We start from the raw sequence: 57,671 nt of genomic DNA, 5'->3' as shown, positions 1-57,671 counted from the left end.
ATCGCGGCTGGTTGTTCGATAGAGCGGCTCGCGAAAGCTTCCGGCGGCAAGCCGGTGGTTCGCGTGATGCCCAACCTTCCTGCAGCGATCGGCCGGGGGATGAGCGGGATGTGCGCCAGTGACAGCGCCACTGATGGGCAAAAGGCCCACGCATCCGCCATGATGGAACGGACCGGATCGATCATCGAAGTCGCCAACGAAGATATGCTGGACCGGCTGACTGCAGTTGCCGGATCAGGCCCGGGATACGTGTTTGAGATGGCCCGCGCCTATGTCGAGGCAGCAATTGGCCTTGGTTTTGCGGAACACGAGGCACGCCAGCTCGTTCTGGAAACAATGGGCGGAACCATTGCGATGGCAGTGGAAGATGGCGGGCCGCTGGAAGAAATGCGAAATTCGGTGACCAGCAAGAATGGCACCACTCAGGCCGGTCTAGGCGCCTTGAACGGCAGCGAAGACTTCACCCGCCTGATCACCGCCACGCTCGACGCGGCATACCGCCGCGCCGTCGAACTGCGATAATCGCAGCCAGATGACAGCTTTCAATATTTCCCCCATGAGCGGGAAACAGACCAGGGATTACCTATGAACGTGCAGACATTCGACCAGACAGCGACGATTACAGATCTGGGCAAGCGCGCCAAACAGGCAGCGCGCCAGCTGATCGGCGCGACCACCGATGCGAAGAATAGAGCATTGACCGAAGCCGCCAACGCCCTGCGCAAGGCAATGCCGCAATTGCTTGAGGCTAACCGTATGGACGTGGAGGAAGTTCGCGGGAGCAAACCTGATTCCTTCATCGACCGCCTTATGCTGAACGAAGAGCGCATCGAAGGTATTGCCAAGGCGCTGGAAGAGATTGCTGAATTGCCCGATCCGGTCGGCCGCAAGCTCGCCACTTTCGAGCGGCCCAACGGTCTGTCGATCGAACGCGTGGCCGTCCCTATCGGGGTGATCGGCATGATTTACGAATCGCGCCCCAATGTCGGCGCAGATGCCAGCGCGCTATGCCTGAAATCGGGCAACGCCGTGATCCTGCGCGGGGGTTCCGAAAGCCGTCACTCGACCCGCGAAATCGTCGCGTGCATGCAAGCAGGCCTGAAAGCTGCCGGTTTGCCGGAGGATGCGGTCCAGACCGTGCCCACCACCAGCCGGGAAGCGGTCGCCGAACTGCTCGAAGCGGTTGATTACGTCGATCTCGTCATCCCTCGCGGCGGACGTGGATTGGTGGAACTCGTGCGTGACCGCGCCAAGGTCCCGACGCTTTTGCATCTGGACGGAAACTGCCACAGCTATGTCCATGCCAAGGCCGATCAAGACAAGGCTCTGGAGATCATCCGCAATGCGAAGCTTCGCCGCACCGGCGTATGCGGCGCAACTGAAAGCATCGTCGTCGACAGCGCGATTGCAGGTGATTTCCTGCCCAAGCTCGCCGACAAAATGCCTGATTGCGAGCTGCGCGGTGACGAGGCATCGGTTGCAGCCGACAGCCGGATCAAGCCTGCCGATGAAAGCGACTTCGGTACCGAATATCTCGATTCCATCGCATCGGTAAAAATTGTCAGCGGCCTGGAAGAAGCGATCGAATTCGTGTCGGAACATTCGTCCGGCCATACCGATGCCATTCTTACCGAAGACGATGACGCAGCGCGGCAATTCCTGACCGCCGTCGATAGCGCCGTGGTCATGCACAACGCTTCGACGCAGTTCTCTGACGGGGGCGAGTTCGGTATGGGCGCAGAAATCGGTATCGCTACCGGTAAAATGCACGCGCGCGGACCGGTCGGCCTGGAACAGCTGACGAGCTTCAAATACATCGTTCACGGTCAGGGCCAGACCCGCCCGTAACGCAAACCCGTTGTAAGACAGGAGCACACTGCCCTCGCGCTCCGGTGGCCATGAGCCGCCGGGGCTGTTAGGGCGCGCGGCATGCAGACAGGGACTTATATTTCACTCGCCGGCTATTTCATTCTGATGATCGCCATCGGATTGTACGCCTGGCGCAAATCCACTGACGACAGCGAGGGCTATTTGCTGGGCGGGCGCAATTTGCACCCCGCCGTCGCAGCTCTTTCCGCCGGCGCGTCCGATATGTCGGGTTGGCTCCTGCTCGGGCTGCCGGGCGCGCTTTATGCGGCCGGACTTGTCGAGGCATGGATCGGGATCGGTCTGTTTGTCGGCGCATTCTTCAATTGGTGGATCGTGGCCCCGCGCCTGCGAAAGCAGACGGAGGAACTGGGGAACGCGCTGACGATTCCGCAATTCCTGGCCAACCGCTTCCCGGACAAGGCAATCGCACTGCGCGTTACCGCTGCGATCATCATCGTCACCTTCTTCTCTGTCTACACCGCAGCTGGCTTGGTTGGCGGCGGCAAACTGTTTGAAACCAGCTTCGCGAGCCTGTTCGGAGACGTCGGCATCAGCGACTACATGCTCGGCATCTGGCTTACCGCCGGCGTCGTTCTTGCATACACCATGGTCGGCGGCTTTCTGGCCGTCAGCCTGACCGACTTCGTGCAGGGCTGCATTATGGTGGTCGCGCTGGTCCTGATGCCTGCCGTCGTTCTCAGCGGCGGGGTGGACCTGAACGCAGCAGTGCAGGCGACCGGACCGGACTATCTGACTTTGTTCGGCGGGCTGAGCGTGATCGGGTTTCTCAGTGCGGTCACATGGGGCCTGGGCTATTTCGGCCAGCCGCACATTATCGTGCGCTTCATGGCTGTGCGCAGCATCGTTGACGTGCGTGTTGCCCGCAATATCGGCATGAGCTGGATGGGCGTGTCGCTGATCGGCGCGATTGGCGTGGGTATCGCCGGCCGCGCCTATATCGAGGCGAACGGTATGACGGTCGACGATCCGGAAACGATCTTCATCGTCCTCGCCAACCTGCTGTTCCACCCGCTGATCACCGGGTTCCTGCTTGCCGCGCTGCTTGCCGCAATCATGAGCACAATCAGTTCCCAGCTGCTGGTGGCCTCATCATCGCTGACAGAGGATTTCTACCGCCTGTTCCTGCGCAAGAACGCGAGCGAGCGCGAATCCGTGAACATCGGGCGTATATGCGTGCTGCTGGTGGCTCTCGCCGCAATCGTGATTGCTAGCGACCCTGACAGCCAGGTTCTCGGCCTTGTATCCAATGCATGGGCCGGGTTCGGTGCTGCATTCGGGCCGCTGATCATTCTCTCTCTGACATGGAACAGAATGACCGGCTCGGGCGCGCTGGCCGGCCTGATCTCCGGCGCCGCCGTAGTGATCGCATGGATTTCGCTGGGCTGGAATGGTAGCTTCCTTGGCGGCGAAGGCGTCTACGAGATCATCCCGGGGTTCATCGCTGCATGGATTGCGATCGTCGCGGTCAGCGCAGCGACCCGTCCGAAGGAGGGCTAAATGGCAAAAATCACTGGTCTGGGCGGCGTGTTCTACGTCGTGGAAAATCCCGAAGCCACGCGGACATGGTACCGCGAGAAGCTGGGACTGGATGGTGATTACGGGCCTCAGCTCAACTGGTCGGAAGAACCCGGTGACAGGCCCTATTCGCTGATCAGCCATTTCGCAGAGGACAAATATATCAAGCCCGGCAAAGGCGGGTTCATGATCAACTTGCGGGTCGACGATCTGGATGGTTTCACGGCCCTGCTGAAAGAGCGCGGCGTCGAAATACTGGACAGCGCGGATGAAGGTTACGGTAAGTTTGCCTGGATCCTGGACCCTGATGGCATCAAGATTGAGCTGTGGGAGCAAGTCGAAGCGCCCGATTGATCGGCCCAAACGCGCCCGGCTTAGGCTTGTGTTAACCAAGTTTGCGCAAAAATACCCCGCATGTTTCGGGCAGTTTTCTTATTCACCATGGCGGCGCTGGTCAGCGCGTGCAACATGGTGCCCGGGTCCCGCGAGGCTGAGGCGCCGCGCGTTTCAAACACAGGGACATTCGCCGCATCCCCTGCCGCAGGCCAATGTATCGCGCGGCTGAACCGGACCGGTTCGGTGTTCGAGGCTGTGCCTGACAGGTATTACGGTGCCGGATGCTCAACACTGAATGCCGTGAACATGCAGCAGATCGGCGGTGACGATGCGCGTTTCACGCTCACCAACATTGGTGCAGTCACCTGCCCCACCGCCAACAGCTTTGCCGGTTGGGCGCGCTTCGGGGTGGACCGTGCGGCTCGGCAAATTCTCGGTAGCGAGCTTGTCCGGATCGAAACATTGGGCAGTTATGCCTGCCGAAATATTGCCGGATCGAACAAACGGTCGGCCCATTCCAAAGCCGAAGCAATCGACATTGCCGCATTCATACTCGCGGACGGCCGCCGGATAGAAGTGCGCAGCGACTGGGACGGTGGGACGAGCGCAGAACGGAAGTTCCTGCGCACCATTCATGGCAGCGCCTGCAAGCGTTTCGGGACTGTTCTGGGCCCCGAATATAACGCCGCGCACCGCGATCATTTCCATCTGGAGGTCACCGGCGGCAATTTCTGCCGTTGATAATCGGTCAACTGGCGATGCCGGGTGCGATCTCTATCTGCGCCTCCAGTTTCACCCTGACAGCTTCGGCTGCGTGCCGTGCCCCCAGCTTGGTCATCATGTTGGCCCGGTGAATTTCAACCGTACGGGGGCTGATTGCCAGTTCGCGGGCGATCACCTTGTTGCTGCATCCGCGCGCCAGCCAGTCGAGAACCTCCCCTTCCCGTTTTGACAAATTGGAAATGCGGTCGCGTGCCTCGATCATTCGGCGGCGTGACCGGGCATAGGTTTCCGCCTCTCCGCTCAACTTGCCGAGCGTCATATCCAGCCGGGCATGATCAATCGGCATCTGGATATAGTCGAGCGCACCCGCCTTCATCGCGCTGACCACCTCATGCGGGCCTGGATCATCTCCGGTGGCGATGATCGGCAACCAGACACCTTTGTCGGAAAGCTTCTGAACAAGCCCCTCGATCCCGCCGAGTAACGGATCATCGCGCATTATCAAGATACCGCTGCGCGGCGGGCGTTCGGTTACTTCAGCAATATTTGCATAAACTTCGGCATGATAGCCAAGGTCAAATACAACACTGGCAATTTCTGCCCTGACCCGGCTTACCGGGTCGACGATATGGAGTGTGATACGATCTGTCATGGATGCAATCATGCCGAACTAGGCAATTTTGCGCACTCCGTATCAATACCGCATTGGAGTATTATGGTCTGTAAATATTGAACAATTTTCGCGCCACCGGATAATCGGGTTAATCCATATTGGATCAAAGATACGCAAAATAACTAAGTAAACAAACCTGCGTTCATTACTCAGCCGATCTATTCCGATTTAAAACTATAGTCTGGCAGGGAATGGAATGCGGTTCTGAGCGCGTCGCCCCACCTGGACGAAATCGACTGGAAATACTCATCGTCCGCATGGATGCGGCGTTCGTGGATCGGTTCGTAATTGTCACGTTCGACCACCATCAGATCAAGCGGCAGCCCGACCGACAGATTGGCCTTCAGCGTGGAATCGAATGAAACCATCAGCAGCTTCGCAGCATCTTCGAAGCTCATCGTCTTGTCATAACCGCGCAAGATAATCGGGCGGCCATACTTGGTTTCGCCGATCTGGAAGAAAGGGGTGTCGAAGCTCGCCTCGATGAAATTCCCTTCCGGGTAGATCATGAAAAGTCGCGGTTCCATTCCTGCGATCTGGCCTGCCAGAATGATCGAGGCGGTGAAACGGCCCTTGCCCCGTGCGCCGTTCTCATCCTGTGTTTCCTGAATGGTCGCACGCAGCAGCTTGCCGATTTCAGATGCGACCTGAAACATTGTTGGCGCCCTTAGCAGCGAATTTCCGCGGTCTTCCGGTGCCTTGGTGCGTTCTTCCAGCTGGCTTATCACCGATTGGGTCGTCGCCAGATTGCCGGCGGTCATTACCGAGATGATCCGTTCGCCGGGCACGCGCCACGTCGACATCTTGCTGAATACGGAAATGTTGTCGACACCGGAATTCGTGCGCGTGTCGCTCATCAGCACCAGCCCCTGGTCCAGAATCATTCCAACACAGTACGTCATCTATTCAATCCTTCATCTGCTCGCCCTTGTCGCTTTCGCAGCGTTCGGCGGGCATCATTTTGCAGGTCATATATGGCAAACCGCTTAGGCGCGCCGCGGCGCGCGGTCTATTGCTTCGAGCATGGACCCGTCACTGCTGGATGGTTTGCTGCTCAACAGCGACATCGACCGTCAATTCGTCACTCTGCGTGCCAAAACTGATACCGGTGATCGGCGATGCATCGTTGTAATCCCGGCCGGTCGCCACCCGTACATAGCGCGGATCGGGACTGATCCCGTTGGATATGTCGAACCCGACCCATCCCAGACCGTCTATGTGGGCTTCTGCCCAGGCATGCGTAGCTTCCTGATCGATCCGGTCGTTCATCATCAGATATCCGCTGACATACCGTGCAGGGATGTCCATCGCGCGCGCTGCGCCGATAAAGATGTGCGCGTGATCCTGACAGACACCGCGGCCCAGCTTCACTGCGTCTTCTGCAGTGGTGTGAACCCCAGTTTCGCCGGTGCGGTATTCAACATCACTGCGAATATGATCGGACAGGGCATGGAGCGCGTCCAGGCCCGTCTCGCCGGTGCTGCTGACATCGCGGATGAAACGTTTCAGTTCCGGTCCGGGCTTAGTCAGCCGTGTCTGCCCGGTAAAGCTCCACAAGGGTAGGTTGCCCGCATGCTGGCCGATCACCCCGGCATTGTCTTCGGTGTCGACAAGTCCTTCGCATTGCACCACGACGTCCTTGGCACCTTGATTGACCGAAACCAAAGTCACTGTGTTGAAGTGCTGGTCATCATATTCCAGCTCCTTCTGCGCATTTTCATACGACATCTTCCAGTCGATGATTTTCTGGCCCTGTGTCGCCTTGGGCGTGAGGCGCAGACGCTGGAGCGCGTGAACAACCGGCTCCTTGAAGCGGTACTGGGTGGTATGGCGGATCGACAGTCTCATCGGATCACGCCGTAAACCGGTAATCTTCGGCAATAGCAGCCGCGATGGACGAGTTGCGATTGACGAATTCGATCAGGAATTCGTGAAGCCCCTTCTCGAAGATGTCATCGATAGTGGTGTCGGTCATGATCATGTCAGCCTCACGCATCAATTCGTTGCAGGCACCTTGCGCATGATGAAGCTTGGCCAGCGAGGCCAGATCATCGCGCAGCGCCGAGTGGCAGAACGCCAGGCTCCGCGGAAAACGTTCGTCCAGAACCAGAAATTCAACGATACCGCGGGCATCGATTTCACCGGCATTGAGCCAGCGATAGGCCCTGTCGCCTGATACGGACCGCAGCACGTTGTCCCATTGGCTGGTATCCAGGCTGGACCCGACATAGGTCAGCGAAGGCAGCAGCAGATAATACTTGATGTCGAGGATACGCGCGACGCTGTCGGCACGTTCGACGAAAGTCCCGGCGCGCGCGAAATGGAACCCGGAATCGCGCAGCATCGTGCCCGCCATCGCGCCGTGCACGAGCGTGCCCGCGCGCCTGACATCGCCGACAACTTTGCCCAGATTGCCCTGCGCCACAGGACGCTTCAGCTGCGATTCCAGGTTCATCCAGCTTTCGTTGATCGCTTCCCAGACTTCGCTGCTGATCGTATTGCGAACCATCCGCGCGTTTGTGCGGACCTGTTCGAAAGTGCTCAGGATATTGGCGCTGTTTTCCTTGTCGCGAAGAATGAAATTCCACACGTTGGATCCGGTGAAGTCGCCATCATATTTCGCATCGAAGGAAGCCTGCTGGCCCGATGCCCCGATGAGCGAACGCCATTCCTCCCGCGCAGAGGTGTGATCCCGCGTCAACGCCATGCGCAGGCCAGCATCCAGCAAGCGCGCCGTGTTCTCGGCCCGCTCAAGATAACGGAACATCCAGAACAACCCGTTGGCTGTGCGGCCTAGCATGAGCGGCCTCCGATCGGACAGGTCAGCACCATCAGTCTTTCAGCACCCAAGTATCCTTGGTCCCGCCGCCTTGGCTGGAATTGACCACCAGCGAGCCTTCTTTCAACGCAACACGCGTCAGACCGCCTGGGGTGATATCAACACCTTTGGGCGAAACGAGGACATAGGGGCGCAAATCGACATGGCGCGGCACCAACCCTTTTTTCGTGAAGATCGGGGTCGTGGACAGCGCCAGGGTTGGTTGCGCGATGTAATTGTCAGGCGTTGCTTGCAGCTTCTTGCGGAAGGCAGCGATTTCCTTCTTGGATGCGGTCGGGCCGATCAGCATACCGTAACCGCCGGAGCCGTGGACTTCCTTGACAACCAGTTCCTCGAGATTGTCGAGCACATAGCCAAGGCTGTCCTTGTCCGAACATCGCCATGTCTGCACATTGGGTAGCAGCGGCTTCTCACCCGTATAAAATTCGACGATTTCGGGCATGAAACTGTACACGGCCTTGTCGTCGCAGACCCCGGTTCCCGGTGCATTTGCGATTGTTATGCCGCCGGACCGATAGACATCCATGATCCCCGGGACACCAAGCATGCTGTCCTTGTTGAAGGATAGCGGATCGAGGAATTCATCATCAACGCGGCGGTAGATCACATCGACCGGTTCAAAGCCGTGCGTGGTCCGCATCTGCACCCGCCCGTCGATTACGCGCAGATCGCTGCCCTCGACGAGTTCGGCACCCATCTGGTCGGCGAGGAAAGCGTGTTCGAAATAGGCGCTGTTGTAGATACCCGGCGTAAGCACGGCCACGTTGGGCTTGCCATTGCAAGCTGGCGGCGCGCACGCAGCAAGGCTTTTGGCCAGTTGGCGCGGATAGGTCGAGACGGGTTCAACCTGCACCTGCGAGAACAGTTCAGGGAACATCGCCATCATCGTTTCACGGTTTTCGAGCATGTAGCTCACCCCCGACGGGGTTCGGGCGTTATCTTCCAGCACGTACCATTCGTCCGGGCCGGTCCGGACCAGATCGATCCCGACGATGTGGGTGTAGACTTTGCCTGGCGGGGTGAACCCGACCATCTGCTGAAGCCATGCCGCATTGTCGCGGAACAGCCGGGTCGGAATGCGGCCCGCGCGCAGGATTTCCTGCCGGTGATAAAGATCGTAGATAAACGCGTTTAGCGCGCTAACCCGCTGTTCGATCCCGCGGGTGAGACGGCGCCATTCGTTCGCGCTGATGGTGCGCGGCACCATGTCGAACGGAATCAGCCGTTCTTCAGCCTCGTCCTCGCCGTATACGTTGAAGGTGATGCCTGTTTTGCGAAAGCTGCTTTCAGCCTCTCCATGCTTGCGCTTCAACCAGCTTTGATCTTGCTGGTCGAACCATTCGCAATAGCCCGCATATGCCGGACGAACGGATCCGTCGGCATCAAACATCTCGTCAAATTTGGCTTTCGCCTCAGTCATGAACCCCCGATTCAGGCTGGCGTCGCATCTACCCTTATAGAGGTCTGCCAAACAGGCAATGCGCTTACCGTACACCAACCAAAGGTTCAGCGGCCTTCAAGTTCCCGTAAAACCGCGGAAATACATTCCGGGGAGTAGGAAAAGCCCAGATGGTTGCAGCGCAAAGCGACCGCCCGGTCGCGCTCGCCCGGCTTGCCGCACGCACTGCGCGGGCTGATTATTCCGTCGCTCGCGCTCCAGAAAGCAACCGTTTCTACCGGCGGTTTGGCTGCGTTGTCTGTTTCCACCGGCGGATTATCAACCGAATGCCCGGTCAGGAACTGGTAAATGCGCCACGCATTGTTGGCCCGCGGATTACCGCTGAAGGGGGACCCCATGGTCACGACCTTCGCGATCATTTCCGGATGCCGGCGGCCCAATTCCCGGGCGAACAATCCGCCCAGGCTCCACCCGACCAGATAGACTGGCCGGTCGTAGCGGCGGTAAATCTCGTCCAGCCGCTGTTCCAGATATTCGACATTTTCCGGCGTCGGGCCGAAATTGAAGCCCAGGCCCCAGCGTTTCACCTTGTGCCCGGCGCGCTCCAATTGCTGCGCCATGTACCGCATACGAACAGGATGCGTTGCAAATCCGGGCAGCAGCATGACAGTTCGCGGCACCTCGGCCTGAACGATATCGATTTTGCGGAACGGGCGAACCGCCGGTTCAGCCAGAAACCGCAATTCACCTGCAAGATGGCGCAGTTTCGGCCGCTCGGCAGGCTGCGGATTTTCTGCGCTTGCAAGCGCAACCCTGCGAGAAAGCTCTTCCGCAGTCCAAACCCGCGCGTTCGCGGAAGGGGGGGAATTTTGCATTGCCATCGTTTCGTAACATTGTCGCAGAAATGCCTTAATGCAACATGTCCGTAACGATGGCCGCAATCATGTCTTGAAAGGAACCCCGATCAGATCGTCAGGTGCAAGGCCCGATCCGTTCTGATTTCGTCTTCATTTTCATGTTCATCTTGCCCACCGGGCCAGCGTCTACCGCCATGTCCATCATCAGGTCCGAACGGTCCGTTTCTACCAAGCCGGTCAGCGAGATTTCCGCCCCCGCGCCAGCCGGACCATCGCAGGACATTTTTGCGTCCAGGTTCGATCCGCTGGTGTCGAACCGGGTGAAATCGCACGACAGCCCCTCGTCCGGCTTGCTCAATTCGCGGAGCATATCCTTGAAGCCTTTGTTCGCTTCGGCCTCGGTCAGGCACTGCTCCGATACGTTGGAGCCCATCCCCTGCATCTGCTTCATCTGCTCGACCTGCTCTGCAGGCAGTCCGGGAATGCTGAATTCGACCATTTCAGTAGAGGTCCGGTAAAGCCCCGGCTCAGGCTTTGCGAGGTTTTCCATTGCCGCGATCACTTCTTCTTCGGACTTGGGCTGTTCCACTTCGCTGCCGCACGCGGACAGGCCAAGCGCGGCCAGCGGGATATAAAAAGCAATACGCATAATGGGTTCCTTCAGGTTTTTAGCCGGATGACGCGCACGCAAGCTATCAATCATCACCGCCAAAGCCAAGCTTGCTCAAGCCCGCAGCACCCCCCATATGTTCCGCCATGTCAGAATTAGTAATCCGCCGCGGCCTCGAAGAACCCGATACCAGTGGTGACTTTGTCCCGCACAAGCCTGCGCGCCCGGAAAAAAGCATGCCGGGCAAGAGATTCGAGCTGGTTTCCGATTATCAGCCCGCCGGTGACCAGCCGACCGCCATCGCGGAACTGGTCGGCGGGATGACCGATGACGAGAAGACCCAGACGCTGCTCGGCGTTACCGGCTCTGGCAAAACTTTCACCATGGCCAAAGTCATCGAGGAATTGCAGCGCCCCGCGCTGATCCTTGCCCCGAACAAGATTCTGGCGGCGCAGCTATACGGCGAATTCAAAAGCTTCTTCCCCAACAATGCAGTCGAGTATTTCGTCAGCTATTACGACTATTATCAGCCAGAGGCATACGTGCCTCGGTCGGACACCTATATCGAGAAAGAAAGCTCGGTAAACGAAGCGATCGACCGGATGCGCCATTCCGCGACCCGTGCGCTGCTGGAACGCGATGACGTGATCATCGTGGCATCGGTTTCGTGCCTGTACGGTATCGGTTCGGTCGAAACCTATTCGGCGATGATTTTCGATATCAAGAAAGACACCAGCGTCGACCAGCGCGAACTGATCCGCAAGCTGGTGGCGCTGCAATACAAGCGCAACGATGCCGCATTCACCCGCGGCACGTTCCGGGTGCGCGGCGACAATCTCGAAATCTTCCCGAGCCATTATGAAGACATGGCGTGGCGGATCAGCTTTTTCGGCGACGATATCGAGGAAATCAGCGAATTTGACCCGCTGACCGGGACCAAGGGCGCAAGTCTGGACACCATCCGGGTGTATGCAAACTCGCACTATGTAACCCCCGGCCCGACGATGAAGCAGGCATCCGAGGCGATCAAGTTCGAGCTGCAGGAACGGCTGAAGGAACTGAACGAGGAAGGTCTGCTGCTGGAAGCGCAGCGGCTGGAACAACGGACCAATTTCGATCTGGAAATGATCGCCGCCACGGGCAGCTGCGCCGGGATCGAGAATTACTCGCGCTTTCTCACCGGACGCCTGCCAGGCGAGCCGCCGCCAACCCTGTTCGAATATCTGCCCGAAAACGCGCTGCTGTTCGTCGATGAAAGCCACCAGACCGTGCCGCAGATCGGCGCAATGTCCAAAGGCGACCACCGGCGCAAGCTGACGCTGGCCCAATATGGTTTTCGTCTGCCAAGCTGTATCGATAACCGCCCGCTCCGCTTCAACGAATGGGATGCGATGCGACCGCAAACCGTTGCCGTGTCAGCCACCCCCGGCAACTGGGAGATGGAAGAGACAGGCGGTGTCTTTGCAGAACAGATCATCCGCCCGACCGGCCTGATCGATCCGCCAGTGGAAATCCGCCCGGTCGAAGACCAGGTTCAGGACTGCATCGACCAGTGCCGCCAGACCGCCGAGAAAGGCTACCGCACGCTGGTCACGACCTTGACCAAGCGCATGTCCGAAGATCTGACCGAGTTCATGCACGAGGCAGGCCTCAGGGTCCGCTACATGCATTCCGACGTCGAAACTCTGGAAAGGATCGAACTGATCCGGGACCTGCGGCTGGGCGTGTATGACGTGCTGGTGGGGATCAACCTGCTGCGCGAAGGTCTCGACATTCCCGAATGCGGGCTGGTCTGTATTCTGGATGCCGACAAGGAAGGTTTCCTTCGCAGCGAGACCTCTCTCGTCCAGACGATCGGCCGCGCCGCGCGTAACGTGGATGGCAAGGTGATCCTGTATGCGGACAGGATTACGGGCAGCATGGAACGGGCCATGGCCGAAACCGATCGGCGCCGCGAAAAACAGCGCGCCTATAACGAAGAACACGGCATCACCCCGACCACGATCAAGCGCAACATCGCGGATATCGTGGCCGACACAGCCAGCAAGGACCGCGTCACCGTCGATCTGGGCGATGATCAAGTCAACAATCTGGTGGGCCACAATCTGCGCGCCTATATCGAGGATCTTGAGAAACGCATGCGCAACGCCGCAGCGGACCTCGAGTTTGAAGAGGCCGGCCGGCTGCGCGATGAAATCCGCAAGCTCGAGGCGGACGAATTGGGCATCCCCGATGGAGACAAGAAAGCCCCGCTCGTGGGCCGGGCAACAGAGGGCAAGCCGGGCACGCGCAAGACGCGTTACGGCAAAACCCAGAAGAAGTGGGGCAAATGAGACTGATCGCTGCCCTGCCATTGGTTTTGCTGGCCGCCTGCAAGCCTCCAGCGACCGACGACTATGTCGAGCGGGTCGAGATCGGGGCCTCACAGGATATGCCCTCCGCGCCGCTGGAATCCCCCGATACCGAAGGCGCGCTGTGGGCCGATAGCGACAGGCCGCTGCGGCTGGTTTATGGAAAACCCGGCGAAACGCCGCTGCTGGCGCTTGCCTGTGAACGATCAGACAACAGCAGCTCTACGGTTCGACTGACGCGGTTTGCCCCTGCCGATCCGCAAGCGCAGGCCCTCATCGCCCTGATCGGGAACGGGCATATGACCCGTCTGCCGATCGATGCAAAATGGAACGGCCGGTTCTGGCTGTGGGAGATGGAACTGGCGGCAGACGATCCTGCTCTGGAAGTGCTGACCGGCCCCCGCAGGGTAGAACTCACCATTCCCGGAGCGGGCAGTGTCGCACTCAATCCGAGCCAGCGGCCCGGCCAGTTGATCGAGCGGTGCCGGATGCCGGGGCAGGCCCCTCTTCCGCAAGAATGACCAGCGTTTCGGGCGTCAACACCTGCGGCAGGACTGCCGCCTCGCCCCCGGGCCTGTACCAGATATAAAGCGGCACGCCCGCTGCCCCTTGCCGGGTCAGAAACTCGGTTATTTCAGGATCCCGGCGGGTCCAGTCACCGCGCATCGCGATGACATCCGATTTCGCGAAGGCGGCACGGGTTGCCTCGCGTTCGATCGCCACGCTTTCATTGACCTTGCACGTCAGGCACCAGTCTGCGGTAAACCAGATAAACACCGGGCGTCCGCTTGCCCTTGCCTGTACCAGTGCCTTGTCGCTGAAAGGGACCGGATCGAGCAGTGAGGCGGCATCTTGGCCGTCCTGCTCTGCATAACTGGCCGGAAGGGCAAAGGCGGCGAAAATCAGGAATGGCGCGGCGATCAGTCCGAAGGCGGGCCATGCCATTTTCCCGCTCTGCTGCAACCGCCCAACTACGGCCAGTGCCGCGAACACACCGAACAACAGGATCATGGTGACAAGCGCGAACCCTTGCCCGCCAATGCGTGAGACAAGCCAGATCAGCGCAAGCGCGGTAAGCCCCATCGGGATCGCCATCAGCCTGCGAAAACGCTCCATCCACGGACCCGGCGAAGGCAGCAGGCGTCGGATCGAAGGGACAAAGCCGATCAGCAGAAATGGCAGCGCAAGCCCCAGACCCAGCACCGCAAACAGCAACAGCGCCTGCGCCGCCGGCATCAGCAAGGCAGCGCCAATCGCCGCGGCCATAAACGGCCCGGTGCACGGCGTGGCGGCCACCGCCGCCAGCAGGCCGGTGGCAAAGGCGCTGGCCGGTTCCCCGCTACGCGTCAAAGGAATGGAAGGCAGCGAGAAGAACCCGGCAAGGTTCATGGTGATCGCGACCGCAAGGACCAGCAGTGCGACCACAAAGGCGGGTTCCTGCAGCTGGAAAGCCCACCCGACCTGTTCGCCCGCTGCACGCAATGCGAGCATGACCCCGCCAAGCGCGGCGCACGCAAGAATGACCCCTGCGGAATAGGCGACAGCTTCTGTTCGCGCCTGTTTTTCGCTGCCCCCTGCCCGCGCCAGGCTCAGCGCCTTCAAGCTCAATATCGGGAAGACGCATGGCATGATGTTGAGGATCAGACCGCCAGCCAGCGCCGCCAGCAACAGCAGGGCAAAACCGGTGCCGGTGATCGGGGCTGCGCCTACCGGCGAGCCACCCGATGCAACCGCGCCGGGAACGGCCTGAAACCGTACGCCTTCACCGCCGCCAAAGGAAAGGATGCCGGCAATCCTCTCAGGCTTCGCGCCATTGCCTGACAGCGCGATCTCCGCGACCAGAGTATCTCCCGCGCGCCTGAATACCTGCGGCGCCGCATATTTCACCAGATTGATGTCTTCGATAAATATGTGCGGCTCACCAAGCTCCAGCGAGTGCGGGATTGGCACTGCAATGCGAAGTGTTTGCCCGCTTACCTGAAAGGCAGCGTCAGCATCGATCATGGCCGGAATGGCGGCGCGCCACTGCGCGAACCGGCTGTCCTGATTGCCGCCCTGGCCCAGCCCTACCGTCACTTGCAACGCGCCCTGTTCGGGCACGCAAATCTTATCGGTGCAGGCGAGCCACTGCGCCTTTAAGTCGATTGGCACACTGCCGGTTGCCGGGACACCTTCTGGCACCGAAACCGGCACAAGTACGGCATAATCGCCTTCGTAGATGTGGTTCATCAGCCCGCTGATCAGCAACCGTTCCGGCACCGGATATTGCGGCTGCCCCGCTTGCCATCCCGGCGGGAGGTCCCAATACAGTTCCATGCCGTAACCGGCATCGCCCGGATTTTCCCAGTAACCATGCCATTCTTCGCTGTTCGGCCGGAACAGCAGCGCAAGCGTCAGGCTCTCGCCTGGCACTGCCGGACCATCGGCAATCAGCGATGCCTGAATGTTGTTATTTGAGCCCGGAATGCTCTGCGCAAAGGCCGATGAAGGTGCAAACAATGCAGCCAGCAATACCGCGAGCACGGCAAAGCCAGTCGCCAAACGGCGGAAATCGGCCATTCCGGGCATTATCCTTGCTTGCAACACGTTGCGCCATTTAGGAGGGAACTGCTGAACCCGCAATGATGGCCGAGAAAGGCAGAATTTCCCGTTTATGTCGTTGCTCCGAAAGCTCCACACTTTTGCCGCGCTGCCCTTCCGTGAAAAGCTCGCATTTTTCGAAGCTGCCGTGCTTCTCGCCTATGCACGATTGCTGGTGCGCTTCGTGCCGCTGTCCAAGTGGCGCAAGGAAATCGCGGTTTCACGCCGCTCGGGCGATGGCGGTGCCCCGCGGATGGGCGGCCAGAGGCGCGACGATGCAAAACTGGTCCGCCGGACAATCAAGCGAGTCGGGCGCAATGTTCCAGTCGAATTCGTGTGCCTGCCGCAAGCGCTCACAGCGCGCTGGATGCTTTCCCGCCGGAACGTGCCGACCGAATTGCTGCTGGGGACCAGATTTTCAGCCGAGGAAAACCGGGAATTTCACGCTTGGCTGAAGGCGGGCGACTTAATGGTCACCGGCGACTGCGTGGAAAGCGAGTACGCCATTCTGGGTTCGCAAAAACGCGGCTGAGGGCCCCTCCCCCATTTCCAAGCTGTCACTGACGCGAAAACATTCTGGCAAGCGCCCGGCCAATCCCAAGCACAGGCGAAATAATCGGCAACGTCCATAGTGCCTGAGGCGGCAGCGGGAGCACCTCCAGATCGAGCGGACGTGCGATTTCCAGCATCAAAGCCTTGCGCCGGTATCCGCTGCCCTTGTGCAGCAGCAACGAATGGCGAATGCGCGCGGCAAAATGACGCCAGTCGCCAAGCTGGTGCTGACGTGCACGTTCGGGCCCGAATATCATTGGCATTTCCAGCTGGTGCAGCCTCGATACGTCTTGCGTTTCGACGATCTGCTGAAATTCTGGCGGAAGGGGCGTTCCCAGCAATTGCTGGGAGAGACCAAGTGATGCTGCAACTAGGGGTTCGAGATTCTGGTGCCGGGTAATGCGTGCGACCTCGGACGCTTCTTCAGCGCTCAGGCCGCGCACGACCCGGTCGATATCCACCAGCCATTTAAGCCGTGCCCAGCCGCTTTTCGCGCCATGCACCATGATGTAGACAAAATGCGGCGCCGGTTTCAGCATGGGCAGGTCACGTCCCGCGCTACTGTCCCACCGCGTCAGCGAAGGCCATTCGCTTTCCAACCAAGGTAGCAAAGCCGGGTTCTGGACCATGCGCCAGTGCAAGTCGATTTGCAGACCATCATCGCCGCGCGCGAATGAGAACGCGTTGTGGATCGATTTGAAGCTGCGCCGCACACGGTCGGTAATTTCGAAACCGGGATAGAAACGCCGAAATCCGCGGCCCACCACGAGCGCTTCGGCCTCATCGAACCTTTGGCTTTCCACCAGCAGGTCGACATCGATCATTTCCCGCTGCGATGGTTCCGGGTAATATTTCGCCGCTACGCCCAGCCCTTTGAGCAGGACGAAGCCAATGCCAGCATCGCGCAACTTCGCGGCGATTACGCTGGTTTCCGCGACCGCCCGCATATAGACGTGGGCATTGCTTTGGGCCGCCTCTGCCAGCTGCGCCGACAGCCCGTCCGGCATGTCTATCCCGCACACCTTGCATGCACCCGCATGGACCAGCGCTGCGACACGGTGGCGGTACACCAGTTGCTCGAACCGGTGCCAATCGACGCTGGATGTCCCGCCGCGAAATTCATGCGCAAACGGGGACGCTGCCGGATCGAAGGCCAGCAGGAAGAGCAGCAATCTCTGCTCCCTATCAATCACGGTGTCGACTTTTGCCCCCATATCTTCAGACCTGCTTGTTGCCTTTCGGCGCATCTGGCAAGGCTTTGCACCGTATGGGGGAATTTCTGACCTATTTTGCCGATTTGCGGCGCGATGCAGGCAGGCAGTTGCCGTTCGCGGCGCTGCTGGTCGCCTTGGGCGCATTGCTGGAAGGAATCGGCGTGCTGGCCATTCTGCCATTCGCCGCAGTCATCACGGGAACGGCCGACACACAGCTTTCCCGCGATCTGCTGGGATGGATGTCGCAATTCGGGATCGACAGCGAATGGTCGCGGGCGATTGCACTGGTTGGCGCTTTCCTGACGCTTCTTGCGATCCGCGGGGTCGTAATCTGGCAGCGCGATACTCGCCTGCTCAGCCTGGGCCTCGGCTATGTCGACAGGTGGCGCAGCAAATTGTTTCGCGCCATTGGTGCGGCCGATTGGCCAACCGTCAGTGCGCTGCGCCGCACCGATATAGAGCACGCGGTGACCAATGACGTCGCGAGGTTATCCGCCGGGACGGACCAATTGCTGCGTGCCGGCGCTGCCGCAGCGATGGTGCTGGTTCAACTGGGCATTGTCGCATTGCTATCGCCTTTGCTGCTGGTGCTGGTCGGCGTGTTGATGGGCACAGCGCTGCTTTTCACGCTGCCTCTGCTGCGCAAAGCGAACCTGCTTGGTGAACGCATCACCCATTCCGGCCGCCGCATTCACGGCGTGCTCGGCGATTTCATGGCCAGCCAGAAACTCGCCCGGCTCAACAATGCCGAAGGAGATTTCCTGAGCCGTTTCGATAGTGCGGTCAGCGATGTTCGCGGGCACCAACTGGCGTTCCAGAAATCGCAGATAACGGCACGGCTTGTGTTCCAATTCGCCGCAGGCGTAGTCGTGCTGACCGCTTTGCTGGTCGGGTTTTTCGTACTGCAGACGCCCCTGTCGGTGCTGGCCGTGACCATGGTTGTGCTCGCCCGGTTGGTCGGCCCGATCCAGATGATTGCACAGACCGGACAGGCGATTGCCAATGCCCTGCCGGCATATGGCGCCCTGCGCGGATTGTACGCCGACCTTTTGGCAGCAGCCGAATGTCCCACAGCAAGACCAGTTGAGGCCGCGCAGATCGGCGGCCCTGCCCGTCTGTCTCTGACCGACGCCGGTTTCACCTATCAAGGGCAAAGCCGGCCTGTACTGCACTCTGTTTCGCTCAAGATCGAGCCAGGTGAGATAATTGCCCTGAGCGGCAGATCGGGCGCAGGTAAAACCACTTTGCTCGACATTTTGTCGGGCCTGCTTCTGCCAAGCAGCGGTGAACTGGAGATCGACGGGGCTTTGGTGGACAGCGAGGCAGCAATGAGAGGCTGGCGTTCGCAGCTTGCCTATCTCCCGCAGGACCCGTTTCTGTTCGACGCCCCGCTGCGCGAAAATCTGGTGTGGAGCGCGGACAATCCAACTGACGAGCAGGTATGGCACGCACTGGAACTTGCCGGTGCCGCAGAGTTCGTTCGCGCTTCGCGTGGCGGGCTGGAAACGCGCTCAGGCGAACGGGGACAGGCATTTTCCGGGGGTGAGCGGCAAAGGCTCTGCATCGCCCGCGCACTGCTGCGTAACCCGCGCCTGATGATCCTTGACGAAGCGACCAGCGCGCTCGATGCGAGGCTGGAAAACGATATCCTGACCCGGCTGTCCGCAATGAGGGATCGTTTCTCGATCCTGTATGTCACGCACCGCCGTGATGCAATGATCCACGCAGACAGGGTGCTGTCATTGGAAGAAGGGCGAATTGTCTCGCAATGAGTGTCGAACTGATCGAACGACGGCGTGCCGCAATACGAAAGCATGTGTTCCTGCTGTGCCCGAACAACAGCGGTTCGACATTCCTGTCGAAAGCGATCGGGACCTCGCCAGCGGTCTGGAGCTTGGCCAGGGAGGGTCAGCACACCTTTGGGTATGCAGGCCCGTCGACCATAGCTTCACCCTGGCCGCTCATCTGGTACGCTGACGAGGAAAGCACCACGTATTTCCGCAATCACCCGGAATTTGACTGGGAACGGACCAAGCGTGCCTGGTATCTACAAGCAAGCGCTGAAAACGACACTGCCCCCGTGTTTATGACGAAGTCGCCGCCATTCCTGCTGATCGCAGACAAGCTGATGGCGAATTTTGCCAGCACCAGCTTTTTGTTCATGGTGCGCAATCCCTATGCCGCGATGGAGGGGGTATTGCGCCGCCCGCGCCGCACAGGCGATGCCGGTGCCGGCCCCGATTTGCCGCGCATTGCCGCACAGCATTTCGTCAATTGTCTGAGACAGCAGAAGGCCAATATCGCCGCATATGGCGACAATTCGATTGCCTTTACCTACGAAGAGCTATGCGCTTCACCGGAAAAAATTGCCGCGCGAATTGCAGATCTCGTACCTGAGCTTGCAGGCATTGATCTGACGCAGAAACTTTCGGTCAAACAGGCTTACGACGAACCGCTGCGCAACATGAACGAACAACAGATCGGCCGATTGACTGCGGAACAGATCAAGGTGGCCAACGAAATTTTCTGTCCCAATGCGGATATCCTGTCGCATTTCGACTATGACCTGATTGAATAATAGCGTTCTGAGGGCAAAACAGAACCTGTCGCCAGTCCTTGAGAGGGAAATTCGCGTGCCACCCAGAGTGAAGAAACCAGCCAATGTGCGCTGCCTGGCGGCCGTTGATTGCGCGCAGCTTACCCGGCTTGCGCAAAAGGTTTCCCAGCAGACTTGGTCGGCGGAAGATGCGCGCAAGGAAAACGACTTCGACGTGTTCCATCACACACAGCACGTCGTGTTTCGGTTTATCGCCGGCAACCGTGATCCGGAAGATTCCTATGCCAACCCGTCGTGGGATGCTTGGCAGCGCGTGTTGCAACCGGTGATGGATGCAGCGATTGCTCCGTTCGGTTTCACGAAGCCCGTATTCCCCAAGGCCATGCTGGCAAAATTGCTGGCCGGGCACAGGATTGACCCACACCGCGACGGGGCAGGTTCGAATGAACGGGTCCACAAGATTCACGTGCCGCTGGTCACCAACCCGGATGCAACCTTTCACGTGAACGGCGAAGATTTCCATCTGGAGGCCGGGCACGCGTACGAAGTAAACAACATCGTTTCGCACGGCGCCGCCAATGGCGGAAACGAAGACCGCATTCATTTCATTTTCGAGGTTTACGAAGGCGCTTATGCCAGCCTTCAGGCAAAGGACCGTCATGCCGTTCTATAGAGCTTACGGCCTGACTATCAGGTCGGACATCGAATTGCCTGCCCTGCCTCAAGTCGAGGGTGAGGCGTACGATATCGATTTCCGCGCCGGTCCGGTAACTCCCGGCGACGGGGGCGAAACGAAATTCCGCAATTGGGAAGCGTCAGAGGGGCGGTTTCTTGCCCATTTCTATGACGTTTGCCGCGTGCTGGTAACCGGCGGTGACAATGTGGTTTACGACCGGCTACCCGGCAATGATGACAGCCAGATTGTTTCCGTCCTGCTCGGAACCTGTCTTGCCGCCATATTGATGCAGCGGCGGATTTTGCCGATCCATTCATGCTGCGTGCTGACAGATCGCGGCGCGGTGCTGGTCATGGGTCCTTCCGGCGCGGGAAAGTCGACCACGCTTGGCGGTTTGCTGGAACTGGGCCTGCCAATGCTTGCCGATGATGTTACCGGCCTCACGATCGACGCGAATGGCCGGCCCATCGCGGTCCCGGCATTCCCCGCGATCCGGCTGTGGCAGGATTCGCTGGAAAGGCTCGGTCACGTGTCCACCGGACTGCCCCGGGTGCGCAGCGACATGGAAAAATTCTATCTCCCCGCCAGCAGCTTCCATGACCGGCCCGAACCAATCCGCGGGATTGTCCGCCTTGCACCCACCAATGGCGAACAATTGAAGATCGATCCGATTGCCCCTGCCGATCAGGTCGAAACCCTGAGCCGGTTCATTTTCCGCAAGAACTTCATCGATGGAATGAACCTGCGCCGCTTGGCTTTCGGGCACGTCGCAAGCACGGTAAATGCCGTCACGATGCTGAAGGCCGCGCGGCCTGCAACCGGGATCGAACCGCGCGAACTTGCCCGCCGGGTGCTTGCGGCAATGGATGAATTGGAGGCCAGCCGGCACCGGCAGGCGATGTCTCCGGCATGACCAGGGCAGTGTTCGGTGAGGGCCGGACGATCATCTGGCTCGCGTCTTACCTGAAATCGGGCAGCACCTGGCTGCGCAGCCTGCTGACCGCCTATCTGGCCGGTCCCGAAAATTTTGATCTAAATGCGATGGTCGGGGGGCAGGAAGCGTTTCTGCGCGAGGCGCTTGACGATCATGCCGGCATCACGTCGGCAAATTACAGCGCCAACGAACTAATCCCTTATCAGGCTGATTTCTTCCGCTCACTCGCCGCCGAGGCAGCGGCGCCCTGTTTCATCAAGACGCACAGCGCCCATCGAAAATCCGCATCGGGTGTGTCGCTGTTTCCAGCGGAAGCGAGCGCGGGGGTTGTTCACATCGTGCGTGATCCGGTCGACGTTGTCCCATCTTATGCCCATCACGAGGGCCGCGATTTCGACCACATCATTCAGCGAATGGCAGACCCAGACGCGGCGATGGATTTGTGGTCCGGCCGATCGAGTATGATGGTGCCGCAGATCGTATCAAGCTGGTCGGAAAATGTTTCCAGTTGGGTGGAGCAACGCGAAATCCCGCTGATGCTGCTTCGGTACGAAGACCTGCAAGCTGATGCCTGCGCGGCATTTTCAAAAGTGCTGCGATTTTGCGGCATCGAAGTAGACCCGGCGCGCGTTGCCGCCGCGGTGGACCGGTGCCGGTTGGACAGGCTGCAAAAAGATGAGGCTGGAACCGGCTTTACAGAGAAGCCTTCCCCGCTACGCGAATTCTTTCGCAGCGGCCGGGTCGGCGATGGCCAGCGCAAGTTATCCCGCGATCAGATAGCGAAAGTGACGCGCGATCATGCAGCGATGATGAAACAGTTGCATTACGCCGTTGATCTGGAAAAAGAACAACTTCAATAGCAAGCCGGGATGCCGATATGCCGGATCAGGGGGCAAAAACTTTATGACGATTTCTATCGATACACTGGTTGAGAGGAATGAAGATGTGCTGTTCAGCGATGTTGCTGACGGTATGTCGTTGATGGATATCGAAAGCGGAAAATATTTCCATTTCGATGAGACCGGCGCCCGTATCTGGAAGGCGATCGAAGGAAGTGTTGCAGTGAAAGATATCTGCGCCGGCCTGGTGGCAGAGTATGATGTTGATGCCGAAACGTGTTCGAAAGACACGATGGAATTCGTCGGTGAACTGGATGCACTGGGCCTGATCCAGACGAAATCATAGCGCGGCCTTGCTGCAGATAGTCTCGCCTGATTATTGCCGCCAAACGCGCGGGGCCGGTGCGTGACTGCCCGGGCTTTCAGCCTGGCGGAGCTTTGCGGTGGTCCGGCGAACGATCGGCCATACCTGCTTTACTGCGATGCGCGCATCGATGACCGGCAGAAACTGGCCGCATCGCTCGGCCTTCCGGCAGACGCTGCTGCGGCGGATTTCATCCTCGCCGCTTTTGGCAAATGGGGCGCAGACTGCCCGCAGCACCTGATCGGCGATTATGCATTTGTGATCGCCGATGCCGGGACTGGATCATTGTTCTGCGCGCGCGACCACATTGGCGCCCGCCCGTTTTGCTATGCGCTGTCAGGCGGGGTTTTTCATGTCGGCGCAGCACCCGGACCAATCGTGCAGTCGAGCCCGGAGCTTGGAGAAATCGATCCGGAATTTGCGGCCATAAAGATCGCTCGCAAGCAGTATTTCTCGCTGGACCGAACATTTTACAAGCCGATACGCAAGCTGGCCCCGGGCTGCACGCTGACTGTCACCGAAAACGGGGCGGACCTGTGCCGGTATTGGGACCCGGCGGCAGTGACCGGTGAATTCGGCGGATCCGACGAAGAGGCGGTGGCGATTGCTGCCGACCTTTTGAACCAAGCCGCTGCGGACCGCCTGCATGGTTACCGCCAGCCCGCCGTGCATCTTAGCGGGGGCCTCGACTCCTCTGCCGTTGCGGCGCTTGCGGTGAAGCATCAACGCGCCAATGCCGGTCCTGACCCACGCGCCTATGCCTGGTATCAAAACTCCGCAGGCGCCGTTGATGATGAAACGCGCTGGATCGACGCGGCAAGCCGCGCGCTGGCATTGTCCATCAATGCCCCCCGGCAAAGTGTCGCTGGAATTACAGAGCTGCTCCGCGCCGACTGGTGCGACGGTCCGAACGCATCGAACCTGTATCACGAGGATGCCGTCCAGCGCCTCGCCCAGACGCACGGCGTCGATACGATCCTGTCCGGCTGGGGCGGCGATGAAAGCCTGTCTTTCAATGGCCGCGGTTATCAGTCGGAACTGCTTGGAAAAAGGCGCTTTGGCGAACTTGCGCGGATTTCGGGGGGTGTTGGTCCGATCAGCTTGCTACGCGGGATCAAGCGCGCTGCGGGGGAGCGGTCGATCCCGCGAAAGGACAGCGGAAAAAACCGCGTAACCGGGGAAAATTACCTGACAGCCGGCGCTGTGCAGTGCCTGCCGGCCAAACAAAACCAACCGCTTGATTTTACCAATGCCCGATCGGCGATGATTGGCCTGATGGAACTTGGCTCTCTGACAGCTCGGATGGAGGATTGGTCAATTTCTGGGCGGAAGCGCGGGATCGATTACGCTTATCCGCTGCTCGACAGGCGGGTGATGGAATTCGCCTTGTCGCTGCCCGGGCATTTCTTCCTTCGTCCCGGCAGCCGCCGGTGGATCATGCGCCAGGTCCTTGACCCGGATCTGCCCGCCCTCGTCCGTGACAACAACAGCAAGACCGAACTGGCGCGGGTCGAAGCGCTCAAGGAAACTCTTGACGCAGCAATCCGGCATTGCGGCAAGCTATTGGACGAATGCGAGGATTTTTCAGGCAGAGAGGGTTACGTGGATATAGACCGGCTGCGAGAGGACATTCGCAGCCGGCGCGGCGAAACGGGCTACAGTTCAGGCTGGAAAACACGCGCCTTGCAGTTTCTGAAGTTCTGAGATGACCATGGAAAAATCCCGGCCAGCCCTGCCCGCCCACATCTATACCGTCACCTCGCGCGATTACCTGCCGGGGACGCACGTGATGCTGCAATCGTTTCTGGAAACAAATCCGTGGTTCAGCGGCCAGATCAATATCCTGCAGGATGATCTTTCAGACTCGCAGAAGGAGGAATTTTCGGGATTTTTCGAGCAGATTCATTTTCCCGACATCAGCCCGGACCTGTCCGATGCAATCGGCGAATTGGTGGCAGCACAAAATCAACTGGCCGACCGGCGGCGGCGATTTTACTCGCTCGAAGCTTTCTTTACAGACGCGGCGGGGCCAGTTCTTTTCTGTGACAGCGACATGCTGTTCAGGTCCGACATTTCGGCAATGTTCGAAATACCCGGCTCGCTGGTTGCATGCGGCGACAGGGCGCAGATCACGGGAAGCGGACGCGATCCCGTGACGCTGGCAGAAACGGCAGGCAGCACGCCGTTCGCCGGGTTTGCCAGCTTCAACGCCGGTCTGATGGTAATCGGCAAGACGTCGCGATCTGCGGACATCCGGAGCGCGCTGATGGGCGAGCTTGATCCGGAAAACTGGGCGGCGATTGCATCAGACCACACCGATCAGGCGGTGCTCAACCGGGTGCTGGGATCGTCTGTTTCGATTGCCCCGGCGCAGTTCAATTATCTGATCGGCCATGCAGCTGCCTTGAAAGGCGCCGCAGGGGTCAGCGCAAGAGAGGCGAAGGTTCTGCATTTCAACGGTCCGGCCAAACCGTGGGCGTTTGCCGCGCATATGGCCGCCGCCCGGCACAGCGCAGAGTTCGTCTGGGCTGCCGGGCAATGGTTCGATAGCTATCGCCACCACCTGGCCGCGCGTCATCTGAGGTAGCGCCCCCAACGTTACCAGCCGTGCGGAGATGATCCTATCGCCTGCGAACGATCAGTTCGCGGTTGGCTGCAAATGGTCCCGCCAGCTTTGTCTCCGAACCGTCGGCCCAGAGTACTTCGACTTCGGCGACGTCTTTTGCCGCACCCAATCCGAAATGCGCCTGAGGATAGATGCCGGTTGCAAAGCCGCCGCTCTGGCGAATTTCGCGCATCTGCGCGCTGCCATCTTTCATGCGGATCGTAACCTTTGCCCCAACGCCCGCCGTGTTGCCGATGCCATCTTCCAGCCGCACCCACAGCGCCCCGCCTGCCGGCGCGTCATTGCGGTGCACGATCGGCTGGCTCATGACCGAAGACCGGATCACATCCATGTCGCCATCACGGTCGTAATCGATCAGCACGTAAGTTGTGGTCGGCATACCGTCGGCCAGGCCGAAGGCTTCTTCCTGCCTCTCGAAAGTCTTGCCGCCGACATTGCGGTAATACGCATTGGCGACGTTGTTGCGGTGATAGATCATGCCCGACCCGACGAAGATGTCCTGCCACCCGTCCTGATCCAGGTCGACGAAGCGGGAATTCCAGCTCCAGCCCGGACGGTCCACTTGAAGCGCCTCGGCCGTGTCTTCGAAACTGCCGGTGTCGTCACGTTTGAGCAGGACATTGCGGTTCCTGATCCCGCCGACGTAATCCAGCTTTTCCATCTCGCGCGCAGCGTTGGGGAAACGCTCCGTGGCCGCGCGTTCACAGTGCCGCACGAAAATGTCGCCCATTCCCGCCAGCCTGTCGCAATACTGGGTGTCGTAATAATAGCCCGAGCTCTGGATCGCGCTGGTCGCCGCGCACATCGCACGGTAAACCGGGGCCGTGATTTGCGAGCAGCGCGAATAGCGCGAATGGGCCAGATCCATCGCGGCGGCCTGGTCCTTCAATCTCATGAAACAGTCACCAACCGATGCCGAATTCATCGCGCGGTCTTCGCAATAGGCGAGCGAGGGAATATCCTGAATCCGCTTCACCGGCATCGCGATCTGTGCGGTGTAGAATTCCTGCTGAAGATCGTTGTCGATATCGCCCATGTCGAGGCTCATCGTCGTGGTGGTCAGATACGGAACCAGTTTCTCGCTTTTAGTCGCGAGTTCAAACTTGCGGCCGCCACGCCCAAGATAGATCTTGTCTGCAGTGGAGACATCATCGCCGATCACGATATCGAGCATGCCGTCTTCATTCAGGTCGACGACCAGCGAGGCAAGGGATTCGCCCGGAATACCGTCCAGTTCCTGCGCTTCGAATGTTTCGCCGCCCTCGTTCCAGAAAATCCGGTCCTGTGATGCAAGGAGGTATGGATCGGCGTTGTTGCCGACTGTCCCCAGCGTCCAGTTGGCCGCGACGATATCGAGGTCGCCGTCCCCGTCGAGATCGGCGAAGGCAGGTGCGCCCACCATGCCGGCCAGTCCATTGGGCAGCTTCGTGCGGTTTTCATAGCTGAAACTGCCGGAACGGTTCCAGAAGATATTGGTGTCGTGCAGGAAGTTGGAAACGAAAAGGTCCGGCAGGCTGTCACCATTCAGGTCGGACAACACCACCGTGCCGGCAAATTGCTGCGACACCGGCCCCAGATCGAGCGGAACTTCGGAAAATGTCCCGCCGCGATTGGAGAACATCTGCAGTCCGCCGACCGAAGCATTGCGGGCCATGACCAGATCGACCCAGCCATCCTGATCGATATCGCCAGCAGCCATGCCCCAATACATGATGTAAGGTTCGAGCACGTCCATCCCGACCGGTTGCGGTGCCACATCCAGCCCGATTTCAGGGCCCATCAGGCGGCTGAAGCCGGCCTCGGCAGCGCTTCCTGCATTTTCCATTGGTGCGGAAATTGCGGCAGAGACAATGCCCGCGCCGTTATGCGTTACCGGATTGGCTAGCGCGGAGTAGGTGACGGGCAATGCCGCGGGCGTCTGCGCGGCCGCAACCGGCGCCGCCACTGGCCTGTCGAACGCAAAACCTTCGACATAGGCCAGATTCTGCTCGTGCGCCTGTTCGATCACATATTTGTCGACGTAATTGGCGATAACGCCGCACACAACGGCCAGCGCCGCGAGTGATGCCATCATTCCGCTGGCAATCTTCCACGAAACCGCCCTCCCCACGATCATGTAGGAATAGATGCTGAAACAGCCCAATGCGAACAGCAGCGGCATGACATAGCGAACGGGCCAGCCGGCATTGATCAGGATAATCGCTAGGATCACGTCGAATGCGATCGGCACCGGCAATACGATGGCCAAAATGGCAATGCCGCACATCGCCAGCAAGATGCCGATCTCGCTTTTGGGGACAGCCACCACGCGGCGGAAATCATTCCAGTCGAAGAATGTTACCAGGATCGAGCCGAGTACCCCGGCGAGGATCATCATCGGTACCGTCACCGCGATAATGAAGGCGAGATTCCGTCCGAAGGTACGGGCCAGCCAGGCAAATGCCTTGCCCCAGCTGTCCACGTCGGATGCAGGCACCGGCAACGGACGGAGGTCTTCCAACTTGCGGCTCAGCCAGCCGCGGCGGTCATCCAGCTGGTTCTGCGCTTCTTCCAGCGCGCTTTCGCGGTAACCCGATACGCCCAGCACACGGGTCAGCAGCGGCACACCCACCAGAACGAACAGGATCGCGGCACCCAGTTTGATCGCAGCCACGTGCAGCGGCAGCAGGGCAAAGGTCATGCTGACCACGATAACATTAAGCGTCGGCGAGGCGACCAGCGCACTCAGCGTGGTTTCCAGCCGCATTCCCGCGCTGTGGAACCCCCGCGCAATCGGTGCCGCGCAATTGACGCACACGCCCAGCGGTGTTCCGATCGCGGCACCCAATGCAGCATTGGCAAAAGGATTTTCGAACCCGCGGCGTTCAATCAGGCCGAACAGGGTCAGGGCGCAGGCAGCGAACAGCACACCGAAGGTCATCCCCTTCCAGTTTGTGTACATCCAGTTCGACGAATTGACGATGATTTCCCAGACGATCCCGCTATTGGGCGCAAATTCCAGTATCTGGTCGAATGCGATACCGCTCATGTCGGTATTCCCGCCCATGATCGCTTTCTGGTCGAGCGCCGGATAGCGCGACTGGGTCCAGAAATATATCGCAATGGCAGCGGTCAGCAGTGCCGCCAGCACCAGCCTCCGGTCCGAGATCAATTTCTGGATTACCCCCTGTTCAGGCTCGACCTGAAAGGTGTCGGAAAATTCTTTGTTCATGTGCCCCCATCTCACCGTGTTGCAGGTGATGCACCGCAGGTCTACGACCCGAAGCCCGCTATCACAAGGTTGAATCCCTTGCCTCGGCAGGCTGCATCATCCTAGGACGAATCCGACAGTTACGAAGAAAGATATTCGATGAATAACAGGCAGGATCTCCTCATTCTCGGCGGCGGACTGGTGGGGATGACTCTGGCCCTGGCGGCTGCCCGCAAGGGTATTTCAAGCCATGTCGTCGACCGCGCAGACCCCGCAGACCTGACGGCAGAAGGGTTCGATGGCCGCGCGTCAGCGATATCTACCGCCAGCTGGAACCTGTTTACCAATATCGGCCTTGCTCCGCGGCTCGAACCGCATGGGTCGCCGATTGCCTCCATCGCGGTCACCGACCAGATGAAGCCAGGGGAGATCGATTTTACGCCGGAAGACAACGAGGGTACGCTTGGCCGGATGTTCGCGAACCGCGAATTGCGGCTGGCCCTGTTCGAAGCTGCGAGCGAGGAACCGCTGATCAATTGGCATGCGAAAGCCAATGTCGTCAGCCGCCAGCGCGGAGAACACGGCGTATCAGCCATCCTCGAAAGCGGAGAGGAACTGACCGCCAGCCTGATGATTGCAGCGGAAGGCAGGGGGTCACCCACGCGTGACGAGGCAGGCATCACCTTTGCCAAATGGGATTATAGCCACCGCGCAATCATTGCCGGCCTGACGCATGAACGCAGTCACGAACAGGTCGCGTGGGAGATATTTTATCCAGCCGGACCGTTCGCTCTGCTGCCGATGCTGGACCTGCCCGATGGTACCCACCGCAGTGCATTGGTGTGGACGGTGGATGAAAAAGACGCAGCGGGAACGCTGAAACTATCCGACCGTGCATTTCTGGCCGAGGTGGAAAAGCGGATGGGGACCATGTTCGGGGAAATCACATCGGTCGGTCCGCGTTCTTCCTATCCGCTCGGTTTTCACCACACGGCAAAAATCACCGACCAGCGCCTCGCTCTGATTGGCGATGCGGCGCACGGCATCCACCCCATCGCTGGCCAGGGGTTGAACCTTGGCTTGCGCGATGTCGGTGCGCTGGTCGATGTTCTGGCCGACGGGATGCGGATCGGGCTGGATCCGGGCGATGCACAATTGCTGGCACGTTATGAGCGGTGGCGCGGGCTCGACAGCTTCATGGTCGCGCTTGCCACCGATGGACTGACGCGCCTGTTCGGCATTCCGGGAAAAACCGCCTCCGCTGTACGGCGGCTGGGCATGGCGGGGGTTCAGCGCGTGCCGGTGTTGAAAGACTGGTTCATGGACGAGGCGCGCGGCGTGTCAGGTGATCTGCCAGAATTGCTGAAAGCCTGACCGGACCCTCAGTTGCCGGTATCTTCCGCCGGGCTTGGCTGCTCGATCGGCTGCCCCGTGCGATCGCGTAGTCTGCGCGGTTCCAGCACGGCGGAAGTCTCAATCAGGTCGAGCGCTCGCTGCGCGCTGGCGTAACGTTTTGCATCGGCGATCCACGCCTCTGCATTGTCTGCACCGGGCAGGTTCTGCACTTCTTCGATCGCGCGCTCCACCCTTCCGCTTTCCAGAAACAGGCGCGCCCGGTCGAGCCGTCGTTGCGGCTGCGGAGACGGCGTGGTTTCGCGGCGAATTACGAACAAAGAACTGATTTCTCGCTGGAAACGTTCAAAGCTCGGCTCTTCAGTGGCATCGGAGAGCTTCGGACCCAGCCCCTCAAGCCGGGCCAGCAACTGGTCCAGAGTAATTGGATCGCGTGAGGTTTCGATCACCGTGCTCACGGCATTGGGCAGCGCATCGCTGAACCGAAGCCGCAACTGATCGGCCAGATAGCCCAGCTCCGCCCCGCGCTCCAGTGAACGCCGCGTTGCGAACGCGATCAGCAAGCCTTCTGCGCGGGCGGCATTGCCGGCCGCGGCCTGAGACTGAAGATCCAGTCTCGCCAGACGCTGTTCTGCTGCGGCCAGACGCTGTTCAATCCCGCCCTGCTGTTCCTCAACCCGCTCTACAGCCTGCGTTGCCTCCTGCGCTGCAACCATCTGCGTTTCAGTGGGGGTGGGGGTCGGTTCCGCGTCGCTTTCAGGCGCCGATGCGCCGGACGCGATCGCCTGCGGTTCCACTTCCAGCGTATCGCCGTCGAAGCGGGGTGTACCGTCCCAAGTCATGTAGCCTACCAGAAGCGCACCGAGCAGAAACGCGCTTAGCGCGACGCCGATGATCGCGCTCCATGAGCCCTTGGCTGTAGGTTTGGAAAACTGTCGTTCCATCAAATTCCGTTCTGCGACCCTTTACACCGTTTTCCGGTGCTATTTCGCGGATTGTTTACACATCTTTCCGGCCAAGGCCAGCAATGCGCCATCATCCACACTCGGCGATACCGCAACATCGCCCCATCCCTCACCTGCGGCAGCAGCGATACGGGCCCCCATCGCCGCAATTCGGAGCCTGGCCATGTCAGCGCCTACGCGCTTGCATTCGCTGGCAAAATGCGCTGCTGCGACCGCAGAGTGCAGCACTATCACCGCTGGCTGCTTCATCGCGTCCTGCAGCGCGGCAGGCATCGGCAGAGCGACCGATTCATATACCGTTCTTTCCACAATGCGCGCGTGCTGCGGCGGTATAAGGTCGATCCGTTCCCTTGCTGACAGGCGCAGCAACCGGCGCGGCTTGTCATCAAGATCATCAAGCACCGACTGCAAACCGCCCTTGCCTGTCACTTCTACCACAAACCCGGCTTTTCGGGCCAGTTCGGCCGTGACCTGCCCGACCGCAAGCACCGGCAGGTCGAGCAATTGCGCGAGTTGTACGCCGCCATGGCGGATGGCATTCGCGCTGCCGATCAGCAGGCCGTCAAAATCCTGCGCTGAGGGGGCTTCCCATTGAGCCGGACGAACTTCGAACAATGGAAAACCGGCAACCTCGAGGCCAAGCCCCGCGGCGTTTTCAACCGTCTGCGACAGGCCCGGTTCGGGCCGGATCGCGATTATGCGGCATTCCTGCGCCGGCATCAGGACTGACCATTGAAAAGCACGGTGATCGCCGACGCCGCGCGGGACAGCATATCTCGGCCAAGAGTCCTTGCAGCGTCCAGATCATGCGGATCGCATTCGATTTCGCCGTCCACCCGTTCGTTGCCCTCCGCGCTGAACAGCGACGCTTTCATCGTCAGCATGCCTGACTTGATCTCGCTAAGAACCGCAATCGGGCTGTGGCAAGTCCCGCCCAGGGCTTCGAGCAGGGCTCTCTCGGCCATTACCGTATCGCGACTTCCCTGATGGTTGATCGCCGACAGGAGATCGCGCGTTTGGGCGTCATCGGTGTTGCACTCGATCCCGATTGCGCCTTGGGCGGGTGCGGGAAGGAATTCGTCAGCTGGCAGCACCGTGCCGGTACCTGTGCGGCCAAGCCTCTCCAGCCCAGCCGCGGCCAGAAAGGTCGCCTGCGCCTCGCCGGCAGCCAGTTTTGCCAGCCGGGTTGCCACATTGCCGCGGAACGTTACCACTTCGCAGTCGGGCCTGTGGTGCAACAGTTGCGCCGCCCGGCGCGGTGCGCTGGTGCCAACAACGGCTCCGCGCGGGATCGACTGGATCGATGACGCGCCGATCAACACGTCTCGCACATCGGCGCGCGGCAGGATTGCAGCAATCGTCAGCGATTCCGGGCGCAGGGTTTCGACATCTTTCATAGAATGGACGGCAGCGTCGATCCGCCCCTCTGCCAACCAGATATCCAGTTCGCGGGTCCACAGCGCCTTGCCGCCGATATCGGCGAGCGGGCGATCCTGTATCTTGTCTCCGCTGGCCCGAACCTTGACCAGTTCCACGGCATCTTCTGCCCAGCCATGGGCTTCGCACAGGCGGCGGCGGGTTTCTTCCGCCTGGGCCATGGCCAAGGGCGATTGCCTCGTTCCGAGGCGCAGTTTTGTTTCGCTAGACATTCGGACTCTTGCCCTAACCATCTATCTCGTTCAGGGGAAGCGCCATGGGCATCGTTCTCGGCATTGAATCCAGTTGTGACGAGACGGCGGCTGCGCTGGTTACCACCGACCGGCGGATCGTCGCGCAGCGCATCGCCTCGCAGGTGGAAGCGCACGCGCCCTATGGCGGCGTGGTGCCGGAAATCGCCGCCCGCGCCCATGCCGAAAAACTCGCCCCCATGATCGCTGAGGTCATGCAGGAGGCGGGCCTGGAATTGACAGAATTGGACGCGATCGCAGCGACAGCTGGCCCGGGCCTGATTGGCGGAGTGATGGTCGGCCTCGTCAGTGCAAAGGCGCTTGCCATGGCCAGCGATGTTCCGCTGATCGCGATCAACCATCTGGAAGGACACGCGCTTTCCCCACGCCTTGCGGACGAAACACTCGAGTTTTCCTATGCCTTGCTGCTGGTTTCAGGCGGACATTGCCAGATCCTAATGGTGGAAGGAGTCGGCAAATATCGCCGGCTGTCGACCACAATCGATGATGCGCTGGGCGAAGCATTCGACAAGACTGCCAAAATCCTGGGCCTCGGATATCCCGGCGGCCCCGCTGTCGAACAACTGGCAAAATCCGGCGATGCGGACGCTGTCCCGCTACCCCGCCCGCTGGTCGGCAGCGGCGAGCCGCATTTTTCGTTTGCCGGGCTGAAAAGCGCGGTTCTGCGCGCTAAGGAAAGCGGCCTTCATAGAGACGAGGATATTGCTGCGAGCTTTCAGCAGGCTGCGGTTGATTGCTTGCTCGACCGTCTGCGCGTTTCGCTCGACCCGCTAGACCATGTCCCATCATTGGTGGTCGCAGGCGGTGTCGCGGCAAACCAGAAAATCCGATCGGCTCTGGAAGGATTTGCAACAGACCGGTCCATGCGCTTTGTCGCGCCGCCGCTGGCGCTGTGCACTGATAATGCGGCGATGATCGCCTGGGCCGGCGCAGAACGGCTGGCATCGGGCCAGTCCGATCCGCTGGATTTCGCTGCCCGGCCGCGTTGGCCGCTGGACCCGGATGCGGCACCGGTTCGCGGCGCAGGAGCAAAAGCATGAACAAGATCGGCGTATTGGGCGGCGGAGCCTGGGGCACGGCACTGGCCCAGATGCTGGCATCGGATGGCCGCAGCGTGCTGTTATGGGCGCGGGAAACCGAGCTGGTCGAGGAAATCAACGCCAGCCATACAAACAGCCTTTTCCTGCCGTCAGCCCGCTTGGCGCAAACAATCACCGCAACCAGCGAACTGCCGGACCTGTCCGAATGCGAGGCCATTCTGGTGGTCACTCCGGCCCAGCATCTCGGCGCAGTCGTCGGAAATCTGACGAAGGCGCCCCGGGATTTGATCCTGTGCAGCAAGGGTATCGAGGCCAGCAGCGGCCGGTTGATGAATGATGTCGCCAAGGACGCCATGCCGGAAAGCGAGATCGCGATCCTGTCCGGCCCCACCTTCGCGCACGAAGTTGCCAGCGGTTTGCCCACGGCGATTACGCTGGCCTGCAGCGGCGCAGATGAACAGTGGCAGCGGCTCAAGCCGGTGATCGCGCGGCCGCAGTTCCGCCCGTATTATTCAGACGATGTAATCGGCGCAGAGATTGGCGGCGCGGTAAAGAACGTGCTGGCGATTGCCTGCGGCGTTGTCGACGGGCTGGGTCTGGGCCAGAACGCCCGCGCCGCCCTGATCGCGCGCGGATATGCAGAAATGCTGCGGTTCGGGGAAACGCTGGGTGCGCAGCGTGATACGCTGGCGGGCCTGTGCGGACTGGGCGATCTGGTGCTGACCTGTTCCTCCACATCCAGCCGTAACTTCTCGCTCGGCAAGGCGCTGGGCGAAGGGCAATCGGCCGCCGACCTGATGGCTGATCGCAGAACCGTTGCCGAGGGCGCCCACACCGCGCCGGTCCTGCACAGACTTGCGCAGGAACGCGGTATTGCAATGCCGATTGTTCAGGCGGTCAACGCGCTGCTGGACGGCGCGCCAGCCAGCGATGTTGTTGCAAAACTGCTCGCCCGTCCGCTGAAAGCTGAAACCGGACCCGCTGCGTGAGCGACCAGCCAGCGCAGACCAATTCCGCGCCAAATGGCGATACGGATATGCAGGCGCTCGCCAAGGGTGGCCGCACCAACACGTTCGGCTTCGTTCTGCGTCTCGCCGCGCGCATCCCGTTCTTGCTGATCGCAACCCGGCTTTACGGGCCTGAGGCGTTAGGCCGGTTCGCATCCGCATTCGTGCTGATCGAAATACTCGCGCTGATCTGTTCGCTGGGCGAGAAGCGCGGGCTGGCCCAGCGCCTGACCGAAGGCGAAGGGCCCGAAGTAAACCTCGTCTTTGATGGCCTGTTGCTGGCCCTGATCTATGGCGCTGCTGCGGGGTTGTTCCTGTGGGCATTCCCCGCGCCGATGTTCCCCAACGGGATGAGCAGCCCGCTGGACATCTGGCTGGTCCTGACGATCCCGGCTTTTGCGATCACCGAGGTACTGCTGGCCGCGCAGGCATATCGCTATGACATCGCAACAACCGTTCGCGCGCGCGCCGTGGTTGAACCGTGGACGATATCGATCATGGCGGGCGTGTTCTTCTATATCCCCGCGACGCAGGAAGCAGGATTGGCGCTGGCCTATATCGCGTCGATTTTTGCTGCACTGATCACAGCTGCAATACCGTTTTTGCGGACCTACGGCCTGCCCGGCGGCTGGCGACCTCATCCGGTCTATATGGCCAAGATGAGCGCCCGCGCGTTCCCGCTGGTCGGTGCGGATGCGATCGAGCGCGGCACCCGGTTGCTGGATATCTTTATCCTCGGCTTCTTTGCATCGCCGGCGGCGGTCGCGATCTATTACGTAGCGCAGCAGATTGCCACGCTGCCGCAAAAACTGAAACAGAGCTTCGAGCCGATCCTCAGCCCGGTCATCACCAAGAACCTGAAAGAGAAAAATTTCGCCGCCATCGCCTCGCAGGTGCGCCAGGTCGGTTTCTGGATCATCGCGGTCCAGGCCGGTATTGCGTTGATGCTGGGCGTTCCGGGAGAGGCCGTGATGGGCCTTTGGGGGCCGGAGTATGTCGGCGGGACCGGCGCGCTCGCGTTTCTGCTCGCAGCAGAAGTTGCCGCTGCCATGGCGGTCGTTTCGGAAAGCGTCCTTGTCTACATCGCCCGCAAGCGCAATCTGGCGATCTCAGTCGGGATACTGGCGCTCCAGGCCGTGCTGACCGTGGCATTCATCATGCTGGCAACCCGGTTGGATCTTGGCGAACCGTTCAAGGCAGCTGGCGCAGCGATCGCGCTGCTGATCGCCCTCGGCGTGTCGAGCGTGATCAAGGCGCTTCTGCTCAAAAAACTGATCAAGGCACCAGTAAGTAACTGGCGCTGGGCACTGGTTTGGGCCGCTGCACCTGCGGTAGTTGTCGGTTATGCCGCAACCTTCCTGCCTGAATGGGCAGAGCTGCTGATCGGTATTCCCGCAATCGTTGCCACCTATGGCTGGGTGATCTGGCACCGCGGGTTCGGCCCTAACGACCGTGTGCTGTTTCGCAAGAATATCGGCGGCAACTAAACGCAAACGAGAGCGAGCAGAGCACCTCGTCCCTGCTGATCGACGCAGCAAAAAACCCGAACTTCCCCTGTTCAGACGCCATTCACTCCATGAGATAGTATTACATGTTGAGGTTGGGACTGACAGGGAGAAACTGCATGCGTATTGCCGCAAACGCCGCCGCCGCATCGATGTTCGTATTTATCGCGGCCTGCACCGCAGGGCCGGCAAACGAGCAGATGGACAGTAGCGGCACCGCCAGCACCGGCTTGCCCGCTGCTCCTCCCCCACCTCCACCGCCTCCTCCTCCGCCACCTCCCCCGGCGCAAATGGCGAACGCTCCGGTCTCCGTTACCGCAAGCCGGTTTGCGCTTGCCGAGGCAGAGGTGGCCGCACGGTCAAACGTGACCGGTTCCCCCGCCCAACAAAGCCGTACGCTGCGATATGTGCCGCCCGTCATTGTTCCTGCCGATCCGGGCCGTGAACAATATCAGGGTGAAGAAGTTTCGCCGGTCAAAATTGCTGCGAGCGAACCTGTTTCGACGTTTTCGGTAGACGTGGACACTGGCGCTTACGCCAACACACGGCGCTTCCTGACGCAGGGGGCCTTGCCGCCGCGCGATGCCGTGCGGACAGAGGAAATGATCAACTATTTCCGTTATGATTATGACCGCCCGCAGGACCGCACGATCCCGTTCAGTGTCAGCACCGATGTCGCCAGGACGCCGTGGAATCCGGATAGCAGGCTGCTGCGCATCGGCCTGCGCGGATACGACATCGACCGCGCAGAACGCCCTGCAGCAAACCTGGTTTTCCTGATGGACGTATCGGGATCGATGGGCCGCCCGGACAAATTGCCGCTAGTGAAAACCGCACTTGCCGGGCTGGCAAGCGAACTGTCGCCGCAAGACCGGGTGTCTATCGTAGTCTATGCCGGTGCCGCCGGTCTGGTGCTGGAGCCGACAAACGATCCGCGCAAGATCCGGCGCGCGCTGGACCAGTTGCAGGCAGGCGGTTCGACAGCGGGCGGCGCTGGGCTGCAACTCGCCTATCAGATCGCTGAAGACAACCGGATCGAAGGCGGTGTGAACCGGGTAATCCTGGCGACCGACGGCGATTTCAATGTCGGGATCAGCGACCGCAAGCAATTGATCGAACTGATCGAGAAAAAACGCGACAGCGGCATCACCCTGACCACGCTCGGCTTTGGCACCGGCAATTACAATGAAGCGCTGATGGAACAGGTCGCCAATCACGGTAATGGCAATTACGCCTATATCGACAGCGCGCTGGAAGCGAAAAAGGTGCTCGGCGACGAAATGCAGTCGACTCTGTTCACCATCGCCAAGGACGTGAAGATACAGGTGGAGTTCAATCCGGCGGTTGTCAGCCAGTACCGTCTGATCGGATATGAAAACCGTGCCTTGCGCGATGAAGATTTCGACAATGACGCAGTGGATGCCGGAGACATCGGCGCCGGGCATCAGGTGACCGCGCTCTACGAAATCGTCCCCACCGGCACGAAAGGGTGGATCGGCCAGCGCCGCTATGAAGCCGCGATCAGTCCCGAAGCCTCCGCAAAGGCTGATGAAATGGCCTATCTCAAGCTTCGCTACAAATTGCCCGACGGTGACACTTCGCGCCTGATCGACACGATTGTGCCTGCGCAGGCGCTGCGCAGGGCGCAGGCTCCGAAAGGCGATTTTGCCTTTGCGGCCGCTGTTGCCGCCTTCGGCCAGAAACTCCGCGCCGACCCGTTGCTGGGCCGGTACGGGTTCGACGACATCCAGCAGCTTTCAGGCAAACAGGGCGATTTCTGGAGGCAGGAGTTTGCCCGGCTGGCTGATGTCGCCGAAAGCCTGGATACGCAATCCGGCGGCTAGGCACCCCGGCGATGGACCGCGCGGTTGTCATTTGGAATCGCGCGCCCCCTTTTCGTACCGCGCTTGCGTGGCTAAGGGGTGCCCATGCCGTTCAAACCGCAAATCGCTGTAATCGCTGGTGCGCTTGTTACCGCAGCGCTTGCGTTCATCGGCAACGCATCCATGGCGGATGAAATGGCCGCCGACCTGCTGGCAAAGGCAGAGGCGGCAGCCGCAGAAAATGGTGCACCGCAGATCCGCTCGCGCTTTATCCTTTCCAATGGCTGGCCTACGCGCCACCCGGAACTTAGCGGCGGCGAAGGGCTGGACGAAAGCAAACGCGCGGAAGTCGCACTCGCCATCGCAAACATTCCCGGTGTTGGCGGAATCAGATGGGCCGATGGCACTGCCAAGGCTGAAAGCGGCATGATGCCGCTGACCCCGCTGCACTGCCAGGAAGATGTAGAGGCTCTGCTGCGCGCACGCACCATCCGGTTCGAGGAATCTTCCAGTTCGATGGATGCTGCCAGCCGCGAGCTTCTGGATGAAGTCGAAGCCGCCTTGCGGCCCTGCCTCGGCAATATCATCGCAATCACCGGACACACCGACAATTCCGGCCCTGAGCCGGGCAATCTTGCCCTGTCGCGTGACCGCGCGAATGCCGTCCGCAACGCGTTGATCCGCCGGGGAATTCCGCGTGACGGTCTGCGCGCATCCGGCGTCGGATCGAGCAAACCGGTAGAGGGTCTCGACCCTGCCGATCCTGCCAACCGCAGAATCGAATTCTCGGTGATCGCTACCGCACCACTGGCACCCACGCCGGTTGACACACCGGGGGCCCGCTGAAATGCCGATCTGGTTTGAATTGATGGTTCTATTGCTGGTGACCTATGTCATCGGCCTTGGTCTGGGCTGGCTGGTCTGGGGCCGTTCGCCCGACACGGCGCCGATGGAAGATGAAGGAGACAACACCCCATGATCGAATTGGTTGAAGCCAACTGGCCGCTGTTTCTTATTGCCCTGGTGATCGGAATAATCGCCGCATGGTGGATTTTCGTCGCGCTGCGCAAAACCTCCGTCGCCACCGACAAAACCGATGTGCTGGACGAAGGCAAAGGTCCCGCAAATCGCAATCAGGCGCTGATCGACGCCCCTCCGGCTGCAGGCGCCCCCCCTGCAGTAGCGCCCGTTTCTGCCGCCCCGGAACCCGTCAAGGTCGCAGTGGCAGAGCCTGTGGCGACTGCGCCTAGCCCGGTGGTTGCAGCTGAGCAGGCACCGGCTGCTGCACCAACCGAGAACACCGGCGCAGCAGATGATCTGTCGCGCATCAAGGGGGTTGGGCCAAAGCTGAAGGCCATGCTGATCGCGATGGAGATCACCAGCTTCGAACAGATCGCAAACTGGACCGAACAGGACATCGACCGGATCGATGCCGAGCTGGGCCGATTTCAGGGCCGCATCCGGCGCGATTCCTGGACCGAACAGGCGCGTATGCTGGCCGCAGACGATATGGCCGCTTACGAGGCGAAATTCGGCAAGCTCTGACCGGAGGGAACAATTTCGCAGGGTCATGGTTGATTTCTTAAGCGCCAATGCGCTGAGGGAGATCAACTATGGCAATGCCGCGCGTTCTTGTCGCTGAAGACGAATTCATCATCGCACTCGACCTGTGCCAGACGGTAAGCGAGGCCGGCTTTCAGGTTGAAGGACCGCACGCAGATATGTCCTCGGCCATGCTCGCCATGCAAAAACGCAAACCCGATCTCGCCATTCTCGACGTGAATCTCGACGACGGAGAGGCATTTTCTCTCGCCGAACAGCTGATGAAAGAGGACGTGCCCGTCATCTTCCACTCGGGTCACTTCTCCCGCAAGGAGATGGAGGCCCGCTATCCTGATGCGTTCGCGTGCGAAAAGCCCTGCCCGCCTAACCAGATCCTGGAAACGGTGCAGGAAGCCCTGTCGACTCACTGAATTCCGCTCACTGAATTCGCGGCAAGTGCCCCAAGGCACTGGCGCTGACGCGCTGTGATGATTAGGTCTGGCCCCAAAGAGTTTGGGAGCCACGTATGACCGACGCCAATTTTCCTGTCCCTGACGCATGGGCGCAAAATGCATTGATCGACAAGCTGGCCTATAGCCAGAAATATGATCTTTCGGTCAGCGATCCCGAAGCATTCTGGCAGGAAGAGGCGAAACGGATCGACTGGATCGAACCGTTCCATACGGTCAAGGATACGTCGTTCAATGAGGCCGACTTCCACATCCGCTGGTTCGAAGGCGGTAAGCTGAACATCACGGCGAATGCGCTGGACCGCCACCTTGAAACGCGCGGCGACCAGACAGCAATCATCTGGGAACCCGACGATCCGGCCAGCGAAGGCCGCACGATCACCTACCGCGAATTGCACGCTTTGGTTTGCCGGTTCGCAAATGTCCTCAAAGCTCATCAGGTCAAGAAGGGCGATCGTGTTACGATCTATCTTCCGATGGTGCCGGAGGCGGTTATCGCCATGCTTGCCTGCGCCCGCATCGGCGCGGTGCATTCGGTTGTGTTCGCCGGATTTTCGCCCGACGCGCTGGCTGGCCGGATTGAGGATTGCCAGTCCAATATCGTCCTGACCGCAGACGAAGGCCTGCGCGGCGGCAAGCCGATCCCGCTCAAGGCCAATGTCGATGCTGCTCTTGAGAAAGTGGCGGTCGATCATGTGATTGTACTGAAACACACCGGCGCCGATGTACCGATGGTCGAAGGTCGTGATGCCGATTGGCACGGTGCTGCCGCAGAGGCGGCGGATCACTGCGATGCGCAAGTCATGGATGCGGAAGACCCGCTGTTCATCCTCTATACCTCAGGTTCCACAGGGAAGCCGAAAGGCGTGCTCCACACCACCGGCGGCTATGCGGTCTGGACCAGCATGACCCACCAGTACGTATTCGATTATCAGCCGAACCCGGATGGTTCGATGCCCGTTTACTGGTGCGCGGCGGATGTCGGCTGGGTCACCGGCCACAGCTATGTCGCCTATGCCCCGCTGATCAACGGCGCGACCCAGATCATGTTCGAAGGGGTTCCGAATTATCCTGACCATTCCCGCTTCTGGGAAATCATCGACAAACACAATGTCGAGATATTCTACGCCGCGCCAACCGCTTTGCGCGCCCTGATGCGCGAGGGCGACGACTACGTCACCCGCACCAGCCGCAAATCGCTGCGCCTGCTGGGATCTGTCGGCGAGCCGATCAATCCGGAGGCGTGGGACTGGTATCACCGCGTGGTCGGGGAACGCCGCTGCCCGATCGTGGACACGTGGTGGCAAACTGAGACCGGCGGGGCGATGATTACCCCGCTGCCGGGCGCGACCGATCTGAAGCCGGGCAGCGCGAGCAAACCGATGTTCGGGGTCAAGCCGGAAATCGTCGACAATGACGGCACCATCCAATTCGGCGCGACCGAAGGCCCGCTGGTCATCACCGATAGCTGGCCCGGCCAGATGCGGACCGTCTACGGCGATCACGATCGGTTCTTTCAGACCTATTTCAGCACTTTCCCGGGATATTATTTCACCGGCGATGGCTGCCGCCGCGATGACGATGGCTATTACTGGATCACCGGACGGATCGATGACGTGATCAATGTATCAGGCCACCGGATGGGCACGGCAGAGGTCGAAAGCGCACTGGTTGCACACCCGAGCGTGTCCGAGGCAGCCGTCGTCGGTATGCCGCACGATATCAAGGGTCAGGGCATCTATGCCTATGTGACCACCAACGCCGATGTCGAGGGCGGCGACGAGCTGCGCGCCGAGCTGGTAAAGTGGGTCCGCAAGGAAATCGGCCCGATTGCCACGCCCGACGTGGTCCAGTTTGCACCCGGCCTGCCCAAGACGCGTTCCGGCAAAATCATGCGCCGCATCTTGCGCAAGATTGCCGAGAACGACGTTGGCAATCTGGGTGACACCTCGACGCTGGCAGACCCTTCCGTAGTGGACGACCTGCTGGCGAACCGCGCCAAATGAGCGACATTCGCCCGCTTCGCAGCGCTCTCTATTTGCCGGCGAACCGTGCCAGCGCTGTCGAAAAGGCCCGCGCTGCCGACTGCGATGCGGTGATCCTCGATCTGGAAGACGCGGTCGCGCCCGAGGCGAAGGCGGAGGCGCGCGAGGCCGCGGTTGCTGCTGTTAACCAGGGGGGTTTCGGCCACCGCATTCTGGTGGTGCGAATCAATGCGCTGGATACCGAATGGGGCGCGGCCGATTGCGCTGCACTGGCCGGATGCGGCCCCGATGCGGTGCTGGTGCCCAAGCTTTGCCATCCAGAGGAAGCCGCGGTCTATCGAAGCCAGATTGGCGGAGGGCCTGAACTGTGGGCGATGCTGGAAACGTGCACCGCGTTTACCCAGTTGCCCGCAATTGCATCCAACGCCGCAAAAGCCAATCTGACGACCTTCGTCATGGGGACCAATGATCTCGCGCTGGAAATGCGGGCAACCCTTGATACAGATCGCGCGCCCTTCCTGCCGCTGCTGACGCAGGCCGTGGTCGCCGCCCGCGCCAACGGGATGTCGGTACTGGACGGCGTGTTCAACGATATCGCTGACGAGGCCGGTCTGGCGCAGCAATGCCGCCAGGGTGCCGCGATGGGGTTCGATGGAAAGACCCTGATCCACCCCAAACAGCTCGAGATTGCCAACGCCGTGTTTTCACCTTCAGGCGATGACGTAGCCAAAGCGCAGGCGATCTGCGCTGCGTTCGCGCTGCCGGAGAACACCGGCAAGGGCGTGATAAAAGTGGATGGCCGAATGACCGAAATTCTTCATCTGCGCGAAGCTGAGCGCACTCTCGCGCTGCACAATGCAGCCAAACGCAACACCACTTGAAGTGATCCCACTTGCGGCGCAGTCTGGCACCTGCAAGAGAACGGCAAAACTGTTTCAGGAGTAGATATGGCTGGCATGGTGCCCTTCAACTGGGAAGATCCGTTCAATCTGGAATCCCAACTGACCGAAGACGAACGGATGATCCGCGATGCCGCGCACGGTTTCGCGCAGGATGAATTGCAGCCGCGCGTGCAAGAGGCATATCGCAACGAAACCAGCGCACCCGAACTGTTCCCGCTGATGGGGAAAGCTGGCCTGCTGGGCGCGACCGTGCCGGAAGAATATGGCGGGTCAGGTGCCTCCTACGTTTCTTACGGCCTTATCGCGCGCGAAATTGAACGGGTCGATTCCGGATACCGTTCGATGGCTTCGGTCCAGTCCAGCCTCGTGATGTATCCGATTCAGGCCTATGGTTCAGAGGAACAGCGGCGCAAATACCTGCCCGGCCTCGCCAGCGGCGAATTGATCGGCTGCTTCGGCCTGACCGAACCCGATGCAGGTTCCGACCCTGGTTCGATGCGCACCTATGCCAAGAAAGACGGTGACGGTTATTCGCTGTCGGGCGCGAAAACATGGATCAGCAATTCGCCGTTCGCGGATGTTTTTGTCGTCTGGGCAAAAAGCGAAGCGCATGGCGACGGCATTCGCGGTTTCGTGCTGGAAAAAGGCATGAAGGGCCTCGACGCGCCGAAGATCGAAGGCAAGCTGAGCCTGCGCGCATCCACCACCGGCATGATCATGATGGACGAGGTGAAGCTGCCCGCCGACGCGTTGCTGCCTGACGTTCAGGGTCTGAAAGGTCCGTTCGGCTGCCTTAACCGGGCACGCTACGGCATCAGCTGGGGCGCGATGGGTGCGGCGGAATTCTGTATGCACGCCGCGCGTCAGTACGGCCTCGACCGCAAGCAATTTGGCCGCCCGCTGGCCAACACCCAGCTTTATCAAAAGAAGCTGGCCGACATGATGAGCGATATTGGCCTCGGCCTTCAGGCATCGCTGCAGGTTGGCCGCCTGATGGACAAGGGCGAGTTTGCGCCGGAAATGATCAGCATCGTAAAGCGCAACAATGTCGGCAAGGCGCTCGACATCGCGCGGATGGCGCGTGACATGCACGGCGGCAACGGCATCAGCGACGAATATCAGGTGATCCGTCACATGGTGAACCTGGAAACGGTAAACACCTATGAAGGCACGCACGATGTCCATGCGCTGATCCTGGGCCGCGCCATTACGGGCCTTGCAGCCTTCTGATGAAACTGTTCGGATATTACCGCAGCTCCACCAGCTTCCGGCTCCGCATTGCGCTGCAGCTGAAAGGGCTTGAATACGAAAACGTGCCGGTAAACCTGCTCAAGAGCGAGCAGAAGGGCGACGCATTTTCCAGCCGCAATCCGTTTGCCTCCGTGCCGATGCTGGAGGCGGGCGGCCGCGACCGCGCGCAAAGCATGGCGCTGATTGAATGGCTGGATGAAGCCTATCCGGCGCATCCATTGCTGCCTGCGGATATCGAGGAGCGCTATACCGCGCGCGAACTGGCATATGCGATCGCGACCGAACTGCACGCACCGCTCAATCTGCCGGTGCTGCAATATCTGAAGAATGAATACGGCAAGTCGCAGGAGGAAATCGGCGAGTGGTATCGCCACTGGCTCGCCAAGACACTGGACCCGGTCGAGAAACGCCTCGCCCAGCTGGGCACTGGCGATTTCCTGTTCGACAAACCCGGCCTGTTCGAGGTCGTCCTGATGCCACAAATGTACAATGCGCGCCGGTTCGATTTCGACTTCTCGGCCAAACCGCACATGACCCGCATCGAAACGGCGTGCCTGTCGTTGGAGCCTTTCCAGCGTGCGCACCCAGACAATCAAACCGACAACCCGGAATAAAATCCGGCCAAGACCCAGGAAGAGGGATCGCCAATGAAACTCGCAACAATCAAGGACGGAACCCGCGACGGGAAGCTCGTCGTCGTCTCCAAGGACATCACCCGCTACTGCGCGGCAGACAATATTGCGCCAACGATGCAATATGCACTCGACAATTGGGAGCGTGTGGCACCCGATCTGGAAGTGCTTTACCGCGATGTCGAACATCAGGCTGTTCCGTGCGAACGCTTCCACGAAAGCGAGGCGCTATCTCCGCTGCCCCGCGCTTATCAATGGGCTGACGGCAGCGCATACATCAACCACGTCGAACTGGTCCGCAAAGCTCGCGGCGCAGAAGTGCCCGAAAGCTTTTATCACGATCCGCTGATGTATCAGGGCGGCTCCGACGACTTCCTTGCCCCGCGCGAGAATATTCCGCTGAAAGACACCGCCTGGGGCTGCGATATGGAAGGCGAAGTCGCCTGCATCACCGATGACGTACCGATGGGCCTATCCGCAGAAGATGCCGCCGGACACATCAAACTGGTGATGCTGGTAAACGATGTATCGCTGCGCGGATTGATCCCCGGCGAACTCGCCAAGGGTTTCGGCTTTTTCCAGTCGAAGCCTGCCACGGCGTTCTCTCCCGTAGCGGTAACGCCTGATGAACTGGGTGATGCGTGGAAAGACAGCCTGATCCACCTGCCTTTGGAAGTAGACTACAACCGCGAACCGTTCGGCCGCGCCGATGTGGGCAAGGACGCGACATTCAATCTCGCCCAGCTGGTCGCGCACGCAGCGAAGACGCGCAATCTGGGTGCCGGTGCGATCATCGGTTCGGGCACGATTTCCAATCAGGGCGAAGATGGCGGCCCTGGCAAACCGGTCAGCGAAGGCGGTGCCGGTTACAGCTGCATCGCGGAAATCCGCATGATCGAAACGATCAAGGACGGCGAGGCCAAGACACGCTTCATGGCACCGGGTGACACCGTCAAGATACAGATGAAGGACAAGGACGGTCATTCAATCTTCGGGGCGATCAAACAGGAAGTCGTGCAGGCTTAAGGAGTAACTCGATGCAGCTGGGCGATCCGAACCGCATTCCCGTCATTATCGGCTCCGGTCAGGTCAACGACCGGCCCGCCACCGGGGCGGAGGGGCTGGATTCGCTCGGCCTGATGATCGCGGCTGCACGCGAAGCCGGCAAGGACGCCGGCGGCGGGCTGCTGAAACAGACCGACTGGCTTGGGGTCGTCAACCAGATCAGTTTTCCTGAACTGACCGGTACGCTGATCTCAGGCATCAAGGACGCATTGGGCATAGACCCCGGCTTCGCGCGTGAGACGCCTTCCCCAACGGGCGACAGCCCGATCCTGCTGATCAACGAAGCCGCCAACGCCATCGGCGAAGGCAAGGCCAGCATCGCTCTGATCGTCGGGGCAGAGGCTTTGCGCACCGCCGGAATGCGCAAGAAAGAGGCCGCGCTGGCAGCGCAGGATGCGCCAGCGGCAAAGAAAGGCCCCTATCCCAAACGCACCCCGGTCCAGCCGGAACCGCGGCATCTGTTCGGCCTCCACACCCCGACGGACGTTTATCCGCTGTTCGAAAATGCCGCCCGCGATAGCTTCGGCCAAACGCTGGAAGAGGCGCAAGCGGAATCCGGCGAGATCTGGGCGGGTATGTCACGCGTCGCGGCGCAAACTGAAAGCGCGTGGATCCGAGAGCCGCGCACAGCCCGGCAAATCATCGAGGTGAGTGCGGATAACCGCCCGATCGCTTTCCCCTATACCAAATTTCAGGTCGCCAACGCCGCAGTCAATCAGGGCGCGGCGGTGATCGTGACCAGCCTTGCTGCGGCACAGGCGGCGGGCGTGCCTGATGACCGGATCATCTATGTCGGCAAGGGCGCTGCCGCGCATGAGGCGGAAGATCCGCTGATGCGGCCCGATTTTGCATCTTCTGCCAGCATGAATGTCTCGCTTGAACGGGCACTGGAACTGAACGAGATCGGCATCGAACAGATCGACCATCTGGAACTGTATTCCTGTTTTCCTATCGTTCCCAAGATGGCGCGGCGCGTGCTGGGCGTGGATGCCAGCCGGCAGATCACCATGTTCGGCGGGCTGACATTCGGCGGCGGACCGATCGGCAATTACATGACTCACGCGGCCGCCTGCATGGTCGATGCGCTGCGTAAAAGCGGCACTAACGGCCTGCTGTTCGCAAATGGCGGTTATGCAACGCACAACCATACGATCCTGCTGACCAAGACGCCCCAGCCGGAAGGCACGTTCCCGCAAGAGTTCGATTTTCAGGCAGAGGCAGATGCGACGCGCGGCGAGATTCCCGCAATGGAACTGGAGTACGAAGGGCCAGCACAGCTGGAAACCTATACGATCCTTTATGACCGATCAGGTGCCCCGAAACAGGGTGTGATTGTCGCCCGAATTGATGACAATCGCCGCACGCTAGCGCTGGTGCCAGCCACCGACACGCAGGCGATCAAACGGCTATCGGTAGCAGCGCCTGGGCTGGTCGGCGCAGCAGGGCAGGTCAGCAAAGCGGGGACGCAGGGGCATTGGTCATTTGACTGACCGCCCCTTTTCCATGATGGACTGACATAACCGAAGCGGAATTCCGCTCGATCTTTTTGAGGGTGCCCATGTTCAAGACCTGGTTTGCAATTCCGCTTTGGCAGCGTGTCATCGCGGCTCTGATATTGGGCGTGATCGTGGGCTATTTCTGGGGCCCTGAAGCGGAAAGTATCAAATTCATCGGCGATATCTTCGTCGGTTTCATCAAGATGCTGGTGGTCCCGCTGATCTTCTTCAGCCTTGTCGCGGGCATCGCGTCCATCGGCGACTTGCGCAAACTCGGCAGCGTGGGCTGGCGCGCCCTGCTGCTGTTCGTGGTGAGCGGCCAAATTGCGGTGTGGCTGGGCCTGTTCCTAGGCACATTTGTGCAGCCTGGCATGGGAGTCGACACAAGTTCGATCGACATGGGTGCCACCCCTGCACCCAATGATACGACGTGGCGCGAAATGCTGCTGGGCATGGTCCCGCAAAGCCCGGTTCAGGTCATGGCAGACGTCAATGTGCTGCCGCTGATCGTGTTCTCCCTCCTCATCGGGGTTGGCATCCTGATGGCCAAGGAAGAGGGCGAGCCAGTACTGAAAATCTTCGATTCCGGTTCTGTGATCATGCAGAAGGTGACCATGGTGGTCATGGAACTGACCCCGCTTGGCGTGTTTGCGCTGATGGCGTGGGTCGCGGGCACGCTCGGCCTTGATGCGCTTCAGGCATTGGGCAAGCTGGTGTTCCTGAACTACCTCGGCTGTCTGCTGATCATTCTGGTCATGTATTCCGCGATGATCAAATTCATCGCCCGCCTGCCGGTGATTGATTTCTTCCGCGGTATCATCGATGCCATCGCGGTCAGTTATTCCACCGCCAGTTCCAACGCGACGCTGCCGGTTACCTTGCGCTGTGCGCAGCGCAACCTGGGTATTTCAAACTCGGTATCCAGCTTCGTCATCTCGCTCGGCGCGACGATCAACATGAACGGCACGGCCATGTATCTGGGCCTCGCGACACTGTTCGGCGCGCAAATCTTCGGCGTCGACCTGTCATGGGGCGATTACTTCCTGATTTCGATCCTGGGCACGCTGGGCGCGATTGGCGCAGCCGGCATCCCCGGCGCGGGCCTGATCATGATGGCACTGGTGTTTGGCGCAGTGGGCGTACCGCTGGAAACAATCGCATTCGTCGCTGGTGTCGACAGGATCATGGACATGATGCGCACGACCACCAATGTCAGCGGCGATGCCGCAGTTGCGACAACCGTGGCGGCCTTGACCGGCGAGATTGACCGCGAGGAAATGATCAGCGCAGACGATGTCTAAACCGATTTGCCGGCCATCAACCTGCACCGCCCAACGATCACACGCTTCCATCCGGAGCACGCAACCGTGAAATTCTCAGCAACCAGCGCTCTTTGTTCGGCCCTGACACTGTTCTGCAGTGCGCCCTTGGCCGCGCAGGAAATTTCTTGCGAAGGGGATGGATGCGATGCTCCGGCAGCGATCATCGTTACCGGTCAGGGTTTGGAGCAAACCCCCGCCACGCCGGCATATTCACAGCAGGAAATTGGCCGTGAACGCCTGACATCGTCCGCATCCGGTCGGATCGAGGATGCCCTGTCCGACGTCGCAGGGTTTCAGCAATTCCGCCGGTCCGACAGCAGGTCGTCCAATCCGTCGGCGCAAGGGGTCACGCTACGTGCGCTTGGCGGGAACGCCACCAGTCGCGCATTGGTGCTGCTTGACGGCGTTCCGATGGCGGACCCGTTCTTTGGCTATATTCCGCTCAGCGCTCTCGCTCCTGAACGGCTCGCCTCTGCCCGCGTAACACGCGGCGGCGGCTCGGGTGCATTCGGATCGGGCGCAGTCGCAGGCACGATCGAGCTGGAAAGCGCGGGACCGGATGAGCTCGGCCTTTTCAGCGGTGCACTGCTGGCAAACCATCGCGGCGCTACCGAAGCGTCCGCCACCCTCACTCCGGAACTTGGCGCTGGCTTTGCCGTCGTCACCGGGCGCTGGGACCGCGGCCCCGGATTCTTCACCACCCCCGCAGATCAGCGCGTTCCCGCCTCTGCCAAGAGCGAATTTGATAGCTGGTCGGTCGGTCTTCGCACCGCCGTCCCGCTGGGCGACGACGTCGAACTGCAAACCCGCGGCCTGGTGTTCGACGATCGGCGAACCCTGCGCTTTGATGGCGCAGACAGTTCGGCCAGCGGGCAGGACGCCAGCTTGCGGATCATTGGCCGGGGCGACTGGGAATTCGATGTCCTGGGCTATCTGCAATACCGCGATTTCTCCAATGTCGTGATCAGCTCGACACGGTTTGTGAAAGTCCTGGACCAGCGGAAAACCCCGTCCAACGGAATTGGCGGCAAGATCGAAATTCGCCCGCCTGTTGGACAGGATCATGTGCTGCGCATCGGCGCGGATTACCGCGGTTCGTCCGGCAACCTGCTGGAAGAATCGTTCAGCGCATTCACTGGCGACCTACGCGAACGCCGCCGCGCGGGCGGGGAAAACAGCACATTTGGCCTGTTTGCCGAACATGACTGGACACTCGGCGATCTGATCCTGACGGGCGGGCTAAGAGCTGACCGTTGGAGCATTCGCGGCGGATATTATGAGGCCCGCGATGCTGCTGGAGTATTGCTGACTGATGATCGGTTTGCCGATCGCAGCGGATGGGATGCGTCTTTCCGTGCGGGCGCTTTGTTCAGTGCGTCTGAAAACATTTCGTTGCGTGCGGCAGCCTATAGCGGTGTGCGCGTTCCGACACTGAACGAACTCTACCGCCCGTTTGTTGTGTTCCCGGTGGTCACGCAGGCTAACGAAGCGCTTGAGAACGAGAAGCTGATCGGCTTCGAGGCGGGCTTCGACTATGCACTTTCATCGCGATCGCAGCTGTCTGTCACAGCTTTCCAGAACCGGGTAAAAGATGCTGTCGCGAACGTCACCCTCACCCCGACCCTGCGTCAGCGCCGCAATCTGGACGCTGTCCGTTCGCGTGGCTTGGAAGTGATTGCGAAAACCGGGTTTGGCGCAATCGATCTGTTCGGATCTCTCGCCTGGACCGATGCCGAGATTGAAGGGAGCGGAGCTTCGCTGGCGCTGGATGGAAACCGGCCGCCTCAAACACCGAAACTGGCAGCAAGTGCGACACTGGCATACAGGTCGGCAGACGGATGGGACTTGTCGGCAACGCTGCGCCACGTGGGCGCACAGTTTGAAGACGATCAGGAAACCTTCGTCTTACCGGCAGCAACGACAGTGAACGCATTTGCAAAAATTCCTCTGGCCGCAGGTTTTTCGATTATCCTGCGGGCAGAGAACCTGCTGGACGAGGAAATTATGACGCGAAATCAAGCAGGTTCAATCGATCTGGGCGTACCGCGCACAATCTGGGCAGGCATTCGTATTGGTGGCTAATATCCCCTTTCCGTCTACTCCGCCCGGAACCAAACCCGTTCGTTTGGGGTAGTGGGTTTTAAAAGGGGGAGGCATCATGGCTTCGTTTAAACACGCACCGCGCAGCATCATCACTGTTGTCATCGTGACAATCATCGCGCTGGCATTCGGATGGTTCGCCGGTTCAGCCGGAACACAGTGGAACGGTCTGCCGGTGTTTTTTATCTGCACGCTGATCGCGTTTCTGGTGAACTGGGGCGTGTTCATCCCTTCCGCAATTGCCAAATCGGAACGCTTTTTCGATCTCGTTGGGGCAATCACCTATCTCTCGATGCTGGCCGCCGCCTGCATTCTGTCTGCCCCGCTCGACCCCCGCTCTGTCATTGTCGCGGCGATGGTCGCAATCTGGTGCACCCGGCTCGGCACATTTCTGTTCAAGCGGATCAGCGACGCAGGTGACGACAAGCGGTTCGACAAGATCCGCGGCAATCCCCCGCGGTTTTTGGTCGCGTGGACTCTGCAGGCCCTGTGGTGCATCCTGACAGCCGCAGCTGCCCTCGCCGTAATCACTTCGACCGAGCGGGTGGCGTTGGACTGGTTCTTCTGGATTGGCGGCCTGATTTGGCTGTTCGGTTTCGCTTTTGAGGTCATCGCTGACCGTCAGAAAAGCGCGTTCAAGAAAGACCCTGCCAACGAAGGAGACTTCATCGACTGCGGGCTGTGGGCCTGGTCGCAGCACCCCAATTACTTTGGCGAGATTGTCTTGTGGGGAGGAATTCTGGTGATGGCCATTCCCGTGCTTTCCGGCTGGTCATGGCTCGCCGTCATCTCGCCCTTCTTCGTTGCGTTTCTGCTTACCAAGGTCAGCGGCATTCCGATGCTGGACGAGGCAGCTGAGAAACGCTGGGGCGATGACCCGGCCTATCAGGCCTACCGCAAGAATACGCCTGTGTTGATCCCCCGCCCGCCGAAATCGTAACCGGCGCATTTCTCTGGACTCAGACCTAGCTCGATTGTGCCATCCGCACAGGCTTGGTTCTGATCTAGAGAGATAGCTTCAGGCCCGGTGATCAAGTTACGTTTCGACGCACACAGCCGGGCAGCGGCGCATATCTGCAAACTGCCCGCAATATGCGGCACCCTGGTATGGCCAAGTCGGCATGGGAAGATATCTGGGCCAAAGCATTGCAGCCTTGATGGACTGTCAGGCAACCCTCAGGTTGGGCCGCCCGAAATTCTAGCCTTGCTTGATCGCTTCCAGCGCAGTGCCCACGGCCAGCCATTTCTCCTCGGCGTCAGCCAGGCTGTCGCCGGCTTTGGCACGCGCCGTAAGCAGTTCCTGCATGTTCGCGCCGGACGGCCCTTCCGGGGCGGTGCTGCATTCACCGATCAGTCGATCGAACTCTTCCACTTGAAGAGTCAGTCGCGAAACCTCCTCTTCAACCTTTGTCAGTTGCGCTTTCGCTTCGCGAACTTTCGCACTTGCGCCTGCGCCGCTCGCGCCGCGTGATTTGCTGGACGAACTATCCCGGTCACGCTTGGGCTGCTTTCGGCCCAGAACGAAGTCGATGTAATCCTCCATGCTCCCGCTATATTCGCGTGCAGTTCCGTCGTCGACGAGAACCAGCCGATCTGCGGTCAATTCGACCATGTGCCGATCATGGCTGATAAGAATGACGGCACCGGAATAGTCATTCAGCGCCTGAATCAGCGCCTCACGCGCATCGACATCCAGGTGGTTGGTTGGTTCATCGAGGATCAGCAAATGCGGTGCATCGCGCGTGATCAGCGCCAGTGCCAGCCTAGCGCGTTCTCCGCCCGACAACTTGTCTACGCGCGTCTGGGCACGCGCGCCTGCGAAGCCGAAGCGGCCAAGTTGTGCGCGGATAGCACCTTGGGCCATGCCTTCCATCGCACGGTTCATAAGGTCCAGCGGTGTTTCCTCGCCCGCCAGTTCTTCGACCTGATATTGGGTGAAATATCCGACCTTCAGCCGCCCAGGCGCATTCATTTCGCCCTCGGCTGGTGCCAGTTGCGAGGCCAGCAGACGTGCCAGCGTCGTCTTTCCGTTTCCGTTTCGGCCAAGCAAAGCGATGCGATCATCCGCGTCGATGCGGAAATTCAGACGGCGCAGGATCGGCGGCGCTTCTCCGTATCCGACGGCGGCCTGTTCAAGCGTAATCATTGGTGAACGAAGCTCTGCCGGGTCAGGAAAGTCGAAGCTGAGCGTCGGATCTTCCATCATCGCTGCAATCGGCTGCATCCGCGCAAGCATCTTGGCACGTGATTGTGCCTGTTTGGCTGTGGATGCACGCGCGCTGTTCCGCGCAACATAGTCCTGCAAACGCGCGCGTTGCGCATCTTGCGATGCCTTCGCCGCGGCTAATTGAGATGCGCGTTCGGCCCGCTGCTTTTCAAATGCATCGTAACCGCCTGGATACAGCGTCAGTTGGCCGCCCTGCAAATGCAGGATGTGATCGACCACCTTGTTAAGCAAATCGCGCTCGTGGCTGATTACCACCAGGGTCGCGGGATAGGATTTGAGGAAGCTTTCAAGCCAAAGCGTCGCTTCCAGATCAAGGTGGTTGGACGGTTCGTCCAGCAGCAGGATATCGGGCTCAGAAAAGAGCAATGCGCCAAGCGCAACGCGCATTTTCCAGCCACCGGAGAAGCGGTCCACCGGGGTGCGCTGCATCTCTTCATCGAAGCCTAGCCCCTTGAGGATCTTGGCTGCACGGGACGGCGCGCTGTAGGCATCAATCGCCAGCAATCGGTCATGCACATCGCCCATGCGGTCCATGTCCGTGCAGGTCTCCAGTTCCTCCAGCAATTGCGCACGCTCGGTTGCGGAGGCAAGCACCACGTCTTCCGGAGTCATCGCGCCGCTGGGCGCTTCCTGAGCGATGTAGCCGATCTTCGCGCGTGAAGGCTTGCTGATTTCGCCTGCATCAGGATCGATTTCTCCGATCAGTGCTTTCATGAGGGTGGACTTGCCCGCACCATTGCGCCCGATCAAACCGACGCGCGCGCCGACAGGCACCGTCGCACTGGCGCCTTCAAGAATGGCCCGGCCGCCAAGCCGTACTGTGACACCGTCGATGGTAAGCATGCGCGGCCCCTAACAGCGAATTGGCTTCTGCCCAACGAAAAACCCGAACATCCAGCTTGCACCATGCGCCGGATCGGCTAGCGCGGACGAATGGAAATGCAAGATTTGCTGCAACGCTATTTCGGAACACGCGATCTGGCCGAAGTCGATCCTGTCGCAGTGCCCGCGGGGACCGACCGCATCAAGGTCGATTTTGGGCTGGAACGCGACCGCGGCCGACGCTTCGCATTGTGGACCTTGCTCTATATGCTGGACGCATCCCCTGATCTGGATGTCGCGTTCGAAGATCCGGCCGACCGTGAGGCAGCGCGCAATCTGATGGATTTGCTGGCTGTTGCAACACCGGACTGACACGGCACCCGCAAAAACTTTGGCGTCCCAAGTCTGATCAGATTTAAGGAATTCTGCCGCTCGATCCATTCCTCTGCCGGAGGTGAACGCTGGATAAGCGGACGCGCCTCGATTGCCTCCGCGATAGCTTTGCTTTGACAACACCCACTTGGGCAATGTCGCGAATTGATATCCATGCCCAACGGTGCAATTACGCACCGATGGAATGGAGCGATTATAAACTCGTTCTTACGGTGGCACGTGAGAAATCAATCCGTGGGGCCGCGCGGCACCTGGGCGTCAATCATGCGACAGTTTCAAGAAAATTGGGGCAGCTAAACAATGGGCCTGCAGGACCGCTTCTTCATCGCTCACCGACGGGATTTTGGCCGACCAAGGTCGGTCAGAGCGTGGTCGAAGCGGCCGAAAAGATGGAGCAAGTCAGCGACGAGGCGGTGCGCAGGCAACGTGCGGCCGAGCAGTCGCTATCAGGCCCGCTTTCCATCTCTGTTCCCCCTCTCATTTTGCAGCATTTGTTGATTGAGGATTTGGCGAGATTTGGTGAGCAGCATCCCGAGATCGAACTGACGGTCGATTCAACCGACAGGTTCGTGGATCTCGACCGGGCAGAAGCCGATGTGGTGCTGAGGGGGTCGGACAGCCCGCCTGACCATTGGGTCGGACGGCGGCTATTCCCTTACTCGCTCTCGCTCTACGCGCATAAGGATTACCTCGCCAATGTGAATGCTCGCGACTTGCGCTGGATTGCTCCGCCTGACGGGGATCCGCGCTGGCAATCCTGGCTTGAGGAATCGCCCTACCCGGCTGCCTCAATCAGCATGAGAATAACGACGATTGCGGGCCGCTTTATGGCGCTTAAACAAGGGCTGGGGATGGGCCGGGCGGCCTGCTTCATGGCTGACAATGACCCCGATCTTGTAAGACTGCCCGGCGCCCCCGTGATTGAGGTCGAGACCTTATGGCTGCTTTGTCATCCAGATTTCGCGGGCACTTCGCGGGCGAAGGCGGCGCTGGCCTATTTCTCGAATGTCATGAGCAAGTATCGCCCCTTGCTGCAGGGAGAGCGGTGCTAAGGCTTTGAAGCAAGGGGGATAGGATAGCTCTGCTCAAAGGGAGGGACGAAGGCGGTAGAAGGATAAATCAGTCGTCCCAGATCCGGCCAGATGCCGGACCGCCTTGTATGTATCCGACTGCAATAGACGGCTCGCCCCTTCCGCGTCATCCCACTCGATAAAGGTCAATTGGTCAGGCGATTTGGAGTTCGACAGGGATTCAAGGTTGGGATCGAACAGTTTCAAGATAAACTTGCCCCCCTGTTTGGCCACCTCGCCTTCGAGCCTGGCGAGATACTCATCATAGTCAGCTGCATTGTCCGGATCAGTGTATGCTATGGCCAAGGTGTAGAATTTGTCGCTCCTCAATGTAAGGGAGAGACCTTCCGCCTGAACGTCGCGATAATAGCGGATATCGTTCCAAATGGAGCGCCGCAGCTCGCTATATTCGGGCCAACGCGGATCGTTTTCAAAGCGGTTGAACGCTTCCTGGCTTGGCCAACTGGTCAAGAGAAAGCCTTGCGGCTTGAAGGTTCCAAAACTGGGGCCATCAACCAGCAAGGCGCCGTGGCGAGTGAAGCCGTTTTCAACTGCGATCGGGATGGCGGAACTCTGGAAGACAGCTCGCGCCTGCATGGCTTCGTCCGTCCTCATGTAGTCGAAGCCAATAACCGAGAAAAGCGCGTTGGCGGGCAAGTTGATGTTCACGCTCTTTGGCTCGTCCTGCGCGGCGGAAGCTACCTCCTGGGAAGGGGTGGCACTCTCTTGAGCCTGCAGCGTGGAGCATCCTGCGGTCAGGGCGATCACACCTGATGTCATGAGCAATGTGAATATGGAACTAGGGCTGTGCATTTCGAACTCCTTTAAAAGGTAAGCCCCATTCCTATCCCAGACCCGATCTCACGTGGTGGATCAATTTGGCGGGCACGTGGTTAGATTTTGCACCACCTCAGGGCGGCAATGATCGAAGCTACCGACTGGTGGTGGCAATGCGCACAGTTCAGAATTCATTCTATACGACGACACGGAAAAGCTGCCGTTTGCCCCCGACGCGCGGGAGCGGACCTTCGGAATATCACCTAGTTGCAGATAGAACCATTTCGCTATCTCGTGATTGAAGGAGAGTTCTATGTCATCACCACGCGAAGCGGTCGGCGTATTCGAGAGCGCCGATGACCTACAGGAAGCAATCGACGAACTGCTCAGCAATGGCTTTAACCGGGCGGAGCTCAGTCTTCTAGCTAGTGAGGATGCCGTCACGAGGGAACTGGGGCATACTTACAAAAAGGCGAGCGAGCTGGAGGATGATCCGGCAGCACCGCGCGCTGCCTATGTATCAACTGAAGCAATCGGTGATGCCGAAGGCGCGCTGATCGGCACGCCGCTTTATATCGCTGCGCTCTTGGCAACGGCAGTCGTTGTTGTGTCGGGAGGCACGCTTGCCGCAGCCATTGCGGGTGCCACGGTTGCCGGAGGCACTGGTGCTGCGATAGGTGCAATTCTTGCCCAACTTGTCGGCAAACAACATGCACAGCGCATCGAAGAACAACTCGTCCATGGCGGACTGTTGCTATGGGTACGCACATGGAACACCGACAATGAGCGCAGCGCCTGCGACATCCTCAAAAAGCATTCCGGTCAGGACGTACACGTACACATCCTAGGGGAATAAGAACCTCCCGCGTGCTGCTTCAGAGCATTGCGCAGGAATTTCAACGCCGGCTTTTTGTCCATTTTCTTAGTGACATAGCTTTCGAGAAACTCGCCTTCTTGATCCACTGCGCGCCACAAATAGTGCGTCTCGCCGTTGATCTTCACAAACACCTCATCGAGGTGCCAGCGCCAATGACGAAAACCCTTCATCCGGCTCACTCGCTGTCGCCGGATATCCGCAGCGAACATCGGTCCAAAGCGATTCCACCACAGCCGCACGGTCTCGTGGCAAACGTCAATTCCACGCTCGAACAGCAAATCCTCGACGTTCCTAAGCGATAGCGGGAAGCGGACGTACATCATCACGACCAAGCGGATAATCTCCGGCGATGAGTTGAAATAGCGGAACGGATTGGCTGATTTCTTACGTCTGAGCATCGGCCTGCCCTACCCAATTAGCGCCGATTTTCAATCAGGTGCATTTGCTTTGACAGCACCTGTGCCGTCACTGAAATTCTGATTGAGCTCGTTAATCATGCAGGTTCAAGACTGACAAAATGAGTCTTGAACGTTAACCTCGCAATACTCTTTCCAATTCTGACAATCCAACTCAGAGCCACGATCTTCGCAGCGATACTTGTGACATATAGGAGAATCTGAGCAAGAAATACGAA

Annotated in this window: 52 protein-coding genes and 1 pseudogene (1 of these 53 cut by a window edge); 37 read left to right on the top strand and 16 right to left on the bottom strand. The window is 59.8% G+C overall.

Translation table 11 applies throughout. The features are described from left to right. The 5 genes from proC to GRI43_RS01580 form a co-directional block, all read left to right on the top strand. On the top strand, window positions 1–522 hold the 3' portion of the coding sequence (proC, locus tag GRI43_RS01600) for a pyrroline-5-carboxylate reductase (RefSeq protein WP_160729364.1). It extends 255 nt beyond the left edge of the window; 522 of the gene's 777 nt are visible here — the last part of the coding sequence; its start codon lies beyond the left edge, outside the window; the stop codon is at window positions 520–522. A 63-nt stretch (window positions 523–585) separates the two neighbouring features. Next, entirely contained in the window at window positions 586–1,848 is a 1,263-nt protein-coding gene (locus tag GRI43_RS01595; RefSeq protein WP_160729363.1) for a glutamate-5-semialdehyde dehydrogenase, read from the top strand. An 81-nt stretch (window positions 1,849–1,929) separates the two neighbouring features. Then, entirely contained in the window at window positions 1,930–3,387 is a 1,458-nt protein-coding gene (gene putP, locus GRI43_RS01590) for a sodium/proline symporter PutP (RefSeq protein ID WP_160729362.1), read from the top strand. Then, complete coding sequence (locus GRI43_RS01585; RefSeq protein ID WP_160729361.1) at window positions 3,388–3,759, top strand: VOC family protein; 372 nt, start codon at window positions 3,388–3,390, stop codon at window positions 3,757–3,759. 60 nt (window positions 3,760–3,819) lie between these two features. Beyond that, a complete protein-coding gene (locus GRI43_RS01580; RefSeq protein WP_160729360.1) occupies window positions 3,820–4,482 on the top strand; it encodes an extensin family protein in 663 nt (220 codons plus the stop codon). A gap of 7 nt (window positions 4,483–4,489) precedes the next feature. Here GRI43_RS01580 and GRI43_RS01575 read toward each other — a convergent pair whose 3' ends face one another. The 7 genes from GRI43_RS01575 to GRI43_RS01545 all read right to left on the bottom strand — a co-directional run bounded on the left by GRI43_RS01575 (window position 4,490) and on the right by GRI43_RS01545 (window position 10,881). Continuing rightward, a complete protein-coding gene (locus tag GRI43_RS01575) occupies window positions 4,490–5,116 on the bottom strand; it encodes a response regulator transcription factor (protein WP_160729359.1) in 627 nt (208 codons plus the stop codon). A 179-nt stretch (window positions 5,117–5,295) separates the two neighbouring features. Further along, window positions 5,296–6,039, bottom strand: a complete 744-nt coding sequence (locus GRI43_RS01570) for a proteasome-type protease (protein WP_160729358.1) — start codon at window positions 6,037–6,039, stop codon at window positions 5,296–5,298. A gap of 130 nt (window positions 6,040–6,169) precedes the next feature. After that, window positions 6,170–6,985, bottom strand: coding sequence for a transglutaminase family protein (locus tag GRI43_RS01565; protein ID WP_160729357.1), 816 nt, complete (start codon window positions 6,983–6,985; stop codon window positions 6,170–6,172). A gap of 4 nt (window positions 6,986–6,989) precedes the next feature. After that, entirely contained in the window at window positions 6,990–7,937 is a 948-nt protein-coding gene (locus tag GRI43_RS01560) for an alpha-E domain-containing protein (RefSeq protein WP_160729356.1), read from the bottom strand. A 31-nt stretch (window positions 7,938–7,968) separates the two neighbouring features. Next, window positions 7,969–9,396, bottom strand: a complete 1,428-nt coding sequence (locus tag GRI43_RS01555) for a circularly permuted type 2 ATP-grasp protein (RefSeq protein ID WP_160729355.1) — start codon at window positions 9,394–9,396, stop codon at window positions 7,969–7,971. A gap of 86 nt (window positions 9,397–9,482) precedes the next feature. Next, the gene (locus tag GRI43_RS01550) at window positions 9,483–10,256 is read right to left on the bottom strand and encodes an esterase/lipase family protein (RefSeq protein WP_160729354.1); all 774 of its coding nucleotides are present in this window, start codon (window positions 10,254–10,256) and stop codon (window positions 9,483–9,485) included. A 91-nt stretch (window positions 10,257–10,347) separates the two neighbouring features. Further along, the gene (locus GRI43_RS01545; RefSeq protein ID WP_160729353.1) at window positions 10,348–10,881 is read right to left on the bottom strand and encodes a DUF3617 domain-containing protein; all 534 of its coding nucleotides are present in this window, start codon (window positions 10,879–10,881) and stop codon (window positions 10,348–10,350) included. 107 nt (window positions 10,882–10,988) lie between these two features. On the opposite strand from GRI43_RS01545, the gene uvrB reads away from it, so the two are divergent. After that, window positions 10,989–13,175, top strand: a complete 2,187-nt coding sequence (gene uvrB / locus GRI43_RS01540) for an excinuclease ABC subunit UvrB (protein ID WP_160729352.1) — start codon at window positions 10,989–10,991, stop codon at window positions 13,173–13,175. After that, window positions 13,172–13,714 (top strand): hypothetical protein, encoded by a 543-nt coding sequence (locus tag GRI43_RS01535; protein ID WP_160729351.1) that lies wholly within the window; start codon window positions 13,172–13,174, stop codon window positions 13,712–13,714. The genes uvrB and GRI43_RS01535 overlap by 4 nt, the downstream gene beginning before the upstream one ends. On the opposite strand, the gene GRI43_RS01530 is transcribed toward GRI43_RS01535, so the two are convergent. Further along, complete coding sequence (locus GRI43_RS01530) at window positions 13,638–15,752, bottom strand: protein-disulfide reductase DsbD family protein (protein ID WP_235903565.1); 2,115 nt, start codon at window positions 15,750–15,752, stop codon at window positions 13,638–13,640. The genes GRI43_RS01535 and GRI43_RS01530 overlap by 77 nt on opposite strands. A gap of 94 nt (window positions 15,753–15,846) precedes the next feature. On the opposite strand from GRI43_RS01530, the gene GRI43_RS01525 reads away from it, so the two are divergent. Continuing rightward, a complete protein-coding gene (locus GRI43_RS01525; protein ID WP_160729349.1) occupies window positions 15,847–16,305 on the top strand; it encodes a lasso peptide biosynthesis B2 protein in 459 nt (152 codons plus the stop codon). Window positions 16,306–16,330: 25 nt separating this feature from the next. Here the strand turns inward: GRI43_RS01525 and GRI43_RS01520 are convergent, their stop codons facing one another. Then, entirely contained in the window at window positions 16,331–17,497 is a 1,167-nt protein-coding gene (locus GRI43_RS01520; RefSeq protein WP_160729348.1) for a nucleotidyltransferase domain-containing protein, read from the bottom strand. Between the two features lie 95 nt (window positions 17,498–17,592). Between GRI43_RS01520 and GRI43_RS01515 the strand changes: the two genes are divergently transcribed. The 8 genes from GRI43_RS01515 to GRI43_RS01480 all read left to right on the top strand — a co-directional run bounded on the left by GRI43_RS01515 (window position 17,593) and on the right by GRI43_RS01480 (window position 25,496). Beyond that, a complete protein-coding gene (locus GRI43_RS01515) occupies window positions 17,593–19,311 on the top strand; it encodes an ATP-binding cassette domain-containing protein (protein ID WP_160729347.1) in 1,719 nt (572 codons plus the stop codon). Beyond that, window positions 19,308–20,117, top strand: a complete 810-nt coding sequence (locus tag GRI43_RS01510) for a sulfotransferase (protein ID WP_160729346.1) — start codon at window positions 19,308–19,310, stop codon at window positions 20,115–20,117. Before GRI43_RS01515 ends, GRI43_RS01510 begins: the two co-directional genes overlap by 4 nt. Window positions 20,118–20,184: 67 nt before the next feature. Then, the gene (locus GRI43_RS14050; protein ID WP_160729345.1) at window positions 20,185–20,769 is read left to right on the top strand and encodes an aspartyl/asparaginyl beta-hydroxylase domain-containing protein; all 585 of its coding nucleotides are present in this window, start codon (window positions 20,185–20,187) and stop codon (window positions 20,767–20,769) included. Then, window positions 20,756–21,685 carry a hypothetical protein gene (locus GRI43_RS01500; RefSeq protein WP_160729344.1) on the top strand — a complete coding sequence of 310 codons (930 nt, stop codon included), beginning with the start codon at window positions 20,756–20,758 and terminating at the stop codon, window positions 21,683–21,685. The genes GRI43_RS14050 and GRI43_RS01500 overlap by 14 nt, the downstream gene beginning before the upstream one ends. Beyond that, window positions 21,682–22,566 (top strand): sulfotransferase domain-containing protein, encoded by an 885-nt coding sequence (locus tag GRI43_RS01495; RefSeq protein ID WP_160729343.1) that lies wholly within the window; start codon window positions 21,682–21,684, stop codon window positions 22,564–22,566. Before GRI43_RS01500 ends, GRI43_RS01495 begins: the two co-directional genes overlap by 4 nt. Window positions 22,567–22,609: 43 nt before the next feature. Continuing rightward, the gene (locus tag GRI43_RS01490) at window positions 22,610–22,891 is read left to right on the top strand and encodes a PqqD family protein (protein WP_160729342.1); all 282 of its coding nucleotides are present in this window, start codon (window positions 22,610–22,612) and stop codon (window positions 22,889–22,891) included. A gap of 60 nt (window positions 22,892–22,951) precedes the next feature. Then, window positions 22,952–24,613, top strand: a complete 1,662-nt coding sequence (locus GRI43_RS01485; protein ID WP_160729341.1) for an asparagine synthase-related protein — start codon at window positions 22,952–22,954, stop codon at window positions 24,611–24,613. Between the two features lies 1 nt (window position 24,614). After that, window positions 24,615–25,496: a glycosyltransferase family 8 protein gene (locus tag GRI43_RS01480; RefSeq protein ID WP_160729340.1), complete on the top strand. Its 882-nt coding sequence runs from the start codon at window positions 24,615–24,617 to the stop codon at window positions 25,494–25,496. A gap of 34 nt (window positions 25,497–25,530) precedes the next feature. Here the strand turns inward: GRI43_RS01480 and GRI43_RS01475 are convergent, their stop codons facing one another. Next, window positions 25,531–28,746, bottom strand: coding sequence for an FG-GAP-like repeat-containing protein (locus GRI43_RS01475; protein ID WP_160729339.1), 3,216 nt, complete (start codon window positions 28,744–28,746; stop codon window positions 25,531–25,533). A gap of 138 nt (window positions 28,747–28,884) precedes the next feature. On the opposite strand from GRI43_RS01475, the gene GRI43_RS01470 reads away from it, so the two are divergent. Beyond that, a complete protein-coding gene (locus tag GRI43_RS01470; protein WP_160729338.1) occupies window positions 28,885–30,099 on the top strand; it encodes an FAD-dependent monooxygenase in 1,215 nt (404 codons plus the stop codon). An 8-nt stretch (window positions 30,100–30,107) separates the two neighbouring features. Here the strand turns inward: GRI43_RS01470 and GRI43_RS01465 are convergent, their stop codons facing one another. The 3 genes from GRI43_RS01465 to hemC are packed head-to-tail and all read right to left on the bottom strand — an operon-like array spanning window position 30,108 to window position 32,692. Continuing rightward, the gene (locus tag GRI43_RS01465) at window positions 30,108–31,022 is read right to left on the bottom strand and encodes an MICOS complex subunit MIC60 (RefSeq protein ID WP_160729337.1); all 915 of its coding nucleotides are present in this window, start codon (window positions 31,020–31,022) and stop codon (window positions 30,108–30,110) included. A 39-nt stretch (window positions 31,023–31,061) separates the two neighbouring features. Further along, complete coding sequence (locus GRI43_RS01460) at window positions 31,062–31,763, bottom strand: uroporphyrinogen-III synthase (protein ID WP_160729336.1); 702 nt, start codon at window positions 31,761–31,763, stop codon at window positions 31,062–31,064. Beyond that, entirely contained in the window at window positions 31,763–32,692 is a 930-nt protein-coding gene (gene hemC, locus GRI43_RS01455) for a hydroxymethylbilane synthase (RefSeq protein WP_160729335.1), read from the bottom strand. The genes GRI43_RS01460 and hemC overlap by 1 nt, the downstream gene beginning before the upstream one ends. A 44-nt stretch (window positions 32,693–32,736) precedes the next feature. Here hemC and tsaD point away from each other — a divergent pair, with 44 nt between their 5' ends. The 17 genes from tsaD to GRI43_RS01375 all read left to right on the top strand — a co-directional run bounded on the left by tsaD (window position 32,737) and on the right by GRI43_RS01375 (window position 51,811). After that, window positions 32,737–33,771, top strand: coding sequence for a tRNA (adenosine(37)-N6)-threonylcarbamoyltransferase complex transferase subunit TsaD (gene tsaD / locus GRI43_RS01450; protein WP_160729334.1), 1,035 nt, complete (start codon window positions 32,737–32,739; stop codon window positions 33,769–33,771). Further along, a complete protein-coding gene (locus GRI43_RS01445; protein WP_160729333.1) occupies window positions 33,768–34,760 on the top strand; it encodes an NAD(P)H-dependent glycerol-3-phosphate dehydrogenase in 993 nt (330 codons plus the stop codon). The genes tsaD and GRI43_RS01445 overlap by 4 nt, the downstream gene beginning before the upstream one ends. A gap of 47 nt (window positions 34,761–34,807) precedes the next feature. Then, complete coding sequence (locus GRI43_RS01440) at window positions 34,808–36,265, top strand: lipopolysaccharide biosynthesis protein (RefSeq protein WP_160730571.1); 1,458 nt, start codon at window positions 34,808–34,810, stop codon at window positions 36,263–36,265. Window positions 36,266–36,402: 137 nt separating this feature from the next. Beyond that, complete coding sequence (locus GRI43_RS01435; protein WP_160729332.1) at window positions 36,403–38,127, top strand: vWA domain-containing protein; 1,725 nt, start codon at window positions 36,403–36,405, stop codon at window positions 38,125–38,127. Between the two features lie 84 nt (window positions 38,128–38,211). Then, on the top strand, window positions 38,212–38,952 hold the full coding sequence (locus GRI43_RS01430; RefSeq protein WP_160729331.1) for an OmpA family protein: 741 nt from the start codon (window positions 38,212–38,214) through the stop codon (window positions 38,950–38,952). A 1-nt stretch (window position 38,953) separates the two neighbouring features. Then, complete coding sequence (locus GRI43_RS14005) at window positions 38,954–39,085, top strand: hypothetical protein (protein ID WP_268893565.1); 132 nt, start codon at window positions 38,954–38,956, stop codon at window positions 39,083–39,085. After that, window positions 39,082–39,651, top strand: coding sequence for a hypothetical protein (locus tag GRI43_RS01425; RefSeq protein WP_160729330.1), 570 nt, complete (start codon window positions 39,082–39,084; stop codon window positions 39,649–39,651). Before GRI43_RS14005 ends, GRI43_RS01425 begins: the two co-directional genes overlap by 4 nt. A gap of 68 nt (window positions 39,652–39,719) precedes the next feature. After that, window positions 39,720–40,079, top strand: a complete 360-nt coding sequence (locus tag GRI43_RS01420; RefSeq protein ID WP_160729329.1) for a response regulator — start codon at window positions 39,720–39,722, stop codon at window positions 40,077–40,079. A gap of 95 nt (window positions 40,080–40,174) precedes the next feature. Next, entirely contained in the window at window positions 40,175–42,124 is a 1,950-nt protein-coding gene (acs, locus tag GRI43_RS01415) for an acetate--CoA ligase (RefSeq protein WP_160729328.1), read from the top strand. Next, window positions 42,121–42,984 carry an HpcH/HpaI aldolase/citrate lyase family protein gene (locus tag GRI43_RS01410; protein WP_160729327.1) on the top strand — a complete coding sequence of 288 codons (864 nt, stop codon included), beginning with the start codon at window positions 42,121–42,123 and terminating at the stop codon, window positions 42,982–42,984. The genes acs and GRI43_RS01410 overlap by 4 nt, the downstream gene beginning before the upstream one ends. Window positions 42,985–43,050: 66 nt before the next feature. Continuing rightward, window positions 43,051–44,235: an acyl-CoA dehydrogenase gene (locus tag GRI43_RS01405; RefSeq protein ID WP_202391567.1), complete on the top strand. Its 1,185-nt coding sequence runs from the start codon at window positions 43,051–43,053 to the stop codon at window positions 44,233–44,235. Beyond that, complete coding sequence (gene maiA, locus GRI43_RS01400) at window positions 44,235–44,870, top strand: maleylacetoacetate isomerase (protein ID WP_160729326.1); 636 nt, start codon at window positions 44,235–44,237, stop codon at window positions 44,868–44,870. The genes GRI43_RS01405 and maiA overlap by 1 nt, the downstream gene beginning before the upstream one ends. Before the next feature lie 33 nt (window positions 44,871–44,903). Next, window positions 44,904–45,914, top strand: a complete 1,011-nt coding sequence (locus GRI43_RS01395; protein WP_160729325.1) for a fumarylacetoacetate hydrolase family protein — start codon at window positions 44,904–44,906, stop codon at window positions 45,912–45,914. 11 nt (window positions 45,915–45,925) lie between these two features. Further along, entirely contained in the window at window positions 45,926–47,443 is a 1,518-nt protein-coding gene (locus tag GRI43_RS01390; RefSeq protein ID WP_160729324.1) for an acetyl-CoA acetyltransferase, read from the top strand. Window positions 47,444–47,511: 68 nt separating this feature from the next. Next, the gene (locus GRI43_RS01385) at window positions 47,512–48,750 is read left to right on the top strand and encodes a dicarboxylate/amino acid:cation symporter (RefSeq protein ID WP_160729323.1); all 1,239 of its coding nucleotides are present in this window, start codon (window positions 47,512–47,514) and stop codon (window positions 48,748–48,750) included. 66 nt (window positions 48,751–48,816) lie between these two features. Continuing rightward, window positions 48,817–50,853, top strand: a complete 2,037-nt coding sequence (locus GRI43_RS01380; protein ID WP_420849963.1) for a TonB-dependent receptor — start codon at window positions 48,817–48,819, stop codon at window positions 50,851–50,853. 76 nt (window positions 50,854–50,929) lie between these two features. Then, the gene (locus tag GRI43_RS01375) at window positions 50,930–51,811 is read left to right on the top strand and encodes a DUF1295 domain-containing protein (RefSeq protein ID WP_160729322.1); all 882 of its coding nucleotides are present in this window, start codon (window positions 50,930–50,932) and stop codon (window positions 51,809–51,811) included. A 258-nt stretch (window positions 51,812–52,069) separates the two neighbouring features. On the opposite strand, the gene GRI43_RS01370 is transcribed toward GRI43_RS01375, so the two are convergent. Next, the gene (locus tag GRI43_RS01370; RefSeq protein ID WP_160729321.1) at window positions 52,070–53,941 is read right to left on the bottom strand and encodes an ABC-F family ATP-binding cassette domain-containing protein; all 1,872 of its coding nucleotides are present in this window, start codon (window positions 53,939–53,941) and stop codon (window positions 52,070–52,072) included. A gap of 90 nt (window positions 53,942–54,031) precedes the next feature. Here GRI43_RS01370 and GRI43_RS01365 point away from each other — a divergent pair, with 90 nt between their 5' ends. After that, on the top strand, window positions 54,032–54,292 hold the full coding sequence (locus GRI43_RS01365) for a hypothetical protein (RefSeq protein WP_160729320.1): 261 nt from the start codon (window positions 54,032–54,034) through the stop codon (window positions 54,290–54,292). Between the two features lie 155 nt (window positions 54,293–54,447). Then, complete coding sequence (locus GRI43_RS01360) at window positions 54,448–55,365, top strand: LysR family transcriptional regulator (protein WP_160729319.1); 918 nt, start codon at window positions 54,448–54,450, stop codon at window positions 55,363–55,365. A 33-nt stretch (window positions 55,366–55,398) separates the two neighbouring features. Here the strand turns inward: GRI43_RS01360 and GRI43_RS01355 are convergent, their stop codons facing one another. Next, window positions 55,399–56,196 (bottom strand): DUF1330 domain-containing protein, encoded by a 798-nt coding sequence (locus GRI43_RS01355; RefSeq protein WP_160729318.1) that lies wholly within the window; start codon window positions 56,194–56,196, stop codon window positions 55,399–55,401. Between the two features lie 277 nt (window positions 56,197–56,473). Between GRI43_RS01355 and GRI43_RS01350 the strand changes: the two genes are divergently transcribed. Further along, the gene (locus GRI43_RS01350; RefSeq protein ID WP_160729317.1) at window positions 56,474–57,016 is read left to right on the top strand and encodes a hypothetical protein; all 543 of its coding nucleotides are present in this window, start codon (window positions 56,474–56,476) and stop codon (window positions 57,014–57,016) included. 11 nt (window positions 57,017–57,027) lie between these two features. On the opposite strand, the pseudogene GRI43_RS01345 reads toward GRI43_RS01350, so the two are convergent. Continuing rightward, window positions 57,028–57,435: pseudogene (locus GRI43_RS01345) on the bottom strand (IS6 family transposase); the annotation flags it as partial. Window positions 57,436–57,671: the final 236 nt, after the last annotated feature.

Origin of the sequence: Pontixanthobacter luteolus (genome assembly GCF_009828095.1) — a bacterium.
Classification (GTDB): Bacteria; Pseudomonadota; Alphaproteobacteria; order Sphingomonadales; family Sphingomonadaceae; genus Pontixanthobacter; species Pontixanthobacter luteolus.
Note: the sequence above shows the minus strand (reverse complement) of the source record. Positions and strands in the feature narration are given on the sequence as shown.

Coding starts and splice junctions, on each gene's coding strand:
- GRI43_RS01420 (WP_160729329.1), top strand. CDS start 39,720: ATGGCAATGCCGCGCGTTCTTGTCGCTGAAGACGAATTCATCATCGCA.
- GRI43_RS01550 (WP_160729354.1), bottom strand. CDS start 10,256: ATGGCAATGCAAAATTCCCCCCCTTCCGCGAACGCGCGGGTTTGGACT.
- GRI43_RS01495 (WP_160729343.1), top strand. CDS start 21,682: ATGACCAGGGCAGTGTTCGGTGAGGGCCGGACGATCATCTGGCTCGCG.
- GRI43_RS01360 (WP_160729319.1), top strand. CDS start 54,448: ATGTCGCGAATTGATATCCATGCCCAACGGTGCAATTACGCACCGATG.
- GRI43_RS01545 (WP_160729353.1), bottom strand. CDS start 10,881: ATGCGTATTGCTTTTTATATCCCGCTGGCCGCGCTTGGCCTGTCCGCG.
- GRI43_RS01475 (WP_160729339.1), bottom strand. CDS start 28,746: ATGAACAAAGAATTTTCCGACACCTTTCAGGTCGAGCCTGAACAGGGG.
- GRI43_RS01405 (WP_202391567.1), top strand. CDS start 43,051: ATGGCTGGCATGGTGCCCTTCAACTGGGAAGATCCGTTCAATCTGGAA.
- GRI43_RS01355 (WP_160729318.1), bottom strand. CDS start 56,196: ATGCACAGCCCTAGTTCCATATTCACATTGCTCATGACATCAGGTGTG.
- GRI43_RS01470 (WP_160729338.1), top strand. CDS start 28,885: ATGAATAACAGGCAGGATCTCCTCATTCTCGGCGGCGGACTGGTGGGG.
- GRI43_RS01525 (WP_160729349.1), top strand. CDS start 15,847: ATGTCGTTGCTCCGAAAGCTCCACACTTTTGCCGCGCTGCCCTTCCGT.
- GRI43_RS01395 (WP_160729325.1), top strand. CDS start 44,904: ATGAAACTCGCAACAATCAAGGACGGAACCCGCGACGGGAAGCTCGTC.
- putP (WP_160729362.1), top strand. CDS start 1,930: ATGCAGACAGGGACTTATATTTCACTCGCCGGCTATTTCATTCTGATG.
- GRI43_RS01445 (WP_160729333.1), top strand. CDS start 33,768: ATGAACAAGATCGGCGTATTGGGCGGCGGAGCCTGGGGCACGGCACTG.
- GRI43_RS01390 (WP_160729324.1), top strand. CDS start 45,926: ATGCAGCTGGGCGATCCGAACCGCATTCCCGTCATTATCGGCTCCGGT.
- GRI43_RS01530 (WP_235903565.1), bottom strand. CDS start 15,752: ATGGCCGATTTCCGCCGTTTGGCGACTGGCTTTGCCGTGCTCGCGGTA.
- GRI43_RS01570 (WP_160729358.1), bottom strand. CDS start 6,039: ATGACGTACTGTGTTGGAATGATTCTGGACCAGGGGCTGGTGCTGATG.
- GRI43_RS01375 (WP_160729322.1), top strand. CDS start 50,930: ATGGCTTCGTTTAAACACGCACCGCGCAGCATCATCACTGTTGTCATC.
- GRI43_RS01515 (WP_160729347.1), top strand. CDS start 17,593: ATGGGGGAATTTCTGACCTATTTTGCCGATTTGCGGCGCGATGCAGGC.
- GRI43_RS01555 (WP_160729355.1), bottom strand. CDS start 9,396: ATGACTGAGGCGAAAGCCAAATTTGACGAGATGTTTGATGCCGACGGA.
- GRI43_RS01350 (WP_160729317.1), top strand. CDS start 56,474: ATGTCATCACCACGCGAAGCGGTCGGCGTATTCGAGAGCGCCGATGAC.
- GRI43_RS01465 (WP_160729337.1), bottom strand. CDS start 31,022: ATGGAACGACAGTTTTCCAAACCTACAGCCAAGGGCTCATGGAGCGCG.
- GRI43_RS01365 (WP_160729320.1), top strand. CDS start 54,032: ATGGAAATGCAAGATTTGCTGCAACGCTATTTCGGAACACGCGATCTG.
- GRI43_RS01435 (WP_160729332.1), top strand. CDS start 36,403: ATGCGTATTGCCGCAAACGCCGCCGCCGCATCGATGTTCGTATTTATC.
- GRI43_RS01370 (WP_160729321.1), bottom strand. CDS start 53,941: ATGCTTACCATCGACGGTGTCACAGTACGGCTTGGCGGCCGGGCCATT.
- GRI43_RS01500 (WP_160729344.1), top strand. CDS start 20,756: ATGCCGTTCTATAGAGCTTACGGCCTGACTATCAGGTCGGACATCGAA.
- GRI43_RS01410 (WP_160729327.1), top strand. CDS start 42,121: ATGAGCGACATTCGCCCGCTTCGCAGCGCTCTCTATTTGCCGGCGAAC.
- GRI43_RS01460 (WP_160729336.1), bottom strand. CDS start 31,763: ATGCCGGCGCAGGAATGCCGCATAATCGCGATCCGGCCCGAACCGGGC.
- maiA (WP_160729326.1), top strand. CDS start 44,235: ATGAAACTGTTCGGATATTACCGCAGCTCCACCAGCTTCCGGCTCCGC.
- GRI43_RS01430 (WP_160729331.1), top strand. CDS start 38,212: ATGCCGTTCAAACCGCAAATCGCTGTAATCGCTGGTGCGCTTGTTACC.
- hemC (WP_160729335.1), bottom strand. CDS start 32,692: ATGTCTAGCGAAACAAAACTGCGCCTCGGAACGAGGCAATCGCCCTTG.
- tsaD (WP_160729334.1), top strand. CDS start 32,737: ATGGGCATCGTTCTCGGCATTGAATCCAGTTGTGACGAGACGGCGGCT.
- GRI43_RS14005 (WP_268893565.1), top strand. CDS start 38,954: ATGCCGATCTGGTTTGAATTGATGGTTCTATTGCTGGTGACCTATGTC.
- GRI43_RS01560 (WP_160729356.1), bottom strand. CDS start 7,937: ATGCTAGGCCGCACAGCCAACGGGTTGTTCTGGATGTTCCGTTATCTT.
- GRI43_RS01535 (WP_160729351.1), top strand. CDS start 13,172: ATGAGACTGATCGCTGCCCTGCCATTGGTTTTGCTGGCCGCCTGCAAG.
- GRI43_RS01580 (WP_160729360.1), top strand. CDS start 3,820: ATGTTTCGGGCAGTTTTCTTATTCACCATGGCGGCGCTGGTCAGCGCG.
- GRI43_RS01585 (WP_160729361.1), top strand. CDS start 3,388: ATGGCAAAAATCACTGGTCTGGGCGGCGTGTTCTACGTCGTGGAAAAT.
- uvrB (WP_160729352.1), top strand. CDS start 10,989: ATGTCAGAATTAGTAATCCGCCGCGGCCTCGAAGAACCCGATACCAGT.
- GRI43_RS01595 (WP_160729363.1), top strand. CDS start 586: ATGAACGTGCAGACATTCGACCAGACAGCGACGATTACAGATCTGGGC.
- acs (WP_160729328.1), top strand. CDS start 40,175: ATGACCGACGCCAATTTTCCTGTCCCTGACGCATGGGCGCAAAATGCA.
- GRI43_RS01385 (WP_160729323.1), top strand. CDS start 47,512: ATGTTCAAGACCTGGTTTGCAATTCCGCTTTGGCAGCGTGTCATCGCG.
- GRI43_RS01490 (WP_160729342.1), top strand. CDS start 22,610: ATGACGATTTCTATCGATACACTGGTTGAGAGGAATGAAGATGTGCTG.
- GRI43_RS01440 (WP_160730571.1), top strand. CDS start 34,808: ATGCAGGCGCTCGCCAAGGGTGGCCGCACCAACACGTTCGGCTTCGTT.
- GRI43_RS01480 (WP_160729340.1), top strand. CDS start 24,615: ATGACCATGGAAAAATCCCGGCCAGCCCTGCCCGCCCACATCTATACC.
- GRI43_RS01425 (WP_160729330.1), top strand. CDS start 39,082: ATGATCGAATTGGTTGAAGCCAACTGGCCGCTGTTTCTTATTGCCCTG.
- GRI43_RS01575 (WP_160729359.1), bottom strand. CDS start 5,116: ATGACAGATCGTATCACACTCCATATCGTCGACCCGGTAAGCCGGGTC.
- GRI43_RS01510 (WP_160729346.1), top strand. CDS start 19,308: ATGAGTGTCGAACTGATCGAACGACGGCGTGCCGCAATACGAAAGCAT.
- GRI43_RS01565 (WP_160729357.1), bottom strand. CDS start 6,985: ATGAGACTGTCGATCCGCCATACCACCCAGTACCGCTTCAAGGAGCCG.